Source organism: Ensifer sp. CCNWLY38 (genome assembly GCF_037120565.1).
In the GTDB taxonomy this organism is placed as follows: domain Bacteria; phylum Pseudomonadota; class Alphaproteobacteria; order Rhizobiales; family Rhizobiaceae; genus Ensifer; species Ensifer adhaerens_H.
In genome coordinates, this window is record NZ_JBBBBO010000023.1 from 1 (window position 1) to 54844 (window position 54844).

Here is a 54844-nt window from a genome sequence, read left to right on the forward strand (position 1 = left end):
CCAGCCGGCCACACCATGCTTTCCAGCAATCGCCGGCACTGCTCCTCATCGCGAAAGGCCACGACCATATCTTCCGCCGTCCGAATGTTGGTAAGCGCTGCAAGCATCGTTTCCGACATTCTCATCTCCTTCGGATCATGCCCGAAGAATCGCATGGAAGTCGTTGGCTATCAAGGTTATTGCTGTTTTTGGTTGATAAAGGCCCGATACATTATGCGATCCCAGACGCACAAACCGGAAACAAACACAGCACAATGCTCGTGAGACCTTCACCTGCATTCCGAATCCGTTGATGGGGCGAGCTGCGTCCAGCTCTAGCCATTTGCTCCTCGGTTCTGCCGCACGAGGGTGACGCACCGTCCAATCCTGCCACAACCGCAGCGATGACGAAGTCTTAGTGGTCGTGACAATGTTCAAAAATAGCTGCCCGCGCGCTCACCGTACTCTTGCGCAGATTAGCAAATTGTAATTCACTCGCACCAATCAACTTTGAGGCGAGGGAGACGTCGATGATCCGGTATCTGGCAGCATGCCTTGCAGTTCTATTCGGATCGATCGAGGCCCTGGCAAGCCAGGTTACCATCGCCACTTGGAACCTCGGTTGGCACATGGATCAGGCAACGGTCCAAAATTGGATCGGCGAATGTTCGAAGAACTATGTCGAAGATCCCACCACTGGCAAATTCAAGCCGTCGCAAGAGGCGGGGTTCAAGCCGGGATGGGACACCGATGTATTTAAGATCGAGGGATGGGACGTCAGCCGGTTCCCCGTATGCAGTGTTTACTTCGCCGGGGGAACTGTTCGCGTCAACCTCGAGGCCTACCGCAAGCGGCAGGAGCAGATCGCGAACTTCATCTCAAGGTCCGTTCCTGCTGACATCATCGCCTTTCAGGAGGTCAGCAGCGAGCAGTCAGTCCGGGAAGTGCTTCCGAATGGCGGCAGCGATTACGATTTCTGCCCCGTGACGGGCTACAAAGTGCAACGCCTCGTCATAGCCTGGAGGAAAACGCTCGGTGAAAAGGTGTCCTGCGCGATCGAGGACGCGCTCAGCCTTCCCGCCAACCCCGATGACAAGCGGCCTCGCCCAGGTCTTGCGCTCACACTCAAGATCGACGGAAAACTGCTTCGCATCATGAATGTTCATCTCAAATCGAGTTGTGTGTCGCCATTCGATGGTGGAAATCTGGAGGGTACTGGCAAGGACTGCATGATCCTGCAGCAGCAGGTCGACCCGCTCGAAAGTTGGGTTGAACGCGCGGCGGCCGATGGAACTAAGATCGTTCTTCTGGGCGATTTCAACCGCAACCTTTGGCACGAACTGCGCGACCAACGGCCGGTCAGGACCGACGGCAGCGGAACCTCGTCGCCGCGGCCCGCGGGAGCGCTGTCCCGCTCTCTCATAGAAGAGGTCGCAGACGGTCAGCCAGCGGCCGCCAATCTCAAGATTCTCGATGAGCACTGTCAAATCGGCGAAGCCGGGCAGGCACTTTGCGCCCAGGCCGAAACCCGTGACCTGACCCCAGCGGAAACGCAACTGCTCGCCTCGGACAACTATCTCGGGTGCCGCAATCCTGTAGGCCTTGATCACATCCTCATAGGCCCCGGAATCAACAGCGATGGCCCGGCCGAGCATCTGAGCATTGGAAACCTTGGCAGCAACAAGGCAGGCACCCCGAACGGGAAAGACCAGGTCCTGGCGATTTCGGATCATTGCCCAATGATCGCCCGGCTGAACTTTTGATGACGCTTCCTCTGGTAGATGTCCGAGTCGATGACCCTGTTGTGTTGGGAGGGGGGTAGTGGAAGCTAAGGATACAGAAATCGGCCAAATAACCTTCTTCCTCGCGAAGGAGGGAATCACGATGGATTCGATTATCGACGATGAGGCGGACTTGGACGGCAAGAAAGCTCAAACGTACAAGTTCGCGATTGGAGGGGCCGAGTGCCGATTCATCTACTTCGAGACAATGTCGGTTCGAAAAAATCCACCTTGGCTCGATTTCGTCAACGAGCAGCTCGGTGATGCTCCCATAACATTCGGATCGACCAGCCAAAGCCCTAATGGCCTGCTCCTGATCTCAACAGAAGATCGGCTGTTTGCCGCAGTATTCGGTCGCAGCGCAACCAGCTGCCTCAACAGGAAGATGCTTGAGCCAGACTTCGGCATCAAGACCGCCATGAACATGTGCGGTAACGAAGAGATTCGGCAGACGCGCAGCCAGAGCAACACGATCACGCCTACCCATATCGACAGACAAGCAGCTAGGCCGTCCGACAGTTTCGTGTTCGGGTTGAGCGAGGCGGAGGACCTGCGCTACATTTCGGCGCATATCAAAGGCAACCGAAACACGACCCTGCAAGGACGTGACAACCTCACCGTCAAAGTGATCGGCGACGAGAAGCTCAGTTGGGCGAAAATCGTCGCCCAGTGCCAGGAGTTCCTGGAGCGCTTCGGTGCCCGCGACTATATCGCACTATTCCCCAATTATCGGAATTTTCAGCCGGCGTCGGACGAAGATGCAAAGCTGCTTGATGAGATCCTGGTCGCCGCGTTGCAAGCGAAGGACTATGGCAAGATCGAGCTTTGCATTCCGGAGTTCCTGTCGGAGGAGCACTTCAGCTTCTCGTACTCGAACAAGCAGGAACGGGAGAACACCATCTACTCCTTCCTGGCCCCTGAGCAGCTCGAGAGAGTTTTCAAGACGCCTGAGGACATCACAGTCGAGCGACTGCAAAACAGGCGCATCTACGCGTATTCTGCAGCTGAGGACCGCGTTCTGGCTTATAGGCATTGGTCAGTCTATGATTGCATAGTTTACGAGCACGAGCTCCACGGACGCTACTTCATCCTGAACGATGGCCGCTGGGTTCAGGTCGATCCTGAATTCTACAAGTCGATCATCGAGTTTATCGAAAATCGCGTGCAGGAGGAGGCGCCGGAAGCCTGGTATCTCAATATCGATATCAGCGACGATGCCACGAAGAAGAACAGCGAAGCGATATTCAATGCCAAAGTCGTCGACCTACGGCCGACCTGCGTACTGTTCGACCGCGCCAAGCTACAGATCGGTGCTGGCCGGAAGGATAAGGAGTTCTGCGATGTGCTGGACTTGCAGGACGATGGCATGGTGCGGATCATTAATGCCAAGCAGTACAAGGATGCGTCTTCAATAAATTACCTTTTCTCACAGGCGAAGTTTTATTGCGAAGCATTTTTGAACGATGAGACCTTCGTAGCGCAGATCAGAAAGTTCATCGAGGATGGACCCTGCGGCCATCGGCAAGCTTATCTCGATTATATCAAGCCTGAGATCGAAAACAATCATGGCCAGGACTATGTCCTGTGTCTCTGGTTGCTCTACGACAAGAGCAAGGCGGCGCCAACAAAAGGGGATATCCCGCTAATCGCACAATATGAACTTAAGCTAATGCATGACCATCTGCGGAAGGTCTGCAAGTTTCATAACATCATCATCCGTTTCGTTCCTGTAAAAACCACGCGGTACACGCAGGCGCGAAAGAATAAGAAGGCTGCATGACTCTCTCGTGCTTACTTCGCCCAGAGGGGCAGCTCGTTTGAAGTTCGGTAAGGACTGCTTTCCGGGAATAGCACCAGGCCAAAAAACCCAAGCGGTCGGACAGTATAGCCAGTGTCCGCTTTTGGAGATCGGCGAATGCTTTTCGATGGCCGACATGGCGGCGCGAAGCCGCCGTTGAGGGCCGCAATAGGCCCCGCAGCTGACGAGCGTTTCGCCTTGAGCGGATCCGACCCGTAGCCGGTTCTTGATGAAGGGGTAACTTCCTCCCTAGTTCACCACTCCCTAGTGAGCGCACCCGGCAGTAATGCTGCCCGAACCCGTTCGGCTCAGCAATTGTTGACCAGACATAGCCCCGGAGCTATGCTTTCGCATGAGAATCGACGCTTCGTTCCACCGGTCCTCGGCATGCTTAGTCGTGGCCAACTACGATGAGTGGACGGCAGTTTGATCTCTCGGTACGACTCGAACTTTTAGCGTCGTTCGCGCAAACCAGGTTTTCGCATCTCCGTTTTCACGGAGATCCGATCGCCGACGCACGGAGCAAACATATGGAGCGCAGCCCAGATAACGTAGCCCCTCCAAAAGACGGGGACAACGTCGGCGCTGAAGACACGGAGCTGATGCAGGACGTAGACGGACTGCGGGCGTTGCGCCAGATTGCTGGCAAGGGTCAGGCTGATATCGCGGCCGCGCTTAGAATCAAACAGCCCTCCGTTTCCAAGATTGAGAAGCAGGCGGACATGCACATTTCAACGCTTCGCAGCTATGTTGAAGCGATCGGAGGCGAGCTTGAACTCGCCGTCAGACTCCCGAAGCGGCCCGCCGTTCGCATCCACTCCCTTGGAGAAGTCGTTACCGCGATCCCCGAAAAGCTCGCTCCCCGCAAAACTTCTCTCGCCAGGGCCGCAGACCGCCAATGATCCACCCGTCCACGCCCCTGGGCGAGGCTATAGCTACAGAACGACGAAAATCGGCCGCTATTTTTGAAAGGCGTTGAATTTATGATTGGCACCGAGACACGAACCGCAGCCGGTATTCTCACGCTCACCGCTTTGCGCGGTATCGGCCCAGCTACAGCTGAACGCCTCGCCGAACGTTTCTCGCTGCTGGATGCCATTGTCGATGCGGAGCCTGGCAAGCTTCGGACCGTCGTGTCGGCCGCTGTCGCCGAGAGCCTTCACGAACCCGCCGCCATGGTCAACGCCGGCGAAAGGGCCCAGAAGGTCCTTGATGAGGCCGACCGCCGTGGCGTGCGCGTTCTCTCCGTCTTCGACCCCGACTATCCAGAGGCTCTTCGGTCCCTATCCGACCGCCCTCCCATCCTCTTCGTTAAGGGCAAACTACCGCCACGTCGGAGCGTCGCCTGCATTGGAACGCGAGAGCCATCTGACTTCGGCGAAACCGTCAGCGACAAGATCGTTGAAGCCTTGGTTGGCGCAAACTGGGCGATCGTAAGCGGTCTGGCGATCGGCGTTGATACGCTGAGCCATCAAGCAGCGCTGCGCCATGGCGGCCGGACCATTGCCGTCATGGCGGGCGGTCTAGACGGGATCTACCCGAGACAGAACGCGAAGCTTGCCGACGAGATTCTGGAGAAGGACGGCGCTCTGGTCAGCGAACAGCCTTTCGGTGTGCCGCCGTCGCCGCGCAATTTGGTCCAGCGCGACCGCCTGCAGAGCGGGCTTTCAATCGCGACATTCGTCATGCAAACCGACATCAAGGGCGGCTCCATGCACACCGTCCGCTTTACGATCCAGCAGAACCGTCTGCTGTTCGCGCCTGTACCTCAGGGCCGACACGCCGCTGAGCCGAAGAGCCAAGGCATCCTCGCTATGACGCAGTTCTCCGCAACTCGCTTTGCTGACGCCGCGCGCGCTGAAGGAGACTACCGGCGAATCCTCTTCGAGCGTTATCGCACCGGACCGGTGGCTGTACCGCTCGCTAGCAAGGAGGATTACACCTCCATGCTCGAGCTGCTGGATGTGCGCTTGGCCGAAAGCGCAGGCCAGACCGCGCCCGTTCGTCTCTCGTCGCCCTCGCAGATGTCCATGCTCTGACCATGCCCAACGTCTTTCTTTTCGACCTCGACATGACGCTTGTCGATAGCTCAGCCCTTGCTCAGATGCGTCGCCTCCAGATGTGGGAAAATGTCCGGCAGAATATGAATCTGATCCGGCCCTTTCCTGCGCAAGGCCGGGCCGCACCGCATGAACTCCCGGCGCTTCTGCGAGCGGAAGGGCAGCCCGTCGGCGTCGTCACGTCCTCGCCAGAATGGTATGCCCAGGCGGTCCTGGCACAGTTTCGTATCCCTTATGACGTGCTGGTCAGCTACGGAGATACGCAGAACCACAAGCCTGACCCCGAGCCGCTTCAGGAGGCGCTCCGCCGTCTCGGCATCGCCGCGAGCCCGCAAGTACTCTACATCGGCGACGATGTGGGCGACATAGAGGCCGCCTATCACGCCGGTCTGACGTCCATCGCCGTGCGTTGGGGACCCACGTCGATATTTGAGCTTTCCTCCAGCGCTCCGGACATCTTCATGTCGAAGGCGTCCACCTTGCTACGGCTCGACCGCCTCGGCGGCCGAGGCTATATCGGCGAAGCCTTAACCAGCGGCTGGCCCTTTCATAGCCACTGGGGCTCGATCCTTCATTGTGACGACGACCCCACCGTCTACGCGCTGGGTCGCTACTTCACTGCCTCGGATCCGCGCCACGCGACCAGCGCTTTGAGCGCGACCGTGCTATCGCTGAAGAACGACGACACCCACGCCAACATCCTTGGCGAGGCCGTTGGCAAAGCAATCGCAAACCTCGACTGGGCCCCCGACTGCATCGTCCCAGTGCCCATGAAGCCGTCACAGGAGCGTAACCGCTTCAAGGAACTGCTCGACAGCGCCGCCGATCATTTCGACGAGGATATTGAAGTCGAACTCGATGGGCTGAAGACCATCAAGGAGGTTGAAGGCTACAAGCAGATGAATGCGCTGGAGCGCGCAGAAGCTATCAAGGACGCCTTCGATACCGACTTCACCTGGGGCGGTGCCAAGATCCTGCTGCTCGATGACGTCTACACCACCGGCGAGACGACGAGGGAGTGCGTGCGGATCCTCAACGCCAACGGCGCTGGCGAAGTTCGGGTGATGGCGATCGCGAAGGATCAGCGCGTTTTTGCTCGCAAGACGTGTCCCGCCTGCGGCCGCTCAATGAAGATCCGCGAGAATCACACATCGCACGTCAAATTCTGGGGCTGCTCAGGCTATCCGCACCACTGCCAGAATACCGAAGACTTCTAACGCGGCGCCACCCGGGCCGCTCAACCTGCTGGTCCGGATGTCCCGCATATCGTGTTCAGCTAAATCGACCGGGGAACGACCATCAGGACGGACAACGACCGGCAGTAACATAGGGGGAAATATGATCGGTCGGGGATCTGAATGGCGTCGCTGGGAACCCCACATCCATGCGCCAGGGACCGTCCTCAACAATCAATTCGGCAGTGGCACGCCCTGGGAAACCTACCTCACCTCGCTTGAGACCGCGACGCCGAAAATCGAAGCAATCGCGGTCACGGATTACTATCTTACAGACACTTACGAGGAAGTCCTCAAGCACAAGTTGGCCGGCCGACTGCCCGATGTGCAGCTCATCTTCCCGAACGTCGAATTGCGTCTCGACGTCGCCGCCAAGTCCGGCTTCGTCAACGTCCACCTCCTCGTCAGCCCGGAGGACCCGAACCACGCCGCCGAGTTGCACCGCATCCTTCAGCGGCTTCAGTTCCAAGCGCATGGTGACACGTTCAACTGCACCCGCGCCGACCTAATCTCGCTCGGCAAGAAGGCGGACACCAGCATCCTCGACGATCGCACAGCGCTTGCCCATGGCGCGACCCAGTTCAAGGTCAATTTCGACCAGCTCCGTCGGGTCATGCGCGAGAGCGATTGGGCGAAGGCAAACATCCTCGTCGCGGTCGCGGGCGCCGCTGGCGACGGAACATCGGGCCTGCGCCAGGCCGCCGACGCGACCATGCGCCAGGAGATCGAGAAGTTCGCGCACATCATTTTCTCGAGCAGCCCGGCGCAGCGCGAATTCTGGTCCGGTCGCAAGGGTGTATCGCTTGAGCAGCTCAAGGAACGGTATGGCGGCTGCAAACCCTGCCTGCATGGCAGCGACGCTCACGACCAGAAGACCGTCGGCCAGCCGGTCGAGGACCGCTATTCATGGATCAAGGGCGGGCTCGAATTCGACGCACTACGTCAGGCTTGCATCGATCCGGAGAGCCGTGCCTATGTCGGCGCCGAACCGCCGCGCACGGCGATGCCCTCCCAGGTGATCTCGCATGTTGCGATAGCCGACTCTTCTTGGGCCGCGAGCCCGGAAATCCCGCTTAATCCCGGTCTCGTCGCTATTATCGGCGCGCGCGGCTCGGGCAAGACCGCTCTGGCCGACGTTATTGCCGCCGGCTGCGACGCGATCACGCCGGCCGCCTGGAGTGCGAGCGAGAACATCAGCCCATCATTTCTCGTTCGCGCCCGCCAGCTCCTCGGTAACGCGACCGCAACGCTGACATGGGGCGGTGGTGCGACCGTCACGCGCTTTCTCGACGGTCGCGACGCCAATGGCCATCTTGCCTTTCCCCGCGCGCGCTACCTGTCACAGCAGTTCGTCGAGGAGCTCTGCTCCTCCGCTGGCGTCTCCGATGGCCTGATTGCCGAGATCGAGCGCGTCATCTTCGAGGCTCATCCTCAGGACGATCGCGACGGCGCGATTGATTTCGCCGAACTGCGCAATTTCCGTACCGCCCGCTTCCAGCAGGCCCGAAAGCGGGAGGCCGAGGCGATCGCCGACGTATCAGAGCGCATTGCCACGGAGATTGAGAAGGAGGCTTCGGTCGCGGGCCTCACGCTGCAGGTCACGCAGAAGACCGGACAGATCAAGAGCTACAACGAGGATCTCTCCAAGCTCGTCGTCAAAGGCACCGAGGCACAAGCCAACCGCCACACGCAGCTCGGACAGGCGGTTCAGACGCTGCGCGGCACAATCCAAGCTTATGGCAATCAGCGCCGGACCTTCGTCGCCCTGCAGGACGAGGTGGCCAGCACGCGCGCGACCAAAGCGCCGGAGTTACTGCGCCAGGCCAAGGAGCGTCACCAGCACAGCGGCCTCGACCAGAGACAGTGGGACGAATTCCTGCTGATCTACCAGGGCGACGTCGATAAGAGCCTGGCCGGCTATATCATGTGGGCCGATCAGCAAATCGCGGCCCTGACAGGCACACCCGTCTCTCCCGTAGACCCGAACACTCCGTTATTTCCAGATACCGCCGACCTCACCAAACTTCCCCTCAATACGCTGGCAGCAGAAATGACCCGCCTGGAAGCGCTGGTCAGTGCTGACAACATCATCCGCGGCCAGTACGCCGCCCTCTCGCAACGCATCGGGCAGGAGAACACGGCGCTTCAAACCCTCCAGACACGCCTTACCGATGCTCAGGGCGCCGCAGCCCGTCGAAGGGAGCTTCAGGGCGAACGCGACGCGGCCTATGGTCGAGTGTTCCAGGCGATTATCAATGAACAGACTGCGCTTGCCGATCTGTATGCCCCGTTGATGGCTCGCCTGACGGCATCGACCGGTACGCTCCGCAAGCTCGGATTCTCGGTTCGCCGCATCGTCGATGTCACCTCCTGGGGAGCTGTGGCCGAAGAAGACCTTCTCGACCGACGTAAGGCCGGGCCGTTCCAGGGCCGCGGTGCGTTGATCGCGTTGGCGGACACAACCATGCGACCCGCCTGGGAGACGGGATCGGCCGCCGATGTGCAGGCAGCGATGACGAATTTCATCACGCAATACATGCGAGACCTGATCAGCCAAGCTCCCTACGGCCAGAACCAGCAGGCGGAGTTTCGTGCCTGGCTGAAGCAGTTTGCGCATTGGCTCTTCGACACCGACCACATCTCAGTGCGATACGAAATCGCCTATGACGGGATCGACATTCGCAAGCTGTCGCCGGGCACGCGGGGGATCGTCCTTCTCCTGCTCTATCTCGCGCTCGACGATGCAGACGACCGTCCGCTCATAATTGACCAGCCGGAAGAAAACTTGGATCCCAAGTCGGTGTTCGAGGAATTGGTCGCTCTGTTCATCGCTGCCAAGGCAAAGCGCCAGGTGATTATGGTCACCCACAACGCCAACCTTGTTATCAACACGGACGCGGATCAAATCATCGTCGCTGACGCCGGCCCTCACCCGACGGGCGGACTCCCGCCGATCACCTACAAGGCTGGCGGCCTGGAAAACGCGGACATTCGCAAGTCGGTGTGCGACATCCTCGAAGGCGGCGAGGAAGCCTTTCGCGAACGCGCGCGGAGACTAAGGGTCAGGCTGGATCGATAGCGTCGACATGGGCCAACCGTCCGGTGGCGTAGCGCACGGGACGAACGGAGACTGGGATGCCCAATGGCCACATCGACCAAACCTCATGCACTACAGAAATCTCAGCATCCCACCCCTGCGACACGCTGACGACGCCAGAAATGCGCTTCGTCAGCATTGCAGCGCCCCTTGCGCTCCCAGAACATGCTCGGATCACCAGACGTTCTGCGGCGAGTGCGAGAAAGGGATATCACCGATCAGCGTGTTCGCCGGACCGGTGCAGCTGGTCAATCCCTCTCAACTGCTGACCAGAAATCCCGTACGATCGACGCCGAGGCAAACCCTTCGATCTCCTTCTCCCCCTCTTAGGCGCTGCTAGTTCCGTCTCGAAGGAAAGGGCAAAATTGTTGATGATCTATCGGCGTCGCTATCCGATCCATTGTTGCGGAGCTTGAGGTTGATCAGCTCGCCAGCCTTGGAGAACCAACCCGGTGGAAGAGCTGTAAGATTTTCGATATCACCGGCTTTCATTGTGAATTCCACACTCAGCAAATCCGATTTGCCGCGTACCCCTGAATCGACGATCAGCTGAAGCGCGTTGTTGAGAAGGGAAGGCTCCGAAATGTGCCATTCCCTATCCAAGGGCTCCTCCCGGCTCCATCCTTTGGCAGAGTAGAGCTTGTATAGCGAAATCGCATGATCTTCCGGAATAAGATCCAAATCAGTCAGGCGCCGAATCTGCGCTTTGACGGAAACTCGCCAACGTTCCTTCAATGAAAGGAGCGAGGCGAGCGAGGCGCCTTTCATCTCGTACGCGTAAGTGGCCGCTGGCATGAGGAATGCACTCGCAAACCGAAAAGCTTGCCGTTCGATCTCTTTCAGATCTTTCTTCAGCTCGTCCTCGGTCACATTGCGATGTAGAATCGCGTGTCCAAGCTCATGTGCCGCGTCCATTTGCCTACGCGGGAACGACATCTTGTCGGTCGACAACAAAATGTGGGGTCGCTCGTTGCCGCGAGCCCAACTACACAGCCCGTCGAGTTTTGAAGTTCCCATTTCGATAGAGCCAACAATGCACCCAATACGTTCCAGCAACGGCATCATATCAATGCAGGGACCGTGGCCGATACCCCAATGCTCCCGGAGATCAGACGCGATCCGCTCAATATCGTCGTTGCGGAGTTGTTTATAGGATGAGCCCTTCAAGACGTCCGGTATGTCTACTTGTGGGAAGTCGACATAGTGCTCCACAATGCCGCTGATTTCCTGAAGCCAGTGCATCTGCGCTTCCTGGTAGTTCAGATCCTTCACGAGGGTCGATGCTAATGTGCGATAAAACAGAGGCCGGTCGCTGTTGGCGACCGGTCTTAGAAAATACTCTCTGCGAACGTGAAGTTGGGCCGCCAACTCGGCCAAGGCATCGGCATCAGGGGCACTGGTCCCGTCCTCCCAGCGGGTCACCGTGCTAGGATTGACACTGATAAGGGTAGCCAAGGCCTTCTTACTTAGAATTCTTCGTGCTGCCCTTGCCTCAATCAATCGTTCTGGGACGAACCCCGGAGTTCCTACACGCATGCATTTCCTTCCCCGGCTTCAAAGGCGCGGGTCACTTTTGTCTCTCTCGTTTCCTTCACCATCGCTAGGCTGTTCCGGCGGAATGAACGGCTTGATGGTCTTCTTCAGACTGATGACGGGGGACGTCGCGCCAGCGCCTGAGGAGGGCAACGGAGCAAATACCGGCTCATCGGCATAGCCTTCAAGGTATTTGTCGAGCGGTTCGTAGAAAAGATACTGCTCGTAGCCGGCATCGATCACACCGACCGCAAATTCAGTGATCTTCCCTGCCCGCTCTCGGTCGCGAGCGACAAGGAACAATACAAAAATGTCACCGATCCTGGGACCCGTGCCATCCAGGTCCAAGCGAGGGGAGAGGTAGTAATTGAGGGTTACCCCAGCCTTGCGCGAGATATTCTTGACGGGCAGCGCTCCCGGCTCAGACATTGCAGCAAGACCAAAAATTATCCCCTGCCCATGATGCTCAAGCCGCATAAATGGCTGGAAGACCCTGAGATCCGTGAGAGGGATGATACCATCGGTGAGCAGTACGCCACCGTGAGTTTCGCAGGTCTCCTGAAAGGCCTTCTCCATCATTCGGAATCGGGCCTGCCCCTCTAGTTCGCGGCTGCGCTTGGGATCCAACCCAGCGTGATCGCGCACCATAGCGTGCGCCTTAAGGGCGGAGGCGCGGAGCCGGTCTTCGAGATCTATCAGGAGGTTCTTGAACAAGGCCGGCGGGAACCGCCTTTTGATAAAGTGCTCCACAGTGCGCTCCGAATCGGAATTGCAAAATACAGGATTTGTATATAAAAAAATTGCGTAAAGAACAAGTCCAGTGAATGCATCGACGCGGCGAGTGCCGGAACGATTGGCCGCTGCGCGACGACCGCCTCTCGGGCGCTGCCCAGAAAATTCGCTGACGCGACTCGCATCTCGATCCACCGAGGCCTCCGGACTTTGAGGCCCCTTGCCTGCCCGGTGTGAAGCCGTTAGGTCAAAGTTCGACGCCGGATCTTTCGCTTAGCGCTTCAAATTGAAATCGAGAAGCAAAAGCCACAACCCTATTGTGGGTTTTGCTTTGCCGTTTCAAACCGAAAATTGTCATATGTTCGTTGGGTTTAGACGCTAATCGGCGTACGATTTTCCGCTAACGATTTCAGCGAGCCACTTTTTGCCAGGCCATTGCAATATCGAACATCAACGGCAACTTAGGCACTTTGCAAGCAGCGATAATCGATGAGCGTTCATTCTGGAGCTCGGGCGTGACAGTGCGACTCAAACCGCAACGTCGACCGCCGTTTCCGGCGCAATTTCCCCAAGGTACCCGGGCTTTGAAAGCTCCCTCCCCTTGCTCGGCCTGAAGTCGTTAGGTGAAAGTTCGGCGTCGCATTTACCGCTGAGCACTTCAATTGAAATCACAAAGCAAAAGCCACAGCCGTGCTGGTTCGAGATCGGCCGCAGCACGCAAAATGGTGAATTCATCAATCATTAACTATATGAATCGACGTCGTAAATGTCTGTAACGGAAACTAATGGCGCTCATATTTCTGTCATCCAGACGCCCATTTCCGCGACGCATCACTATCGATAGGTTTCAAGTATCGATAATGATGGATTTGGAGTCGCAAATCGCCTGATGTCGGTCGTCCGGGATTACCGGAAACGCCTGGTTTTCCGGGCTTCCAGGGTGCGTTAGCCCGGGATGACCGGACTCCCCAAGACGGAACTCGCCGCGCGGCGGCGGCGCACATGGCCCGTCCCCTTTACCGGATTTGAGCTCCGATGCCGTTTCAGCAGCCCCTTCTCTCGTGGGCCATCTCCGAAACCGCTATTTTTCCGGCGTTTCCGCCACAGAAGCCCGCTGACGCGCGTTTGCCACTGTGGACGCCCCGTTGCTCATCCCGGGTAACGATTTGAGTCTGGCGGGCTTCAATTTGATGCATAAAACACGCTTGCAACTGAGCAATTTCTCACGCATTCCTTATTTGTACAAAGCACCTCGAAATGAGGCCGTAAAAAACGCGATGGCGAAGCGACAAAAGGTTAACGTCCAACAGCCTCAAGGGCGGCTGATCGGCTACGCCCGCGTGTCGACGGACGACCAGGTCCACGACGCCCAAATCGACGAGCTGCGCGCCGCCGGCTGCGATCGGATCTATCAGGAGCATGGCTCCGGGGCATCGCGCGCTCGCCCAGTCTTGACCAAATTGCTCGGCGAGCTCACCGCGGGAGACGTCCTTGTCGTCGTCCGCCTCGATCGGCTGGCCCGATCCGTGAGCCACCTGCTGCAGGTGATCGAGGATCTTGAAGAACGCGGCGTGCATTTCCGCTCGATCCGCGATCCGATCGACACCTCGACCCCGCAGGGCATGTTTTCGCTTCAGGTCCTTGGCGCGGTCGCGCAGCTCGAGCGGGCTCTGATCGCCGAGCGAACGAAGGCCGGCATCAAGGCGGCGAGGGCGCGCGGCAAGCTTCCTGGAAACCCCGGCTTGCGAGAAAGGCGTCCAGAGGCGATAAAAGCAGTCTCCAAAGCACGCGAGAAACTCTATCTCGATGAGCTCGTTGCATCCGCGCAGACGTGGTTGCCGATGGTACGCCAACTCCGACCGCAGCACAGTTGGGACAACGTCGTGCGCGTGCTCAATCGCCGCGGCCACGACTGGACCGTCGAGCGGCTTCGTCGCGCCGTTCATCGCCTGGTCCGCGAAAAGCTCGCGGAAAAAGAACTCCTGGCCCGCTCCCCTCGCCGCGCCCCCGCCGACCATCTGATGAAGCTGGTGGCGGCGATCGCCATTGCTGATCCCGAACTGTCGCTTCGTGACATTGCCGCGCAACTGGACCAGATGGGCGAACGGCCGGTGCGCGGCGGCAAGAAATGGCAGCCCTCCTCCGTCCGCGACCTGCTGGACGAAGCCCACCGCTTTGGCCTCATCCGCCGCTGAGGGCACGGTTCTTCAGCCTGCCGCTGTTCGCCCGCCTGGTCTTCCAGGCTTGGCTCTTGAGGATCTGCAGCGCCAGGCGCCGGTATTCGCAATCGGTCCGCAGTTTCAGCTCAGTGCTTTCAGCCTGGGACGCGGCGGCGGGTTCTTCCGGGTCCCTGCTCCCTCTCCCCTCCCCTCCCCGAAAATTCCCGAACGCCTCATGCAGGAACAGCGGGGCAGTTCCGACCGCACGCGGCTCCACCAGGCCTGCGAGCTCAGCGATGGCAACCGAACCAAAGGTAATCATTCGCTGGTGCGCTGAGCCCCGGTCAGCTGTCAGTAGACTAATCGCGTTCGTATCGTTCCAGGAATCTCGCGTAGGGCCTGAAGAATCTCGTCGGCATTTGCGGAAATTCCATCGGCCTCGACCACCACATAGCCCGTGTCGCCAAGCGTCTGAAGGAACTCAGCGACGATGTTCAGCCCGCGCGACGAGAAGATCTCGTTGAGTTGGATGAGTATTCCGGGGCGGTTTTCATGCACGTGAATGAAACGCGTGCCGTTCGGGCGCTCGGGCAGTTGTACTTGCGGAAAGTTGACGGCGCCCATCGTTGAGCCGATGTCGGAATACTCGACCAGCTTCCTCGAAACCTCCCCGCCGATGCGCTCTTGGGCTTCCTCAGTGGAGCCGCCGATATGCGGCGTCAGAATGACGTTGCTCAAGCCTTGCAACGGCGTCTCAAAACGCTCGTTGTTCGATGCAGGCTCCTTGGGGAACACGTCCACCGCGGCACCCGCCAGATGCCCGTCGTTCAGGACCTTCGCAAGCGCATCGAGATCGACCACCGTGCCGCGAGAGTTGTTGATGAAGATGGCGCCCTTCTTCATGCGGCGCAATTCGGTTTCGGTGATCATGTTATGCGTCGAGGGTGTTTCGGGAACGTGCATGGTCACATAGTCAGAGATCTCGAGAAGGTCGCCGAGCGAAGCCATCGACTCCGAATTGCCCCGGCGCAGCCGATCGGAAAGATCGAAGTAGCGCACGACCATGCCCATGCTTTCCGCAAGCGCGCTGAGCTGCGAGCCGATATTGCCGTAGCCGACAATTCCGAGCGTTTTGCCGCGGACCTCCCGGCTGCCGACAGCGGACTTCTCCCACCCACCTTGATGCGCGGAAGCCGAGCGCGGAAAGATCTGCCGTGTCAGCATGATAATCTCGCCGATCACAAGCTCGGCCACCGATCGCGTGTTTGAATAAGGTGCATTGAACACCGGAATGCCGCGCCGCCGCGCTGCATCCAGATCGACTTGGTTCGTACCGACGGAAAAACAGCCGACGGCGATCAATTTCTTGGCGGATTCGAAAATCTCGTCCGTCAGCTGCGTGCGGGAACGAATGCCGATGATATGAGCGTCGGCGATGTGGCTCCTAAGGTCCTTGTCGTCAAGCGCCTTCGGTAAATGAATGAGGTTGGTGTAGCCGGACGAAGAAAAGTAGTCCACGGCGGTCTGGCTAATGCCTTCCAGCAAAAGCACGGAAATTCGCTCGCGTGGGAGAGAAAGTTGGCGGGTCATAAATATTGCTCCGATGTCCGGAAGGCCGATGTGGCTTCGGTGCCTATGAAGATTTAAGCGGCCGGACAGGCTAATATCAACACACTGATACCGCGAACAAATCTCAAGGTACCGCGGTTTTCAATGCTTCCTACCCAAAAGTTGGCAAGAAAGGATGACATAGGCTTTTCCGCCCCTCCCAACCGACCGGAAAACCTGACCGACGAATTTTCCGTAACGGGCCGATCCGGCGGATGCTGGCTCCCCTCCCCTGCGTGGGCCGTACTGCGATCATGCGGTCCCTTTTTCTGCTGTCCTAGAACGGTATTGTCAGGTCTTCGCCGATCTCCATTGCTCCTGCTCTAAGACAGTCCCTAAGACGGCCCCGCTCGTCTTCGATGAGCATTCCCGCTCCGATGCGGATGCCGTTCTGCCACTGAGCGCCGCGATCCCATGCTTCGTTGTAGACAAGCGTTAGGTCGGCCGCTCTTCGCGTTTGCTGGAGAGCCTCGAATAGAAGTGCTGCCTGTCGAGCATCCTTGTCCCGCTTGATTGCGCTCGGTCCATCGGTATGTCGGCGCGAAGCCACGATGAGCTTATGGACAGCGTACAGGTGCAGGGACAGTTACGGGAACCCCGGACTTGTGAAGCAAGATCGTTCGAACAGGGTTCCTTATCAAGAAATCAAGGAACCGAAGCTGATCCGCGCTGGCCCCACCGAGGGCCGGCATTTTCGCCGGTTGGTCGGTGTAGTCGTCGCTGCCTCTGTTTGAGGTCAGGAACTCTACGCGATAGCCGGAACTGCTGACGAACGCAGAAGAGCCGGCCGCCCCTGATCGATGTGGGACCGGGCGGAAGCTTGGATCGATGGTCTGTAGCAGGTCCACGACCGGCGGAAGCCAGGCGCCGAGTTACTAAAACAACGCGGAACTAATGGATCGACGAGCGACCCGGCTGATCGTCTAGGCGAGATTACGCGCCGAATAGTGTATCGGCCCTCTTCTCGAAGGACTGCCATTCTTCAGGCTCCGCTTCCGCCTCCGACCTATCGGGCACGCCGACGGCTAGTGCTGCCCGGCCCCAGGCTTCAGCGCGCTGCATAAGCGACACCATCTCTCCCTTCAGGCGATGCGAGAGTTGAAGCTCGGCGGCGCGCTCGAGATTCTGGCGCGGATCGTAGAACATACAGATTGCCGCGCCGGCCGCCTTTCGCTCCGCTTCCAACTGCGCCCTCAGCGCGGCCAATTCGGCCTTTACTGCAAAATAGCGTCTCATCACGACGATGAGTTCGCGGTCGTCCGGTTCCATTAGCTCTCCCGAGTTTCTGTTTTGCGTGAGGACAATGATGACCAACAACAAGGGCAGAATCGGGATTGTTCATCGGACCGAAGTGTTTCGAAAAGAGGTAAGTGCTCCGATAGAGCGAAGATGGTGTTGCCGGACAAGTCCACGCCAACACGCCGCGGCGCTCCGGATTGTGCCAGACGTTAATGCAAACGAAAAAACGCCGATTGATCCCGGCCCTCCAACCGCGACGCAAGAGGCGACCCAGGCCTGCAAACTTGCCGCCGACATCTTGCCTGACTTGCGATCCGAGATCAGTTCGCAGGTGTTCTTCTGGCCATCTTTCAGGTCTCTAAGCTCAGCCCGCTCGCCAGCAGAAATGTGGACGAAGACATCGGCGCCGCCATCATCCGGCTTGATGACGCCAACCCCCTTCATCGCATTGAACCATTTGACGGAACCGGCGGCCGACAGCACGTCCCGCCTGCTCCGAACCGTTCGGGCCGTAATCGCCGATCTCCCGGATTGGCCCACCACTGCCCAAGAGTCCGTGAGGTCGAATGATCCAAAACCCTGACAGCTGTCAGGGTTTTGAGTTATCCCGAAGCCGCCGCCGTTGCCCGTAGCTGCCTTCCGGCTCGGAGGCTGGCCGCCGGCGTATGTGTGGTAGCTCGCCTCGATCGGCTCAACTCGCTCCGTCCGGTCGAAGTTCTCTGCAGTTGCCTAGCGCGTCGCCGGGCGTTTCGGAGACGGAATGGAGCTGCTCATTCACGCGTCCGTACCGAACGGGATACCCAACAAAACCCTGACAGCTGTCAGGGTTTTGTTGGCTCACCCCTACCCGAAGACCAGATAACGACCTGTGGTCAGAACCTGTGGCAACTCAACATTGCCGACGCAGCGGCTATCCGAATGCGCTCGTAATCAGATGGAGCGAAGTGGCCAGTGTGTTTCCAAGGCGGGGGCTCGCTACAAAACCCTGACAGCTGTCAGGGTTTTGACTAACCGGAAGGCGCCGCCGTCGCCATGCGAAAACTCCATCCGGCCTACAAATGTGTCGCAGGCGCGCGCGTGATATTCGCCTCGATCGTTTCAACTCGCTTCGCCGTGTCGCGCCTCTCCACAACCTGGCCGGTTGCCGGGCTCACTATGCATCGAAACCGAGAGTAACCTTGCCAAAACCCTGACAGCTGTCAGGGTTTTGGTCCCATCTCCGCCGAGGTCGTAGCCGCGACGTGCGAACTACGATCGGACCACATGGAAGCTCACCGCTTCTGGATGCGGTGACTATCCAGCTTCCCGGGTGAGATGGAGATGAAGCGAACGGGCTACCGCGCCTATACAGCGGGAATTCACTACAAAACCCTGACAGCTGTCAGGGATTTGTCATTTCAGGCGGTACGCGCTCAGGTGTGTTCGGCTTCATCAACTGCCCATATCAGTGCATTGCTCAGCGCAATCAGGCGGCATTCCACACGCGGATTAGGGAGGAGAGGGGAAAGACGTCCGCGCAAGCGCCGCTAATCGTCCGTGATGATGTTCCGAATGAAGCGGACTGAGCCCATTTCGATCGGTAGCACGATCGCCACAGACTAGACGCGTTCCGCGGATCCGAACCAATCCTTCGTAGCACACCGCCTTCCGTGACCTTTCCAGCTTCGCGACGGCGGACGCCGCCATTCAATCTCCAGGGAGCGAGCCCGATGCCGAATGGAGCGATCGGGCGACACGCACGCGAGTCATCGTCGGGGTGGTTCATCGGGTACCGGATTACGGCGATGAAGTCACGCTCGGGTGAGAACCAGAAGGGCCATCCGCGTATCAGCTGTGTGCGGGGCCTGGGGCATCCTTCCGCCGCGATTGGAACGCCAGGTTGACGAAGGCCGATCGCCTCTCTCCAATTCATATGCGGTTTCGTTGGTTCACTTCTGCGATTGCGTTCGCACCTTCAAGTTTCAGGGGAGGGCGGACGCCTGTCCGTTGCACGCCGATTGGACCTTGACGAGTTCCAATACGCTGATGTCGAGGTCGTGGGGATAGTTTCAGACTATCACCTCGTTCTCGATGCCCATGCATGCGAGCGCCACAAATCGTTGGTCGCCAAGAAACCAGAACTTGGAAAAGCAGCCAAGAAGCCGCCAGCTCTCTTTCCGATCTCGTGCGATTTCACATCAAAGTCGATGACGTTCTACTCGGCAAAGCAGGCAATCTGCTTGCGGTAACAAGGGACCCATTTCAACTCTTGCCGAACCTCAGCCTTCCGGGGTTTCTTATTGCCCTGCGGGATCCGAGTTCCCGAATTCCTCCGCTGCGCGGACCGTCGGCAACAGTTTCGCCGAAATCCGACCGGCATTTTGAGATTGTCACAAGCACCCTGTGCATGCTGCCTTTGCTTGAAGATGACGGGCGAGGGGGCCGAATTGCTTCGGGAGAGATTGACACGGCTTCACCCGCGACAGCTTCATTGCTATGGTCCAGTTGACAACACGAAGACTATTATCGTCGCGACGCAGGCTCCGGCGCCCTCAAGCGTTCGCCGTCGACCCTTCCTGCGAACGGAACCGAAATGACGAGCGGACTATCCGGATCGGGGAGCGCTCGTCGAGAAAAAGCACCCCAATCCTGAAAACCAGCAGCTCCCCAAGGAGGTTGTTTTCCCAGAAACGCCACCAGGCGCCAAGACGCAGTCCTGATTAACGGCCACTCGTCGGCCGCCTGCTCGAGTGCGGTAGCAGGGTCACAAGGCGGAAAATCCGAATGGCAGGCGCATGCACCGAACAGCAACGCTAAGGCATCCGAGCATGGATGAGAACGGCAGCAACGCCTGGACCATCGATAACGGGCCAACAACCGCGTCAACACCGCCTTATCCGCCACCCTAGCATGTCGCCGATTTCCTACGCTCTAGCCAAATTGACAGATAGTGGAGGGGCACTCGACGGATCATGCTGCAGTAACTGTTCGTTAACCATCGCGAGGGCCGGCATCAACATCGATCCTCTCGATCATAGAATGTCCGCCCTCTGTCCTTGCCTGCAGCTGGAGAACCTTCTTTGCGTGGATCGGCGAGGGGAGGGGCCAAACCTCCAGAGCGCTCGATACGCACGGTCGACAACGACCCAGCCGAACGGTTGCCGATAGGGGAGGCGGGCCTAGCTGTTGGGAAAACTTTACCCGGCCGCCGCCGCGCTTAAGACCCGCGCTCTGTGGGAGCGGCGCATAAGATGGATACAAGAATGGGGAGCTGGTGCCATCAGCGGGGTTCCACGCGAACGGGATGACATTGGCGGCCGCACGGCAGAAGGAGCCAAGGTCCTCTTCATCTCGGGACCGGCCGCCTGTCACTCGGCCCGCCACCGTCGCGCCCGATTCCGCCAGGAACGACAACGGAGAGGTAGGTTGGAAATCGTCTACCCAACCCGCCGATCGGGGCTGCCGCTCGCTCTTAACAGGGCCATCAGCATCGGGCCAAGTGAAAATTCGCCGCGTCGCGCTTTTGACGTCAGATCGCGCAAATAGCCTCCGGCCGAGTTAATGTGTCCTGCCCGCTCGAGCAAACACGCCATGGCAACCGCCGCATTTTCAGGTCCCATCACTTCGCAAGCATCCTGGTAAGCGCTCGGGCTTACCCCCAGCATCGAACGCACCACCACGGCCGCCGCCATCAAGTCGCGCCAGGTCGATATGGTCCCGTCTTGTCCGTACATCGCGATCTCAGGGCAGGCCCGCATCACCATACTCAGCGGGAATGCCTTCAGCGGTTCCCTCAATGGCGGCTTTTCTGGCTCAGCCTTCGCCCCCAGCTCGTTTCTAGAGCTAGGTTCAAGTTCATTGCTAGATTCGGTATTTGAATTTTGTATGTGACGCTCAATATGAGCATCATTGCTGCTCATATTTTCAGAAATATCCAAATCATCCAACTGATTGACTATCTCTGCGCATAGGAGCTCCATCTCTTCGAGGATCGACGCCAAGTCGTGAATCGTCGGAGATCGAGGTATCCGGGCTACAAGCGCCAAATACACGTCTTCAATCTTGCTCCAATCGCCACTCGCGCCTTCTTCGATCGCTGCCGAGATGAGCTTGCGGGCATCGCGCCGGCGAATGGTGAGCGCCTCCTTGGTCCGGCGAAACAGCGCGCGTTCTGCCGCCATCTGCTGGGCCATCTGCGCGAGCTCCTCCGATCGGGCAAGGAGCGGGGAAAGATCGAACCCGAACGCATCCTCGATGTCGCCAGCCCTGTCCTTACGGACATAGCGCTTCCCATTCGCACTGTCTTTGCGAACAATCAGGCCGGCCTCAACGAGCGTCGCCAAGTGTCGCCGCAACGTGGCGCCGGCGATACCGTGCGCACGGACCGACAACTGAGCATTCGACGGAAAGACGATGAGAGACGCTCCCTGGCGCAGATCGGTCTCAGGATAGAAGCTCAAGAGCGCGTCAAGGACGGCAAGTGCACGATCCTGTAGCCCGAGAAGCGTCCTGGCTTCGCAGGCGTCACGAAACACTTTCCATTTGTCAGCCGTCTTGTTCGAACTGATCTCGGTGGATGCCACCTGCCGTCTTACCAGCGCAAGCGTCATCGGCCGCCGCCCGAAGGGCGTCGTCACACTTCCACTCTGCATTTCCTTCACCTCTCAAAAGGCAAAAGAAGTCCGCTCACCAAATTCGGTGCCAATCACTCTTGACGGGGATTCGTGGAAATGCGATTCTCAGATTGTCCAGATATGAGAGAGGCTTCCACTACGGCAACGTTTGGGGGCCTTTTTCTTTTGCGGTGTTCCTTTCCGTATTCCCTTGTCGAATGAGACCCTCTGACGGTGTCAGGGTTCTAATTTTCACGCTCGCGAGAGAAGCGTTCAATGAGGGCTGGCAACTCCTTCCCGACGAACTTCACGAACTCCAGTCCGAGCGGGCCATCCGCCGATATTCGAAGCTCCTTGGGCGACATCTTCCAGGCACCCAGTTTCTTGCCTGCGCTGTCCGACAGCTCTTTGCGGTCCTCTCGCGGCTGGGTCGACGGCTTTATCGCTTCGAACGCCCGCTGGAATCGTTGATCCGACACCGAGACACCGTCACCCGCATCCGTGAGCACCTGCCGAACCACAGCTAGAGAACCTGGATCACTTGCTATCGTTTTCGCGAACTCTATCCAGCGCGGCCGCCCCACCTTGGGGGCCCGCCCGATCGCTTCGATCACATCGGCAGGTATTGATCGATAGACGCCGCGCATACGAGCGAGCTCTGCATCCGCAATCGACAGCGCCGCATAGATGTTCCGGGCCTTGATGCCGGCATCATCCATACGTGATGCAAAAAGCGTCCGCTCGATCCACGTCAGGTCCTGCCGGCTGGCATTCTCGATGCCTTGCGCGACGACCAGATCCAGGTCGGAGATCTCAACCTCGAGCGCACGAACGGCGCGCCCAAGCTCCCTGGCAGCACGCCAGCGCCTGTGGCCATAGACAATCTGATAGCGCCCGGAGGACGACGGGTGGCGCCGAACCTGAATAGGAACCTTTTGCCCTTCGGACTCGATCGAGCGCTTGAACGTCTCAAAATCGCCGGCGTCGTCGTCCGGCAGCCGGTCGGGATAGGGGGAAGGGTCAATGAACGCGGGATTCAGATCTAGGATCGTCCCCCCGCCCGCCTCGACGATCGCCTTCAAACGGTCCCGCTCGGCCTTGATGTCATCGATAGCGCGATGTGCAGCACCGACGACTCCTGCGCCGACACGCGGCGACGGGGCAGGGGGCGCAGGTTGCGGGTCGTCTGCGAGCTTGTTCTCCAGCTCTTGAGACAGCAAACCGAAGTTCGCGACAATCGACTTGCGAGAAGACTTGCTCATTTCCGCCCCCAGCTATCGTTGACAAGGCGGATTATCGCTTCATTGACCGCATCGACGGCTTCGCGGGCGCGCTTATGGGTATCACGCCCAATCTGGCCCATTTCGAGCTCGTAGATCGAACGCTTTGCCAGGCCGGCCGCTTCAACCGCTGTGCTTTCGATGGCAGTGGGCAGGAGGACGTCTGTCCCGAACATATGCCGTAGCATCGCAACGACTTGCGACTGAGGGGCATCGTTTGGGTCATGACGCGTCACGAGATATCGGATGAAGTCCTGGTCGAGTTGGGCACCGTTCTCATTCAAAACGCTGATCAGATCGCCCATCATCAGGAGGAACTGGCTCATGGACGCCACGTCCAACATGGCGGGGTGAACAGTGATGACCATGCTTGTGGCAGCGTAGATTGCGCTGAGCGTCAGGAAGCCAAGGGACGGCGGCGTATCGAGAAGGACGATGTCGTAGTCTTGTTCGACTTCCGCCAGTGCAAGCTTCAGGCGCTCGAAGAATATCGCACCGGAGCTCGACTTATTCGCCAGGACACGAGGGGTCTCGTGCTCGTACTCCATGACTTCGAGGTTGCCCGGAACGAGATCGACGCCATCAAAGTAGGTCTTGCGGATGATGTCCCTGATCGGCCGCCGCTCAGCGTCGTCGTAGCGAAGCGCCGCGTAGATCGTTTCGTTGGCACCGACATCGATTTCCGGCTGCGCGCCGAACATTGCGGAGAGCGATGCCTGGGGATCGAGGTCGAGTGCAAGAACGCGATAGCCTTGCAAAGCGAGATAGTGCGCAAGATGAACACAGGTCGTCGTCTTGGCACTTCCGCCCTTGAAGTTTGCGATCGCGAGAACCTGCAAGTGCTCGCCCGGGCGACGGCGAGGCAGAAAGCGCAGGGCCTCGGCAGGCTTCTGCTTGGCAAAGAGTTCACGAAGCTCGTTGATCTGGGCGAGCGTGTAGACCCTATGGTTGTTTTCGAGGCGGCTTGGCGTCGGCCCGCGCCCTTCCGACGACATCAGCTTCAGGGTCGAATCCGGTATGGATGTCAGCTTCGAAACTTCGTTCGTGAGAAATGACCTCAAGGTCTTTTCGGATTTCGGCGGGTACATGCGGGTCCGCAGCTGCTGCAGCTGGCTCGACAAAAGACCGGCGTGCCGCAAGATCTTGGCGGCAGCGTCTTCCTTGAGTTGAACGTCAGTTTCTGCGCGTCTAGCTATCGCCATTTTTCCCTCTTGGCGGCCTAAAGCCGGTTTACCGACCATTGCCCGCCAGGAGGTAGAACACGATTCTCCCGAACCGTCCAGAATTATAGGGTTAACAAAGCCTTAACGCTCAACGCGAGCCCTCAGCGTTGAATACCGGTCTACTCCCTGAAATTGCACTCTTTTTTGCTGAATGCAATCTAGGCCACCCGATGAGTTTACGCACACTTTTGCTCACCTGACCGACGTCGTTAGCGCGGCGATCTCCCACACATTGCACCCCACCCGCCCGAATCAGCGTCGGTGCATCAGCCACGACCGGCCACATTTCGACGTTCAAAATGCGCTGGCTATTCTCCGACGAGCCGCACATCCCTTCGGTCAGGGAAGATTTCTCTGCCCCTAGAATCGACGTGGCGAAATTTCAGGAGCATTTTTGCCCCTCGCGACGCGTCCTCAGTCGTAGCACTTCTCCTCCAATAAACGGAGGAGGACGACTGATGATGGTGATTGCCATTGAGAATGGCAGTTCGAGCGACGCCCGGCACTTCCTCGACCAGATGTTTGCGCTGCGCGCGAAGGTCTTCGATGAACGCCTGGGTTGGCAGGTCGCCGCGCGCGATGGCCAGGAGCGCGACCAGTTCGACGATCTCGATCCCGTCTACATACTCGCTGTCTCTGCAAAGAATGAAGTGGTCGGCTGTGCTCGCCTTCTCCCCGCCATGGGTCAGACGATGCTTTTGTCCGTGTTCCCGCAACTCGTCTCGGAGCAGGCGTTTCACCCGCACGCGCGGATGATCGAGAGCTCGCGCTTCTGCGTCGATACGACCACACAACGGAAGGGTCGCGGCGGTCTCCACCACGTTACCCGCCTCATGTTTGCCGGCATCCTCGAATGGTGCCTTTCGCGCGGATACACCGAGGTCGTCACGGTCACCGACATTGCCGTCGAGCGCATCCTTGGGCTTGCCGGGTGGTCGCTTCATCGGCTCGGACCGCCGCAAATGGTAGGCCAGACAACAGCCTTGGCTGGTGTTCTCTCGGTTGACGCAGGCATCTTCCAGCAAGTCAGGCCGGTTGGGTATGTCTCAACCTTCGATCGCCCCGCCGCACCGACCTCGTCGGTGTTGTCATGACGCATAGCCGCTCCCTTCCCCGCCTTGTCCGCAAGCTCGAGGAAGCCCTTGGTCCAGCCATTCGGGCTGCACTCGATGACCCGAGCGTCGTCGAGATCATGCTCAACGCCGACGGCAGCCTCTACGTGGAACGCCTCGGTCAATCGATCGCGCGCCTTGGAGAAATGGATACCGCCGCCGCCGAGATCACAATCGGCAGCATAGCCCATGCGACAGGTACGGCGGTCGACGAACACAGACCAATCGTGTCGGCCGAGCTGCCGGTCAGTGGACACCGCTTCGAGGGGCTGCTGCCACCGATCGTCGCTGCACCATCCTTCTCCATACGCAAGCGCGCTTCGCGTCTCATTCCTCTCGAGCAGTATGTGGACGATGGCTTCATGACGGGGAAGCAAGCTCGTCTCCTAGCAAGAGCTGTTGTCGATCGCCTCAAACCCATTGGCTCTCCTATGAGAACTATGCGGGCCTGGTCTCAGATACGAGTTTTTCGACCGAACAGCTTTTGAACGGATCACTCGACGTCTTCATCAATATCGATCTGAAGACGCTGGAAACGCACGCGGGCCTTGCGCGCGTCATCATCGGATCCTTCGTGAACGCGATTTACAATCGCAATCGCTTGGGCGACGACCTGGCTCTGTTCCTCCTCGACGAGGTGGCCCGCCTCGGTTACCTGCGCATTCTTGAGACGGCACGCGACACCGGTCGCAAGTACGGGATATCACTCACGCTGATCTTTCAGTCGATCGGCCAGATGCGCGAGACCTTCGGCGGCCGCGACGCCACGAGCAAATGGTTCGAAAGTGCGAGCTGGATCTCGTTTGCCGCCATCAACGATCCTGAAACAGCCGAGTACGTTTCAAGGCGCTGTGGCGCGACGACCGTCGAAGTCGATCAATTGAGCCGCAGTTTCCAATCGCGGGGGTCGTCACGTACGCGCTCGAAGCAGATTGCGGCGCGGCCGCTCATCCAACCGGACGAAGTGCTGCGCATGCGCGCTGACGAGCAGATCGTGTTTACGGCGGGAAACGCGCCGCTTAGATGCGGTCGCGCCATATGGTTCAGGCGCAACGACATGCGAGGCTGCGTAAAACAGAACAGGTTTCGCACTCCGCCGACAACCACCTAATCTTACCCGGCGATCCATCACAAACGTGAATCGATCAGGCCGGACCGATTCAAAACACTCGTTGGACGGGATTCCGGGCATCGGCGATGGTACTCGCATGCTCAGTCAGCCCTACCATCTCTATGTCGAACGAACCGACGCAAACAGGAACATGGCCCGGTTCTATGCCCTGTCGATCGACCGGACCCTGTTTGGAAAGGCCTGCCTGACGCGGCGCTGGGGCAGGATCGGTCAAAGGGGCCAATCGATGGTCCATCACTTCGACAACGAGCAAGAGGCCGTCGCGTTGTTTCTCGATGTACTCAGGAAGAAGCGCACCCGGGGATATCGGCCAGCGGTAAAACGCCCCTCGAAGTGACGACGAAGTCCGACGAACGCAGCGAGAACCGATGCGACCGCGAAGGGTAGAATTGGCTGTAATCGCTTGGGCGAACCACGAGAGGTGGCCCCGCCCGGAGGCGGGGCAGTTGTGTCAATCCCTGTTGGAGCGGGACCAGATCAGCTGGTAGCCGTCTTCGCCCTCGACTTCCGCGAGCGTCGCGTAGATCGGAGCGGGAAAGCTCGGGTCGTCGAGCTTGACCGAGAGGTAGTCGCGGCCGGTCTGCTCGGAGCTCTTCTGCCAAGCCGCACCGAATTCGACGTTGCCGGCATAGATGCGGAAGTGAGGACCTCTGTCGGAAGGGTGTTCGATCCGTGCAATGCGAGCTTTGACGTTGAGGGCCAGCGTGCGGATCGACCCGTTGAAGCCGTTGTCGGTGGAGGTGAAAGTGCCAATGGTTGCCATGTCGAAGTTCCTTTCTGGTGTTTCGGGCCGCGCCCTTCGCGGCCTCGATGGCTGTCGAAAGGACCGGGGACGATCGGACCGCACCCATAGGGCCAAAATGAAATGGAGGGCGGCAAGGAGCAGTTTTGTTGGATGGCGAGGAATGGCGGCTTGAGCCGCCAGGGGTAAGAAAATTGCGGATGCCGTTGCGGGAGGACGATCGAGGCTCCAGCCGCTTTCCGGTCAGACACGCCCATCGAGCCCGCGCAGGACGCTGTCCGCAGCAGGAAAGAACATTGCCTGGCAAGAGGGTGAAACCGGGGCACCCGGCGACGATCAGCATCCAGCGGATCCAGCGGACTTCTTTATCCGTAGCCGCCGGCTCGCGCCGCATCTCCATCCTCGATCAAGGTACGGTTGCCAATGGCGTAGCTCACGATATCGTTCGATTGCGATTCGTCGCCTTGGGGGAACCATGCGTCAGCAGACAAAGTCATTCATCGTCGAGATAAAGCAGTCACGGAAACCGAAGTCCGGCACGCGGAAAACGTCGATCTGGGGAAAGCTAGATCTCAGGGCGAGCGACGACCAGCTTGAAACGACGCGGACCGGACAGGAGGCGGCTGCTCCGGCTAAGGTCGGCGAGCAACGTTAAACCCAACGCCGGTCGCTTCGTTGTTCGAACCGAATGTAGAAGCTGGAAAGGGGCCGGCAATGACGCCAGCCCCAATCTGATAGTTGCTACACTAGCGGCGTTCGATCGACCGCTCAAACACTCTAAGTCAACTTGGAGTGGGCACAAGAATACGGCGGGGAAGCACTAAATATCCCCCGTCTATCCACCGGTCGTCCACAGGATCAGCAAACCCTACTGCAATGAAAGAAAACCCGTTTTTGTGCGATGTGGCGATCACCATCGCGGTGCATGGATGTGGATAAATTTTCGGGCGGGCAGGGGTGTTTGAGGGGCGGGGCTTTGGGGCGCCCCTCAATCCACCAGCAGGGAGGCGTGCTTATGCCCATCCCGATTTGTGCCGGATCTGGCGCAATCCAACCGGAAAAGAAGCTGCCATCGAAGAGCGTCTCGCATCCAGACTGTTCTGGACGCGAGACGATCGAAACCATCATCGATTGCGCAGCAAACTGGCCATCCGTTCCCCTACCAGCCAAAGAGCCTTGTTGAGCTTGATATCCTGATCGATGCCATTGATCGGGCGGGACGTTGATCTGCGCGGCCTGCCGGTTTCATCGCGGCTCACACCGCGCAAACCACCTTTGATGCTGTTTTCTTGAACGACATTCCACACGGTCCAAAGGTCATCAGCGCGGTCCTCCTGGCGACGGGGCACAAGCAGTTGTTCTGGCTTGATCGGAGTCGTCACGGCGCCGTCGGCGTCACCAAAGCGCAGCAGATGCGCCGCCTCCGCCAACACCTCCTTTGCATCCCGCCCCATTCTGAAGCTCGACCAGTCTTGGGGCGCCGCCAGGGCGCGTTCGGCCTCTGTGAGCACGCGATAGGTTCCTTCGATCACCTTGCCTTGAACATCTCCGGAGTGCCGGACTTTGTTCGCGTCAATCGTTCCGGTCTGGGCCACGAGTGAATTGAGGCAGCAAACTCGGAATAGCCCCGCGAGCAACTCATAGGCACTCGTTCCATCATTTGCGTTTTTGAGGAGAATTTCGCAGACGGTGTCACCCACTTTGTAGACATTTCCGTCGTCGAGGCGGCGAAGACGGATAAGGTGCTTGGTAAAGTTGGCCTTTCCTTCCGTGCGGCTGACTGACTGGCGCGCTCCGACCGGCGCGAAGCCCTCCTTCATCAGCCCACGCAGGATTTCGATTGTCGGGATTGGCATGAAGCGCTCCGAGCGGCTTTCGTGTGCAGAGGTTGCGAAAATCGAAGGTGCAATGTGGCGCATCTCATCCTCGGAGAGCGCGCGACCCGTGTCGAAACGGGCAGTTTTGGCATAGATGTTCATGCTTAGATCTCCTTTTCCCTTGGACCGCGAAGCAGGGCCGCGTCCTGCTTCCCGGGGCCGCGCGAGCGGTGGGGATGGAAGGGGAAAACAGTCTTCGCGGGGAACCGCCTGCACGAAAGCGGAAGCGAAGGAAGGTGGGCGGAAGACTGTTTGGGGGAGAGAAGGGGCAAGGTCCCTCGGTCCCCTTCAACCGATCCGAGAGGTTTGGTCATTTCACAATGAAGCGTATCGGAGCTTTCAGCATAGCGCCGCGGCAGCGGGAAAGCGGGAATTCGCGTCGCGCGAAGGCGGAAAAAGGGCCGCCGCAGGAGCTTCAACATAGTGGCCCTAAGGGGAAGCGGGATCGACTGCCCCGTCCTTCGCGTTCGCCAAGCCCCAAGGTCTACGGCCTGCCCCTTTGCTTCCCACGGTTCAAGGCGCTGGAAGGGTGACGCGAGATCTCGAAATCGCCTCCCGGTCGCGCGACATTGATCAGGAGCGCGATTCACTTATCAGGCACTTATCGAAATCTGTCATACATGTTTGACAATAATGCTAATATCTGTCTATTGTCACATTAGACAAGTTGGCGCGGCTAGGCCGTCGCCTTTCGCATACCGGAGGAATAATGATCATCACCGACGTTGAAGTGCGGGTTTTCCGCACGACCACTCGCCGCCACTCGGACAGTGCTGGTCACGCGCATCCCGGCCCGCCGCATCAGGTCGAGCAGGCGATGCTGACCATTCGGACGGAAGACGGTCACGAGGGGCATTCCTTCACGGCGCCGGAAATCGTTCGGCCGCACGTTATCGACAAGTTTGTGAAGAAGGTCCTGATCGGTGAGGATCATCGTGATCGCGAACGGCTATGGCATGACCTCGCACACTGGCAGCGCGGGTCCGCTGCACAGCTCACGGACCGTACCCTGGCGGTTGTCGATTGCGCGCTGTGGGATCTGGCAGGGCGCACTTTGAACCAACCTGTATACAAGTTGATCGGCGGCTTCCGCGACAAGGTACTCGCCTATGGTTCGATCATGTGTGGTGACGAGCTTGAGGGCGGCCTTGCAACCCCCGAGGACTATGGGCGCTTCGCAGAGATCCTGGTCAAGCGCGGCTACAAGGGCATCAAGCTGCACACCTGGATGCCGCCGGTCAGCTGGGCTCCGAACGTGAAAATGGACATCAAGGCCTGCGCCGCCGTGCGCGAAGCGGTGGGACCGGATATCCGCCTGATGATCGACGCCTTCCATTGGTACTCTCGCACCGATGCCCTGGAACTCGGGCGGGGGCTCGAAACGCTTGGCTTCGACTGGATCGAGGAGCCGATGGATGAGCAGTCGCTTTCGTCCTACAAGTGGCTCGCAGACAATCTCGACATTCCTGTCGTCGGTCCGGAAAGTGCCGCCGGCAAGCATTGGCACCGCGCCGAGTGGATCAAGGCGGGCGCCTGCGACATCCTTCGCACAGGCGTCAACGACGTCGGCGGCATTACGCCGGCGCTGAAGACGATGCACCTTGCCGAAGCATTCGGCATGGAATGCGAAGTGCACGGCAACACGGCGATGAACCTGCATGTCGTGGCCGCCACCAAGAACTGCCGCTGGTACGAGCGCGGCCTGCTCCATCCATTCCTCGAATATGACGACGGCCACGACTACCTGAGGTCGCTGTCCGACCCCATGGATCGCGACGGCTACGTCCACGTGCCGGATCGCCCAGGTCTTGGCGAGGATATCGACTTCAATTTCATCGAAAACCATCGCGTCCGGTAGCGAGCGAGGAAGCTTGTGATGAAGACCGTTCTCGCTTTCGGAGACAGCCTGACCTGGGGCGCCGACCCGGCAACGGGCCTGCGCCATCCGCCGGAAGGACGTTGGCCTGAGGTTCTGGGCGAGGCGCTTGGCGGCCGGGCAAGGATCATTCCCGAAGGACTCGGTGGTCGCACTACATGCTACGACGACCACGCGGGGCCCGCATGCCGCAATGGCGCCAAGGCGCTGGAAGTGGCGCTGGCCAGCCATATGCCGCTCGACCTCGTCATCGTCATGCTCGGTACCAACGACATCAAGCCTGTCCATGGCGGGCGGGCAGAAGGGGCGGTTTCGGGAATGCGCCGGCTGGCACAGATCGTCGAAACCTTTCCCTACAAACCCAAGGGGGCGAAACCGAAGCTCCTGATCGTCGCGCCGCCCCCCTGTTCGCCCGGTCCCGGCGGACAGCCGGCGGCGGGCCGCAGCGTGGCCGAATCCGAGAGGCTGTCTCCGCTCTACCGCAAGCTCGCGAACGAGCTTGGCCATCGATTTTTTGACGCCGGTTCGGTTACGCGCGCGTCCGAAACCGATGGTGTGCATCTCGAAGCCGCAAACACGGCAGCAATCGGACGGGCGCTTGCGGCGCCCGTCGGCGAAATTCTTGGCTGATCTGGTCCTTGCCTGTGGAGGAACAGGCCGGCGGATCTTGTAATAGGAAGGTCGGTTCCCGAGTGGACGACCGCAAAGGAGGAAGCATGAAACACTTTCTAGCAACGGTCGCATTCGGTGCGCTTCTCGTCACCACGATGCCCCATGTCGTCCTGGCCGAAACGCCTGTGGATCAGCTCGTCGTCGCCACGACCATGAGCAACATCCTCACCCTCGACCCGGCAGCCATTACCGGCCGCGAGACGGTCCAGGTGCTGAACAACATCTACGACACCCTTGTCGTCCTGTCGCCTGAGGACCGCAGCGTTCAGCCGCGGCTGGCAGAACGCTGGGAAGTGGCCGACGACCGCATGTCGATCCGGTTCCACCTGCGCAGCGACGCCAAGTTTGCCTCCGGCAATCCCGTCACCGCCGAGGACATTGCCTGGAGCCTGAAGCGTCTGCTTGCGCGCAACCTCGCGCAATCCTCCTTCCTCAAGACCCGCGGGTTTACGCTGGAAGCGGCCGACAAGCTGTTCGTCGTCGAAGACGATCGCACCTTCGTACTGCATCTGCCGAAGGCTGACGACCCGAACCTGCTCCTGATGGTCCTTGCGCAAAACGGGCCGGGCTCGATCATCGACAGCAAGACGGCTCTCGAAAACGAAAAGGACGGCGATCTCGGCGCCGGATGGCTGACCGTGAATTCGGCCGGCTCCGGTCCGTTCACACTGACGCAGTGGAAGTCGAACGAGTTCATCATCCTCACCCGCAACGGCGAGTACTGGGGCGAAGCGCCGGGCATGAAGCGCGTGCTGCTTCGCCACCTGCCGGAATCGCAGTCGCAGCGCCTGCTTCTGGAAAAGGGCGACATCGACGTTGCCTACTCGCTTCAGGCGCCGGACCTGAAATCGCTCGAAGCCGACGAGGCGATCACGATTGAATCGACCCCCGGTTCGGGCTTCTACTATCTCAGTGTCTCGATGAAGGACGAACGGTTCGCCAACAAGAAGGTCCGTGAGGCGCTTCGTTACCTCATCGACTACGAAGGCCTCGACAAGGCGGTAATGCCCTACTACGGCAAGCTGCACCAGCGGCCGCTGTCGACGGGTGTGCTTGGCGCCTTGCCGGACGAAGGCTACAAGCTGGATGTCGCGAAGGCCAAGGCCCTGCTTGCAGAGGCGGGCTATCCGGAAGGCTTCAAGACCACCTTGCGCGTCCTTTCCGAAGACCCCTTCATGAAGGCAGCGACCGCCATCCAGAACACACTCGGCCAGGCCGGAATTCAGGCGGAGCTCATCAGCGGTTCGGGCGACCAGATCTACGGTGCCATGCGTGAACGGAAGTTCGAATTGTTGCTTGGCCGCGGCGGCGGCGGTCAGCAGCCACACCCGGACAACAACCTCAGGTCCGTTGCCTATAACCCGAACAATTCCGATGACGCGAAGCTCACCAACTACCAGAGCTGGCGCACCAGCTTCTTTGACGAGAAGCTGAACAAGATGATCGAGGAGGCGCTGGTCGAGCGCGACACCGCCAAGCAGATCAAGCTCTATGAAGGCGTACAGACTTACATGGACGAGATTGTCATGTCGATCCAGCCGTTCTCGGAAGTCGTCGACACAGCAGCCTTCCGAAGCGACGTGAAGGGCATGATCGTCAGCCCATGGCTCTCGCGCTTCGAAGGAGTGAAGAAGGAACGGTAACCCCGGACTTCGCTTTCAACGGGTTTGGAAAGGCGCGTCGCCAGGCGCGCCTTTTTGCTGTTTGGGGCCAGTGCAGGTTTCATACGTCGGGGCAAGGCCGCGAGTGGCGGTGCATGTCAGACACGGTATTGGCGACGCCCGGAGCGGCAGGAGCATTGACCGCTCGCCCTGCAATGGTGTGAAACAGAAGGGGGTGGAGGTTGGGCCGTGACCAGCCTGACATGCACGGCCGCCGCCATTGACCCGGTGTCGATACCTGAACCTCCTTGCCGACCTCCCATCGACGATCGAACACATTGCGAGGAGAACGACAAAGCGTAGCTTTGCGGATGTAGTGTGCGAGGTTCGCCTGGCACGCGACCTCCGTTCGGCGAGGGTCGCCCTGACGGCCCTGCCAATTCAGTCACGACCGCGCTCAAAATCAGTCTCCTTTGCTGCAAAAGAAATGCCCGGCACTGGGCCGGGCAAGTCGGGGGGAGAAACCTTGTCACGCGTCGTAAGCTGAGGAAGTCCGTCTTGCATTTGGGGAGCGCCCTGCGTCAGGGAACGTCAGTGCGCGCCCTCGTATTCCAGCGATGCACCGATCAGTTCTCGGGCATAGGGATGGGTTGCGCGATTTCCGGGGATCGCCTCGCGCGGCAGAACTTCGGTGATTTCGCCATGGAGCATGACGGCAAAGCGGTCGCACATATGGTCGACCACGGCGAGATCGTGCGTCACCATGATGTAGGTGAAGCCACGTTCTTCACGCAGGCGCTGAAGCAGGTTGAGGATCTCCGCCTGCACCGAAACATCGAGCGCCGAGGTCGGCTCGTCGAGCAGCAACAGCGATGGCTCGAGGATCAACGCGCGAGCGATCGCCACCCGCTGCCTTTGGCCGCCGGAGAGCTGGTGAGGGAACCGGTCGAGGAACGAGATCGGGAGGCCGACATCGGTGATGGCCTTGCGCATGCGCTCTTCGCGGTCACCAAGTTTGTGGATGACGAGCGGCTCGTTGAGGACGGTGCGCACCGACTGGCGCGGATGCAGCGAGCCGTAAGGGTCCTGGAACACCATCTGCAGCATGCGGCAACGCTCGATGAGCGGCATGTCGCGCACCGGCTTTCCGCCGATGAGAATGTCACCGGTCCAAATGTCTGTCAGCATCGAAACGCAGCGCAGGACTGTGGATTTGCCCGAGCCGCTTTCGCCAACGAGCCCGAAGCACTCGCCGGGTTGCACCGAGAAGGTGACGCCTGGAAGAACCTTGGCGGCCGTCGGACCCGTGCCGAAGGTGATAGCGAGATCGCGGCATTCGACTGAAACGGACATCAGGCAATTTCCTCCAGCCATTCAGGACGGCGATCAAGCACGGCAAGCGGTGCGCGCCCGCCGCCGATCCGCGGCTGTGCCGCGAGCAAGCCGCGCGTATAGGGATGCTTCGCCTTGTCGAGGTCTGCAGCCGCCAAGGTTTCAACGATGCGACCGGCATACATGATCAGGACGCGGTCGCAGAAGTTACGCACGAGATTCAAGTCATGGCTGATCATGATGAGGCCGATCCCGCGATCCCGGACAAGACCATCAAGGATGTTCAGCACCTGCAGCCGCACCGTCACATCGAGCGCCGAAGTCGGCTCGTCAGCGATGACGAGGTCCGGGTCGGCAAGCAGCATCATGGCGATCATGACACGCTGGCCCATGCCACCGGATATCTCGTGCGGATATTGGTCGTAGACGCGCTTCGGGTCGCGGATCTTCACCGCTTCAAGCATGGCAAGGGCCTTGTCGCGCGCTTCGGCCTTCGAGCACCTGAAGTGTCGCAGATAGGTTTCCGCCACCTGGTCGCCGACGCGGCGAATGGGGTTCAGCGAAAACTTCGGATCCTGCAGGATCATCGACATGCGCCGGCCGCGGACCTTGAGCATTTCCTTTTCGGAGAGCGACGGCAGATCGAGCTCGGCAAAGCGAAGCCGGTCGGCGGTGATGGTTGCGCCGGGCAGAAGGCGCAAAAGCGCACGTCCGACCGTCGATTTGCCGGAGCCGCTTTCACCGACGATACCGAGACGCTCGCGTCCCAGAGTGAAGGAGACGCCGCGCACTGCGTCCGTCGGAGCGCCGCCATAGCGGATGCGCAGGTTCTCGACTTCGAGAATGGTCTTTTCCATGGGGCTATCTCCGGTTCATCTGCTTCGGATCGAGCGCGTCACGCAAGCCGTCGCCAAGCAGGTTGAATGCGAGACTGACGGAAAGGATGGAGATGCCCGGGAAGGTGACGAGCCACCAGCTGTCCAGCATGTACTTGCGGCCGGTCGCGATCATCGCGCCCCATTCCGGAAGCGGAGGTTGCGCACCGAGCCCGAGGAAGCCGAGGCCGGCTGCGGTCAGGATGACTGTCGCCATGTTCAACGTCAGTCGGATGAGGACCGAAGGCAGGCACATCGGCATGATCGACTTGAAGATGATGCGCGTCGAGGAGGCCCCTTGCAGTCGCGCAGCCGAAATGTAATCCGCCTTGCGGAAGGTCATCGCCTCGGCGCGCGCCAGCCGTGCGATGGGCGGCCAGGAGGTGAGCGCGATCGCGATGATGGCGTTGTTCAGGCTTGGACCGAGCGCTGCGACGAAGGCGAGCGAGAGAATGAGGCTCGGGAAGGACAGGAAAATGTCGGTGATACGCATCATCACCGTATCGACCTTGCCACCGAGGTAACCGGCCGTCGTGCCGATGATGAGACCGATCGGACCGACGACGATCGAGACGAGGAAGATGATCGTGAGCGTGATGCGCGCGCCAAAGACCAGCCGGCTGAAGATGTCTCGGCCAAGCTCGTCCGTGCCGAACAGGTGACCGTTGCCGGGCGCCTGCAAGGTGTTGGCGAGATCCTGCGCATAGGGGTCATGGGTGGCGATCAGCGGCGCGAAGGCGGCGACAAGGACAAGCAACGCCAGCACGAAAAGACCGAAGGTCGAAGTGGGGCTCTTCAGCAGGAAACGAACGATGTTCTTCAGCGCTTGAACGGGTGCCGGCAGACGGAAGGTGGGTTGAACGCGTACGTCCATCAGCGTGTCCTCGGGTCGAAGATGCGGTAGAGAACATCGGACAGGAGGTTGAGCCCGATGAAGATGATGCCGACGATCAGCACGCAGGTCATGACAGCATTCATGTCGCCGGTAATGAGATTGCTGGTGAGATATTGGCCAAAGCCCGGCCAGGCAAAAACCGTCTCGATCAGCACGGCCCCTTCGAGCAGGGAGCCGTAGGCCAGCGCAATGATGGTGACCAGCTGGACGCGGATGTTGATAAAGGCGTGCCGCCAAATCGTCTGGCTGCGCGAAAGGCCCTTCACACGCGCCGTCGTCACATATTCCTGGCCCAGCTGATCGAGCATGAAGCTGCGCGTCATACGCGTGATGTAGGCGGATGAGGAATAGCCGAGCAAGGCAGCCGGCAGGATGATGTGGTTGACCGCTGACCAGAAGACATCCATCTCGCCCGCCAATAGGCTGTCGATGAGCAGAAAGCCCGTGCGTTCCTCGACAAGGCCGATATAGAACTGGTCCATCCGCCCGCTGCCACCAACGAGGCCGAGATGGGCGTAGAAAACGATCAGCGCGATCATGCCAGTCCAGAAGATCGGCATGGAATGACCGAAGAGGCTGAAGACGCGCACGACATGATCCGGCCAGCGATCCTTGTTGACGGCGGCAAGGACGCCGAGCGGAACGCCAAGCCCCGCGCCGATGAGGATCGCGAAGGTGGCAAGCTCGATCGTCGCCGGCATCACATGCAGGATATCCTGGATGACAGGCTGGCCGGTGCGAATGGAGGTACCGAAATTGCCGGTGAAGACGTCTCCCAGGTAATAGAAGAACTGTTCCCAGAGCGGTCGGTCGAGACCCAGCGAGCGGTAGACCTGCTCGTACGTCTCCCGGGTCGCATCTTCTCCGACGATGGCGCGAACGGGGTCGGCGGGCATCAGCCGGCCGATGAAAAAGGTCAGGAGAAGCAGGCCGAGCAGCGTGACCGCGATGGTCCCGATCTGTCCGGCCGCGCCATAGAAGCGGATGCGGCGTAGTGACATGGTTCCTGACATGGTTCCTCCGTGTGTCAGTCGCCTGAAGGTAAGGCGGTACAGGCTCCTATCCTGTATGACAACTTTGGCAAACCTGTCACAGGTTTGTCATGCTGTCAAGCCAAACCGGTCACAGGAAATCGTCGCGCCGGGGCGTGAAGCAGTCGATAAGCTCGCCCGCCTCAAGGCATTGGCACCCGTGCTCGGTGTCTCCGGGGATAACGAGACTATCGCCTGCCTGCAATTCATAGGCCTCCCCGTTGCGGAAGAACCGGAAACGGCCGCGCGCCACATAGGTGGATTGCACGTGCGAATGTCTGTGCAACTTGCCTTTGGCGCCGGATTCGAAGCGAAACGACACGACCATGAGTTCGGGGGAATCGGAAAGAACCTGACGGGTGACGCCAGCGTCCGGCGACACTGCGGGGAAAGTGGGAAGAGTCATGTGAACCTCGGCGATGTTGTATAACATCATCACCATACATGTTCTCATACTTGTATGACAACTATGTTGTCGGCTTCCCGATCAATTTTCTTCGATTGCCATGGTGCGCGAACGCAGAAGCACCTTGTAGCGCTCCAGGCTTCCACGAAGGTGGGCGCGCATCCGTTCACGCGCGGCTTCCGCATTTCCCTCGATGATGGCATCGACGATCTGGCCGTGCTCCTCCTGCAGGTGGAGGTTATAGTCCTTCGGGCGCGATCCGGGCGCCGACCCCTGCAATTCGCCGCGCGGGATGATGCCGGAGCGGATCAGCTGAAGAAACTCCGGGAAGCGTCGGTTCTGAGTGGCCTCCGCAATCGCCAGGTGAAGCTCGAAATCAGCGTCACGCGTGGGCGCGCCCGCTTGCAGGCATTCGCCGACACGGTGATGGGCCTCGAGGATTGCCTCTATCTGTGCCGCCGAGCGACGAGATGCAGCAAGCCCAGCTGATTCCACCTCGAAAACCGTCCTCAATTCAAGGAGTTCGATCACCGAGGAAATCCGTTGCGTTGCAAGGTCCTTGAAGGGCTGGTTCTTGTCCTGCTGGGTTTCAAGGGCAAAGATGCCGGCGCCCTTGCGTGCCTCGACAAGACCGTCTGCGCGCAGGATCGCGATCGCCTCCCGAACGACAGTCCGGCTGACGGAATATTCCTTTGTGAGGGCGCTTTCGCTCGGAAGCCTGTCGCCGGGACGAAATACACCCTCCGTCAGTTCGCGGCGCAGTGCAGCGCTGATCTTCGCCGCCAGCGAGGTGCCGCGAACGTGATTGTTTTCGGCTTCCATTTTCACTCCGCCTGTGTCGAACCTGTCTGGCATGTTAGCCGTTATCTGTTCGAATGCAAGGGCGGCCGCAGACGCGCATACTCAGCGTGCGGCGCGCAACATGGAGCGGTAGCGGATCTGGCTGTTCTTGAGGTGGTTGCGCATCGCCGCGCGTGCTGCATCCTCGTCGCCGTTCTGTATCGCTAAGAGAATTGCTTCGTGTTCGTCCACAAGGCGGCTGAGCTCGTCAGCGGGAAGAACAGCCTCCTCGCCGCTGTCCACGATGGCGCGACGGGGGATGAGGGCCGGTCCGAGCGCCTTAAGAAACTCGCTAAAGCGCGGATTGTTGGTTGCCTCGGCGATCGCGACGTGAAAGGCGAAATCAGCCTCGGCGGTCGGTTTGCCCGCAGCCGCACAGGCCCTGAAGGCATCAAAGGCTTCGATGAGCTTGCCTTCCTGACCGGGCGAGCGGCGAAGGGCTGCAAGTGCGGACGCGTCGCCCTCGACTGCGGTTCGAAGCTCCAGCATCTCGATCAGCGACGACACCCGCGTGAGGTCGACTTGTTGAAACGGCCGCCGCGCGGACGCGGCCTGCTCCAGCAGGAACACGCCCGCTCCCTGCCGAGGTTCGACCAGGCCATCGGAGCGCAAGGCCGCAATCGCCTCGCGCACGACGGTGCGGCTAACGCCGAATTCCTGGGTGAGCTGCGCTTCGGACGGCAGGCGGTCGCCGGGATGGTAGCGCCCCTTGGCTATCTGGGAACGAAGAGCATCCGTAACCTGCGCCACAAGCGTCTTGCCCTGGAAGGCGGAGGGATCGGATGTCGTCGCTGTCATCATGTAAGGGGCCGCTTCCAAGATCTTCGTCGGTCCGTTTGTGGATACGCCATCAATGGGTGATGGCGCAATCCGTCGCTACGCCGACTTCAGATCCTGAGACATCAGGCGCTCAGGAATGTTCTGATAGGAGATGGGCCTTAGGAACCGGCGGATGGCCATGGTACCGACCGAGCTTGCGCCGAAATTGGTGGACGCGGGATAGGGACCGCCGTGAACCATCGCATCGCAGACCTCGACTCCGGTCGGATAACCGTTGGTCAGGATACGGCCCGCCTTGCGCTCAAGGATCACCATGAGCTTGCGCGCGAAATCGACATCGCCGTCGTCGAGATGCAGGGTTGCCGTCAACTGTCCCTTGAAACGCTTTGCCACCACGATCATCTCTTCGAAGCTCTCGACCGTGACGATCAGTCCAAGTGGACCGAAGACTTCCTCTGCAAGGACATGATTGCCGAGCCATTCACGCGAAGGGACGAGAAAGAGATTGGGCGTGACATCCCGCTGACCACAGCTTGTGCTGAGAATCTCGCGAACGCCGCCCCCCTTCGATACGCGGTCGCGTCCTTCGCGATAGGCCCTGGCGATGCCTTCGGTGAGCATGACCTGCGGCTCGACGCCTGAAAGTGCTGCGCAGGCAGCTTCCGCGAAGGCGGGCGCCTGCTCGGCAAGGATCACCGCGATGCCCGGATTGGTGCAGAATTGCCCGGCCCCCATGGTGAGTGAACCTGCCCATCCCTTGGCGATCTCCGCGCCGCGCGCCTTGATCGCCTCCGGCAGGAGAAACATGGGGTTCACCGAGCCGAGTTCGCCGAAGAAGGGAATGGGCTCCGGCCGCCCTGCGCAAAGATCGAAGAGCGCCCGCCCGCCGGCAAGTGAACCGGTGAAGCCGACCGCCTTGATCAGCGGGTGCGTCACGAGGCCCGTACCGACGTCGCGGCGGCCACCCTGGATCAGTGAAAACACACCTGGATGCAATCCGTGCGCCCTGATGGCAGCCAGGGCAGCCTCGGCGACGATCTCGCCGGTCCCCGGGTGGGCCGAATGACCCTTGACGACAACAGGGCAGCCTGCCGCGAGCGCCGAGGCAGTATCGCCGCCCATGGTCGAGAAGGCCAGCGGAAAATTGGAAGCGCCGAAGACGGCAACAGGACCGATCGGTCGTTGGATCAGACGGATGTCGGGACGGGGCAGGGGCTTGCGGTCCGGTAGGGCCTCATCCTGTCGCCTGTCGAGGTACTCGCCCTTGCGAATATGGGAGGCAAACAGCCGAAGCTGGCCGGTCGTGCGTGCGCGCTCGCCCTCAAGGCGGGCGTCCGGCAATCCGGTCTCCGCGCTTCCGATCTCGGTGATCGCCGCCCCGCGCGCCTCTATCTCGTCGGCGATGGCGTCGAGGAATGCTGCGCGCTCGTCGCGGGTCGAGTAGCCGAAGGACCAGAAGGCTTCCTCCGCGGCCTCGGCCGCTTTGTTCACCAGTTCGGTCGTTCCGACGGAGAAATCAAACGCCGGGCCAGACGCCGGCTCGCTCTTGAATGTCTGCCCGGTTGCGATCCATTCGCCTGCGACCAGATGTTTTCCATGCGGCTTGAAGATCATTCATCACTCCCTAAAGATCGGATTGTCGACATAGGCACCGCCCTGAAAGCGAGCAGTGGATTCGTCGGGGCCGGGCTGCGGCGCGGCCTCCGCGAGGCGCGTCCGGAAGGATTCGGCATTGTCCCTGGGTTTCCAGCCCAGCCAGCCGAGGTGTGCGTTGTCCCACCAACCGGCGTCGTTTGCCGATGCACCCCAGATCACGGGACAGCCCAAAACCGGGACGCGGAAGATCGCCTCGATCAGCGACGCGAAGTCTCCATGAGAAAGCCAGGTCGACAACGTCCGGTAATTCGTTGGCTCTGGCGTACAGGAGCCGATCCGCACCAGCGCCGTCTCCTGCCCGAACTTCTCGAAATACAGGCGCGCAAGCGCCTCGCCGAAGCATTTGGAGACCCCGTAGAGTCCATCCGGGCGAAATGGGGCAAGGGGATCGAGCCGTTCGGCTTGCGGATAGTAGCCGATCGTATGATTGGAGCTCGCAAAGACGATGCGCGGCCTGCCATTTGCGCGGGCAGCCTCAAAGAGATTGTAGAGACCGGCGATGTTTCCGCGCAGGATCCCCTCAAACGGGCCTTCGACCGAAGCTCCGCCAAGATGGACGATACCGTCGCAACCGGCGACCATGTCGTTCACGGCTTGAGCGTCGGCCAGATCGCATTGAATGAGCTCCTCGCGGTCAGCTGGCGCTCCAAGACCTGTGCGATCAGCAAGGCGGATCGTGTCGGCCAGGCCAGAGAGCCGTGCGCGCATCACGCGGCCAAGCTGACCCGCCGCGCCAGTGATGAGAAGGCGTTTCAATCCAGGTCTTCCCCTTGAGGAGTTGCAATCGAAAATCGAGGTTGGCATTTGCCTCTTGACGTTGTCAGACATATCATACAACTATGCCTAACACATATTACATGTTGGTCGCAATCACTGAAGGAGGACTTTCATGCTGACCGTCGAAACGCGGCAGGCCGTCAATCCGGACTACGCAAGGACACTCGACACCGAGGGCCTCCGCAGGCATTTTCTCGCTGGGGACATGTTTCGATCGGGCGAGATCCGGTTGATCTACACCCACTACGATCGCTTCGTGATGGGCGGGGCCGTGCCTGCAGGCAAGCCGCTGACGCTCGACAAAGTGGAGGAAACCAAGACGCCGTCGTTTCTCGACCGGCGCGAGATGGGCATCGTCAATGTGGGCAAAACCGGCACGGTCACGACCGAACAGGAGACCTACAGCCTCAACCGCGGCGACGTTCTCTATCTTGGAATGGGTACGGGGCCTGTAACCTTTTCCGGGGAAGGGCGCTTTTACATCACCTCCTGCCCTGCCCATCGCAGCCTGCCTGCGCAGCTAGTGACCATTGCGGGCAGCAAGGAGGTTAAACTCGGCACGACCGAAACCTCCAACAAGCGCACGATCAACCAGTTCATCCACCCGCTGGTCATGGAGAGCTGCCAGCTTGTCCTCGGCTACACGACGCTTGAAGATGGCTCTGTCTGGAACACGATGCCGGCGCATGTCCATGATCGCCGCATGGAGGCCTATCTCTATTTCGGCATGGACGAAAAATCGCGCGTTCTGCATCTGATGGGTGAGCCGCAGGAAACCCGCCATCTCTTCATTGCCAACGAAGAGGGCGCGATTTCCCCGCCCTGGTCCATTCACTCGGGCGCAGGCATCGGCTCCTACACATTCATCTGGGCCATGGCCGGCGACAATGTCGACTATACCGACATGGAGTTCATCCAGCCGGGGGAACTGAAGTGACAAATACCTTTTCACTTCAGGAACATAAGGCACTTGTTACAGGCGCAAACACAGGGCTTGGGCAGGCGATCGCCATTGGTCTCGCAGCCGCTGGCGCCGAGGTCATCTGTGCCGCCCGCCGGGTGCCCGAGGAAACGCTTGAAATCATCGCAAGAGCCGGCGGGAGCGCCGCACCGCTTGCTCTGGACTTCACCGATCCCATGGCGGCACGCGAGGTTTTTGCCGGGCAGGGCTACGATATCCTCGTGAACAATGCCGGCATCATTCGTCGCGCCGATGCGGCGGAATTCAGCGAGGCAGATTGGGATGACGTCATGGACGTCAACCTGAAAGCCCTGTTTTTCACGTGCCAGGCTTTCGCCAAGGAACTGCTGGCAAAGGGCCGCACCGGAAAGATCGTCAACATCGCGTCGTTGCTCTCCTTCCAGGGCGGCATTCGGGTGCCGTCCTATACGGCCGCCAAGCATGGCGTATCGGGCCTCACCAAGTTGCTTGCCAACGAGTGGGCTGCAAAGGGCATCAATGTGAACGCGATAGCGCCCGGCTACATCGAAACCAACAACACCGAAGCGCTGCGCGACGACCCGGATCGCAACAAAGCGATCCTTGATCGCATCCCAGCCAATCGCTGGGGCAGGCCCAAAGACATAGCCGGCGCTGCCGTCTTCCTGTCGTCGGCTGCGGCCGATTACATTCACGGCGCCATTCTCAATGTGGACGGTGGTTGGCTGGCCCGCTGATGGTGATGCCGACCACGAACTCATCATACACGTTATATGATGAGTTCGTGCCAAACCGGCTCATCTCATTCGAAATTTCCATTCTGAATACACGCAGAGGATTACGAAATGACCCCAGAACAGATCAAGGCCGCGCTTGGATCGGGCCTGCTTTCCTTCCCGGTGACGCACTTCGATGCGGAGGGCCGTTTTGCGCCGGAAAGTTACAAGGCCCATGTCGAGTGGCTGGCCGGCTACAAGGCGCCGGTGCTCTTTGCCGCCGGCGGAACCGGTGAGTTCTTCTCGCTGAAGCCGGATGAGATCCCGGCCATCGTTGCTGCCGCCAAGGAAGCATCCGGCGAGACGGCGATCGTATCCGGCTGCGGTTATGGTACGGAGATGGCGGTCGGTATCGCCCGGTCGGTCGAGCGGGTCGGTGCGGATGGTGTCCTGCTTCTGCCGCACTACCTGATCGACGCGCCGCAGGAAGGGCTTTACGCACATGTGAAGAAGATCTGCCAGTCGGTCGGCATCGGCGTCATGGTCTATAACCGCGACAACTCCGTGTTGCAGCCCGACACGCTGGCGCGGCTCTGTGACGAATGCCCAAACCTGATCGGTTTCAAGGATGGCACCGGTGATATCGGCCTCGTCCGCCAGGTCACCGCCAAGATGGGCGATCGCCTGATGTATCTCGGCGGCATGCCGACCGCCGAGCTCTTTGCCGAGGCCTATCTCGGCGCTGGTTTTACCACCTATTCCTCGGCCGTCTTCAACTTCGTACCGGGGCTTGCCAACGAGTTCTACGCGGCCCTTCGCGGCGGTGACCGCGCCACCTGCGAGCGGATCCTTAACGACTTCTTCTATCCGTTCATGGCCATCCGCAACCGGGCCAAGGGCTATGCTGTCTCGGCGGTGAAGGCCGGCGTGCGACTGCAGGGGTTCAATGCCGGACCGGTGCGCAGCCCGCTCACGGACCTGACGGGGGCCGAAGTCGAGATGCTCGACGCGCTCATCGGCAGCCACAAGCGCAAGTCCTGACCGGGGGAGGGAGGAGTGCCATGAAGATCGTCTCCGTCCGCACCCATCTCCTGGAGCACCGGCTGGCCGTGCCGTTCGAAAGCGCCTCGATGCGCTTCGATCGGCGCGCGCATGTGCTGGTCGAGATCGAGTGTGACGACGGAACGATCGGCTGGGGCGAATGCCTTGGGCCGGCGAGACCCAATGCGGCCGTGGTCGCGGCCTATTCCCCCTGGCTGATCGGCCAAGACCCGCGCCAGACGGAAAAGCTCTGGGCGATCCTCTACAACGCGCTTCGCGATCAGGGGCAGCGTGGTCTGGCGATCACGGCGCTGTCCGGCATCGACATCGCGCTCTGGGATATCAAGGGCAAACATTACGGTGCCTCGGTCTCGATGCTGCTCGGTGGCCGCTGGCGCGAGAGCGTGCGCGCCTATGCGACCGGCAGCTTCAAGCGCGACGGGGTCAATCGCGTCTCCGACAATGCCATGGAAATGGCGGAGCGCCGGGCGCAAGGCTTTCACGCCTGCAAGATCAAGATCGGCTTCGGCATCGACGAAGACCTGCGCGTCATCCGCGCGGTGCGCGAGGCGATCGGCGACGAGATGCGGCTGATGATCGACGCCAATCACGGCTATACCGTCACCGAGGCGATCCGGCTTGGCAAGGCGGCCGCCGACTATGACATCGACTGGTTCGAGGAGCCTGTGGGGCCGGAGCAGCTTTCGGCCTATCGCGAGGTGCGTGCCGGGCAGCCGATCCCGGTCGCAGGCGGCGAGACGTGGCACACGCGTTACGGAATGTGGCCCGCGACCGAGAGCCGTGCCGTCGACATCCTGCAGCCGGACCTCTGCGGTTGTGGTGGGTTCTCCGAGATGGCGAAGATCGCAAGTCTTGCGACACTGCACGGCGTTCGCATCGTGCCGCATGTCTGGGGTACCGGCGTACATCTTGCCGCTGCGCTACAGTTCATGGCGGCGATGACGCCGGACCCGGTGCGGGTAAACCCGATCGAACCGATCATGGAGTTCGACCGCACGGAGAATCCGTTCCGCCAGGCGGTGCTGAAGACGCCGATCGAGGCGGTCAACGGCGTCGTCGCCATTCCCGATGCGCCCGGCCTCGGCATCGAGATCGATCGCGGTGCGCTCACCCAGTTCAAGACAGCCGTAGGCTGAGAACATCAGGAGATGCCAGCTGCGCGCAGACCTTATGCTCTTCCTCGGCCCGGGACAGAGATTGCGGCAGCCCAACTTGCATACTTAGCGACCCAGTGCCGATCGCGTGTCCGACTGATTATCCGCAAGCGCCAGTGCCTGCTCGGGCTCATCGAGCTGCATCAAGCCGCCATCGCGGCTCTGGCGGACCTTGTTCAGATGATCGCGCGGACTGAGGCCCAAGGTCCGCTTGAACATGCGGGAGAAGTAATAGGGGTCGGAATAGCCGACTTCGGTGGCGGCCGCCGCGACCGAAAGGCCGGCCTCCAGAAAGTGCATCGCGCGCTCCATTCGCTTCAGCTCTTGGTACTTGCGCGGGGTGCGGGTCACCCGCTTCTGGAATTCGCGCAGGAAGTAGTCGCGATTATAGGGCGTTGCATCGACCGCACGGGTCGCAATATCCGGATCAAGCGGGTTGGCAGAGATCATGGTTGCGGCCTTCATGACTGCAAGATCGATGGCGTCGGCACCCTCGGGTTGGTAGGTGGCATGGTCCCGCCACCCGATGAACGCATCCTCGATAAAGGCGATGAGCAACACCATGAACAGGTGATGCTGGCCGAGGGTCACGGAGGAGGGAGGCGCACTCTGACGATAGTGCCGGACCAGCGGTTCGAGAAGCGGCCAGCGCGTAAGGCGCAACTTCGGCAGCAGGTCCATCTGCGCGATGAGGTTGTGGCGTCCGTAGATATCGAGCGTGAAGTGCTGCGCGACGCCGAGGTAGGTCTCCCGCCCCTCATTCCATCCGACGAAACGCTGGCCACGCAAAATCAGCATCGCGTCACCCGGCTCCATGATCCGAGGTTCGCCGTCTATCAGGTAATGCCCGCGCCCTTCGAGGCAGATCACAAGGTCATCGACCTCATTGGACTTGTCGATCCGCCAGGTGTGCGAGTGCTCCATGCGGATAGCGGCTCGCGTCAGATTGAGGCTCAGCGCCGTCGGTGGAATCGCAGAGAGAATGCCACCTTCAATTTCGTCCATCTTTTTCCTCGCCTTTGTGAATTCATTCTGCAGGAGAGATGGGAGATTGTCACCGCATAAGCCGCTTGTGCGCACCGTATCGTCTGGGAGGAGGGATCGGTTCGTGGCGAAAAAGGGAGAGTCCTGCTTTCGTCCGTGCCGATCCGGGAGCGTAATTTGTACGAAACTGTATCTATAAAGGCAGCATTTCGGTGCCATCCGGGAGGAGCGGCATGAAAGGGCACCGCCTTCTCGGGCTCGGCTATCTGGCGCCCTACATCATCGGCCTTCTGATTTTCACGGCTATTCCGTTCATCGGCTCGTTCTACCTGAGCTTCACCAGCTACGACCTGATGAGCCAGCCACGCTGGACGGGGCTCGCCAACTACGAGCGGCTGTTCACCCGTGACCGCACCTTCATCAAGTCGTTGAACGTCACGCTGCTCTACGTGTTCCTGACCGTGCCGTTGAAGCTCGCCTTTGCACTCTTCATCGCAGCGATCCTGAATTACCGGTTGAAATTCATCGGCCTCTTCCGCACGGCCTTTTATGTGCCGTCGATCCTTGGAGGTTCGATCGCGATTGCCGTGCTGTGGCGCTATGTCTTTGCCTCGGAGGGGCTCGCGAACATGGCGCTCACCACGCTGGGGCTTGCGCCGGTCGACTGGTTCGGCGACCCCACGAACGCGCTCTTCACCATCACGCTTCTGCGCTGCTGGCAGTTCGGCTCGGCCATGGTGATCTTCCTGGCAGCACTGCAATCGATCGACAAGTCGCTCTACGAGGCAGCGGCGATCGATGGCGCGGGCAAGGTGCGGACCTTTTTCTGGATCACCCTGCCGCTGCTGACTCCCGTGATTTTCTTCAACCTCATCATGCAGATGGTGCAGGCGTTCCAGGAGTTCAACGGCCCCTACATCATCACCCAGGGCGGTCCTCTGAAGGCCACATACCTGCTGCCGCTCTACATCTATGACGAGGCGTTCAAGAAGTTCAACATGGGCTATGCCTCGTCCATTGCCTGGGTGCTCTTTGCCATCATCACCGTGCTGACCCTCGTCGCCTTCTGGTCTTCGAAGAAGTGGGTCTACTACGCCGGCGACAAGAGGAACTGAGCCATGGCCGATCTTCAAACGCTCAACGGCCAGCAGGCCGCACGTAGGGCAAGGCTTCGCCTGCTGTCGACGACGGTTCGCTACGTGCTGCTCTTTTCGGTCGGTTTCGTCATGCTTTATCCGCTAATCTGGCTGGTCGGCGCGAGTTTCAAGACCAACTCGGAAATCTTTGCCGGCGCGGGCTTCCTGCCCGACAATCCAACCGCCGACGGCTACATCAAGGGCTGGCAGACATCGACACCCTATACATTCGGCCGGTTCTTCTGGAATTCGTTCCTGATCATCCTGCCGAAAGTGATCGGGACGGCTATCTCCTGCACCATGGCGGCCTATGCCTTCGCGCGCTTTGAGTTCCCGCTCAAGAAGGTGCTCTTCGCATCGGTGATTGCGATCCTGCTCTTGCCGAACGTGGTAACGCGTATCCCGCAATATATCCTGTTCCGCGATCTCGGCTGGCTGGACAGTTTCCTGCCGCTCTGGGTGCCCTCTGCCTTCGCGGGCGATGCCTTCTTCGTCTTCATGCTGGTGCAGTTCTTGCGCTCGCTGCCGGCAGACATGGAAGAGGCGGCGCGCGTCGACGGTGCAAACACTCTCCAGACGCTCGTCTACATCGTCGTTCCCATGCTGGCGCCGGCGCTGATCTCCGTCTGCCTGTTCCAGTTCATGTGGACGATGAACGATTTCCTCGGCCCGCTGATCTACCTGTCATCGGTCGACAAATATCCCGTGAGCCTCGCGCTCAAACTCTCCATCGACACGACAGAAGCCTTCGAATGGAACCGCATTCTCGCAATGTCGGTGCTTACCATCACGCCCGCTTTGGTCGTGTTCTTCGCTGCGCAACGGTATTTCATTGAAGGGATCTCCTCCGGGGGAGTCAAAGGCTGACCATGGCAAAGGTTCAACTGAAAAACCTCGAGAAGGTCTATGGCGGCGCGTTCAAGGCCGTCCACGGCATCAATCTCGACATCGAGGATGGCGAGTTCATGGTCTTCGTCGGCCCCTCCGGCTGCGCCAAGTCGACCACGTTGCGCATGGTCGCGGGGCTGGAGGAAATTTCGGGCGGCGAGATCGTGATCGGCGATCAAAAGGTCAACGACCTGCCGCCGGGCAAGCGTTCGATCGCCATGGTGTTCCAGAACTACGCGCTCTATCCGCATATGAAGGTGCGCGGCAACCTCGCCTTCGGACTGAAGATTGCGGGAAAGCCAAGGGCCGAGATCGAAGCAGCCATCAATCATGTGGCCAAGATCCTCGAAATCGAGCCGCTGCTCGACCGCCTGCCGAAGCAGCTCTCCGGCGGACAGGCGCAGCGCGTGGCACTCGGGCGCGCCCTCATCAAGAAACCAGGCGTCTTCCTCTTCGATGAGCCGCTTTCCAATCTCGACGCCAAGCTGCGCGCCTCAATGCGGGTGCGCATTACCGATCTGCACAGACAATTGAAGGCCGAAGGCCTGTCTTCGACCGTCATCTACGTGACCCACGACCAGACGGAAGCCATGACCATGGGAGACCGGATCTGCGTCATGCAAGCTGGCCACATTATGCAGGTGGCAACACCCAAGGAACTCTATAATCGTCCGGCAAACCTGTTTGTCGCCGGTTTCATCGGAAGCCCCGAGATGAACCTCGTCGATGCGACGCTTGAGGGTGGCGATCTCCAGATCGGAAACCAGTGCCTGGCGCTCGGCGCAAATCTCGAGGGCAGACTTTCGGCCAGACCTGCAGCGGCCGTGCTCGGCATGCGCCCGCAGCATCTTTCGCTCGTCGCTGATGGGCCGGGCCTCGCCGCAAGGCTCACCAACGCCGAGTTCATGGGGCACGAAGTCTACCTGCATGCCGACCTCGAAGGCCGCAAGCTGGTGAGCGTCGTGGGCGCCGCCGAGTTCGAGGCGCTCGTCCAGTCGGACGTTATCCGCCTGCGCCCGGATCCTGACCACCTGCATGTTTTCGACAAGACCGACGGCCGCAACGTCTCGCTGTGAGGAGGCAGCGTTCGGCCCCATTCCAAGGAGGAGAAGCTCGATGAGAACGAAAAGAACGATCGCAGCATTGGCCGGCGTTGCCTATGGCGCCCTGGCCCTCGGGGCGACCGCTCAGGGCGCCGAACTGCGCATGGCGTGGTGGGGCGGTGAAAGCCGTCACGTCGCCACCCAGAAGGCGATTGCGGCCTGCGGCGAAAAATACGGCCACACCGTCAAGGGGGAATTCACCGGCTTTGACGGCTACCTCGAAAAGCTGACGACCCAGATGGCCGGCAAGACCGAAGCCGATATCATCCAGGTCAATTGGCCTTGGCTGCCGTTGTTCTCGAAGAACGGCGACGGTTTTGCCGATCTGCGCAAGCTCAAGGCCGTCGATCTTTCCAACTGGAGCGAGGCGGATCTGTCGGCGGGATCAATGAATGGCGTGCTGCAGGGGCTTTCCGTTTCGACGACAGGCCGCGTCTTCTTCTTCAATGCCACGACCTTCGAGAAGGCGGGTGTCGCCATTCCGAAGAGCTGGGACGAGTTTTTCGCCGCCACGGCGACCATCAAGGAAAAGCTCGGCAAGGACTACTATACCTTCAACGCCGTCAAGGAGACGGCGCAGCTTCTGACGACGCTGGCCGTGGTGCAGAAGACCGGGAAGGATCTGGTCGATCCCGCGACCAATCGCGTTGCCTGGACGCCGGAGGAACTTGCCGAGGGCATATCGTTCCTGGGCAAGCTGGTCGAGACCGGAGCGATCAGATCGCAGAAGGAAGAAGCGGCCGATGGCAATGTCAATCTGTTCGAGAAGCCTGCCTGGGCAGACGGCAAGATTGCCGGCTCCTACGAATGGGATTCGACCTATTCGAAATATGCAGACCCGTTGAAAGACGGTCAGCTGTTGAAGCCCGTGGCAATGCTGAGGTTTCCGGACGCCGTGACGGAAGGCGTCTATCGCAAACCCTCGATGGTGTTCTCCATCTCCAAGAACTCCAAGGACCCTGAGGCGGCAGCTCAGATCGTCAATTGCCTTCTGAACGAACCCGAGGGCATCGATGCGCTTGGCACATCGCGCGGCTTGCCGGCGTCGAAGGCCGCCGCCGCCCGCCTCGGTGACAAGGGCGAGCCGGAAGTGCGCGCAGCAAACGCTATCGTCGTTGCCGCAAGCGGTCCGGCCGTCTCGCCTTTCAACGAGCATCCGGAGGTGCGCGCAGCCTTCATCGATACGCTGGAGGAGTACGCCTATGGCCAGCTGAAGGCGGATGAGGCAGCCGCACAGATCATCGATACGGTGAACGACGTGCTTGCCGAGTTCGATTGATCGTCAGATGTCCCGCCACGGTTTCCGCGGCGGGTCCACTCTACCGGAAAAGCCAAGAGAACGAGACCATGATCCGACCGTCCATCATCGCGCTGTCAGCGCGAACGGCAGCGCTTTGCCTGCCTAAAGCCGGAGCGCTCTATCGCCTGCCTGACCCGGCCTCCTGGCGGCTCGAGCCGGCGGCCGGCGACGGTGAGGTGCGGGAAGGGATCACTGCGACGGTCGTCAGCCTTCTCCATGATCTTCAACCGGGTGGTCGCTACCGCCTCGAGGTCGAAGGGTTCCAGCCGCTTGAGTTCGAAACGCCAGCCTGCGCCGGTCTGATCGATCCAACCGCATTCGGTCTTGTCCCCGGTATCCGTCACGACGATCTCGAGGGTGCCCGCGCCAACGCTGCCGCTCTGGCGGACGCCGTAGTCGCCGTGCCCGACGGCGGCACTTTGCGCCTGCCCAAAGGAGACTGGACGGCCTTTCCGGTTCGGCTCAAGAGCGGCATGACCATGCATATTTCCAAGGGCGCGGTCCTTCATGCGCCCTCGGTGCGCGCGGGCTGGCCCATCCTTGAAGCCCGCGACGCAATGGGCAGGATGCTAGGAAGCTGGGAGGGCCTGCCGACTGCCTGTTTTGCCGCTCCGGTCCATGCCATCGGCGCCGAACGGCTCGTGATCGAAGGAGAGGGCTCTCTCGATGGTTCGGGCGACAGAGGAGATTGGTGGCATTGGCCGAAGGAAACCCGTGACGGAGCCCGCCGCCCGCGCGGTCTGCACCTCGTCTCCTGTGCCGACGTGAAGCTGCTGGGTTTTACCATCCGCAACGCGCCATCCTGGACGATCCATCCGCAGGGCTGCAGGAGGTTGGTTGCAGCGGGCCTCACTGTGGTCGCCCCGCCCGACAGCCCGAACACCGATGGATTCAATCCTGAAAGCTGCCGCGACGTCACGATCACCGGCGTGCGATTTTCCGTGGGCGACGATTGTATCGCGGTAAAGGCGGGCAAGCGCGGGCTGAATGGCGAACACGATCATCTTGCTGAAACCCGCGGCGTCCGCATCACTCATTGCCTGATGGAGCGTGGCCACGGCGGCCTCGTGATCGGCTCGGAAATGTCGGGCGGCGTGCACGATGTCGCTGTCGAGGATTGCGAAATGGTCGGCACGGATCGGGGCCTGCGCCTGAAGACACGACGGGGGCGCGGTGGATCCATCACGAATATCGTCATGCGGCGGGTTCTCATGGATGGTGTGGACACAGCGCTATCGGCCAACGCTCACTACCATTGCGATGCCGACGGTCACGACGACTGGGTGCAGTCACGCCAACCGGCCCTGATCGATCAGGGAACACCCTTCATCGATGGCGTCACCATCGAGGACGTCGAAATCCGCAAGCTCTCGCACGCAGCGGGCGCGTTTCTCGGCCTGCCGGAAGCGCCAATCCGAAACGTCAGAATTCGCCGACTGAAGATTGCGTCCTATCGCGCCGACGCGACCGCCTCACCGCCGATCATGGCTGACCGGGTGCGACCTATGCGGCACGAGGCGATCGCCGCCGAGTACGCCGAGATCGACTGCGACGAACCTGCGCTCTTGAGCAGAGCCCCGATATCCGTTTCCCTTGAATGAGATACCCGATGGACCCGACCGCCTATTTCGACCAGTTCACGCAACGCTACACCCCCTACAAGGGCGGAAGCTGGTGCTACGAGGACGGCTGCATCTATCGCGGTCTTCGACTGCTTTTCGAGGCGACAGGCGAGAGGCGCTGGAGCGATCACCTGCACCGGCTCGTCGATCGCCAGGTCGGTTCTGACGGCACACTCCTCGGGTACGATCCTGCCGAGTACAATATCGACCACATTCTCGCTGGACGCGTCCTGTTCCCATTGGCCGCAGAAACAGGCGATCTTCGCTACAGGACAGCGGCAGACCAACTCGCAGGTCAACTTGAAACCCATCCGCGCATACTTGCGGGCAACTATTGGCACAAGCAGCGCTACCCTAACCAGGTTTGGCTCGACGGGCTCTATATGGGTCTCCCGTTTCAGATCGAATACGCACTTGCGACCGACAATCCGGCTCTGATTGCCGATGCGCTTCAGCAGTTCGCGACAGCACTTGCGCTCACCGCGACCGCCAAGGGCCTCTACGTGCACGGCTATGATGACAGCCGGAAGCAAAGTTGGGCCGACCCGATTACAGGCAGGTCGCCGGCGGTCTGGGCCCGGGCCGTCGGCTGGCTGGCAATGGCACTGGTTGATGCGCTGGCGCTTCTACCCAACGACAGGGCGACCGCAGCGCTACGTTTGAGGACCAGCCTGCTGCTTGACGAATTGATGGCACGCCAGACGCCGTCCGGCCTCTGGATGCAAGTCCTCGATGAGCCCGATCTTGCGGGCAATTATGAGGAAAGCTCTGCTTCTGCCATGTTTGCCTACGCATTGCTGCGCTACGCGCGATTGGGCCTTTCTCAGGCTGATCGAGCCACTGTGGCCGGCCGGCGAGCCCTCAACGCATTGATTTCGGGGCGCCTTGTCGCCGATAGCGAGGGCATCACTCGATTGACGACAATCGTCGGTGTCGCTGGTCTCGGCGGCTTCGAAGGCAACTATCGCGACGGCTCGCCCGGCTACTACCTCTCGGAGCAGGTGGTCGCCGATGACGCCAAGGGCGTCGGACCACTGATGATGGCGTTCGCCGAAGGCCTGAGGTGTTGCGACAAGTCCCTCAGCGTTGCAACCGGCCGACAAGGATCGGCCAGCTCCAGATGAAGCGTATCGGAGCTTTCAGCATAGCGCCGCGTCAGCGGGGAAAGCGGGAATTCGCGTCACGCGAAGGCGGAAGAAGGGCCGCCGCAGGAGCTTCAACATAGTGGCCCGCAGGGGAAGCGGGACCGACTGCCCCCGTACGAAGCGTTCCGTGTCGAATAACTTCGACGTTTTGCACTCTAGTGACAACCCATTGGTATCTATCGCAAGTCGCACTTCATCCTTTATTCACCCGCAATAGTAGCAAAAATCGCGTAAGACTTATTATGGAACCTGCATTGAGACAACGTTCGCTGGACTGTCAGCCTTTGGGCAATCCCTCGGGTCGCAGGTACTTTCTCAGCGCGGCGATGCGAAAGATTGCGTTGCGGCTCCGTAGCCGCGATAGCCCCTTCTTTCGATGATCTCGAAGAAGAAACCTTCACCAAAGGTCGGACTATAGAGCTGGAAATATTCACCGTTCTCGTCCCGGTCATAAAGGATGTTTTCAGTCTTCAGCCGATCGACAAAATCCGCATCGAGGCCGAAGCACGCTTCCACGTCGTCGTAGTAGTTCGGCGAGATCGGCAATACCTTGAAGCCGTTCTGCCGCAACGCCTGCGCCGTTGCGAGGATATCTTCGGTGGCAAAAGCCAAATGCTGTACGCCGGAGCCGAAAGTTTCGGCGATGAAGCGGCCAGCCAGCGTGTTGCGGTTTTCCGCGCCATTCAATGTCAGGCGCAGCGTGCCGGTATCGTTTTCCACGACCTGGCTGCGCACGATGCCAGCCGGATCAACAATGTCGACCATCGGCGTCTTATGCGCGTCGAGCAGCGATGTGTGTAAGCGGTGACGTGAGGCCGTTACTTCCTGAAGTTCCAGGGCATCAATGCGTCGATATCACTCGCTGGCCAACCGG

44 protein-coding genes and 5 pseudogenes are annotated in these 54844 nt (G+C 60.0%); 25 read left to right on the top strand and 24 right to left on the bottom strand.

Annotated features, from left to right (window positions below):
* Positions 1–119 (bottom strand): annotated as a pseudogene (locus V7S54_RS31580) (IS1595 family transposase); the annotation flags it as partial.
* 390 nt (positions 120–509) lie between these two features.
* Here V7S54_RS31580 and V7S54_RS31585 point away from each other — a divergent pair.
* From V7S54_RS31585 to V7S54_RS31615, 6 genes are all read left to right on the top strand, one after another.
* Positions 510–1742, top strand: a complete 1233-nt coding sequence (locus tag V7S54_RS31585) for an endonuclease/exonuclease/phosphatase family protein (protein ID WP_336409841.1) — start codon at positions 510–512, stop codon at positions 1740–1742.
* A 58-nt stretch (positions 1743–1800) separates the two neighbouring features.
* On the top strand, positions 1801–3540 hold the full coding sequence (locus V7S54_RS31590) for a DUF6119 family protein (protein WP_336409842.1): 1740 nt from the start codon (positions 1801–1803) through the stop codon (positions 3538–3540).
* A 428-nt stretch (positions 3541–3968) separates the two neighbouring features.
* Positions 3969–4460, top strand: a complete 492-nt coding sequence (locus V7S54_RS33385) for a hypothetical protein (RefSeq protein WP_442892640.1) — start codon at positions 3969–3971, stop codon at positions 4458–4460.
* Between the two features lie 81 nt (positions 4461–4541).
* On the top strand, positions 4542–5597 hold the full coding sequence (locus V7S54_RS31600) for a DNA-processing protein DprA (protein ID WP_136509806.1): 1056 nt from the start codon (positions 4542–4544) through the stop codon (positions 5595–5597).
* A 32-nt stretch (positions 5598–5629) separates the two neighbouring features.
* Positions 5630–6835 carry an HAD-IA family hydrolase gene (locus V7S54_RS31605; RefSeq protein WP_336409843.1) on the top strand — a complete coding sequence of 402 codons (1206 nt, stop codon included), beginning with the start codon at positions 5630–5632 and terminating at the stop codon, positions 6833–6835.
* A 121-nt stretch (positions 6836–6956) separates the two neighbouring features.
* Positions 6957–9932, top strand: a complete 2976-nt coding sequence (locus V7S54_RS31615) for a TrlF family AAA-like ATPase (RefSeq protein WP_336409844.1) — start codon at positions 6957–6959, stop codon at positions 9930–9932.
* A 354-nt stretch (positions 9933–10286) separates the two neighbouring features.
* On the opposite strand, the gene V7S54_RS31620 is transcribed toward V7S54_RS31615, so the two are convergent.
* Complete coding sequence (locus V7S54_RS31620) at positions 10287–11486, bottom strand: XRE family transcriptional regulator (RefSeq protein ID WP_336409845.1); 1200 nt, start codon at positions 11484–11486, stop codon at positions 10287–10289.
* An 18-nt stretch (positions 11487–11504) separates the two neighbouring features.
* The gene (locus V7S54_RS31625) at positions 11505–12410 is read right to left on the bottom strand and encodes a hypothetical protein (RefSeq protein WP_336409846.1); all 906 of its coding nucleotides are present in this window, start codon (positions 12408–12410) and stop codon (positions 11505–11507) included.
* Positions 12411–13492: 1082 nt separating this feature from the next.
* Here V7S54_RS31625 and V7S54_RS31630 point away from each other — a divergent pair.
* A complete protein-coding gene (locus V7S54_RS31630; protein ID WP_336409867.1) occupies positions 13493–14410 on the top strand; it encodes a recombinase family protein in 918 nt (305 codons plus the stop codon).
* Here V7S54_RS31630 and V7S54_RS31635 read toward each other — a convergent pair.
* The 8 genes and pseudogenes from V7S54_RS31635 to repA form a co-directional block, all read right to left on the bottom strand.
* Positions 14397–14696 carry a hypothetical protein gene (locus V7S54_RS31635; RefSeq protein ID WP_336409847.1) on the bottom strand — a complete coding sequence of 100 codons (300 nt, stop codon included), beginning with the start codon at positions 14694–14696 and terminating at the stop codon, positions 14397–14399. The two genes, V7S54_RS31630 and V7S54_RS31635, sit on opposite strands and share 14 nt — an antisense overlap.
* 29 nt (positions 14697–14725) lie before the next feature.
* Positions 14726–15964: a phosphoglycerate dehydrogenase gene (serA, locus tag V7S54_RS31640; protein ID WP_065376440.1), complete on the bottom strand. Its 1239-nt coding sequence runs from the start codon at positions 15962–15964 to the stop codon at positions 14726–14728.
* A gap of 295 nt (positions 15965–16259) precedes the next feature.
* Positions 16260–16842, bottom strand: a pseudogene (locus V7S54_RS31645) (GSU2403 family nucleotidyltransferase fold protein); the annotation flags it as partial.
* A 73-nt stretch (positions 16843–16915) separates the two neighbouring features.
* Positions 16916–17251: a hypothetical protein gene (locus V7S54_RS31650; protein ID WP_336409848.1), complete on the bottom strand. Its 336-nt coding sequence runs from the start codon at positions 17249–17251 to the stop codon at positions 16916–16918.
* 243 nt (positions 17252–17494) lie between these two features.
* A pseudogene (locus V7S54_RS31655) lies at positions 17495–17701 on the bottom strand (cold-shock protein); the annotation flags it as partial.
* Between the two features lie 2936 nt (positions 17702–20637).
* Positions 20638–21852: a plasmid replication protein RepC gene (gene repC / locus V7S54_RS31660; protein WP_336409849.1), complete on the bottom strand. Its 1215-nt coding sequence runs from the start codon at positions 21850–21852 to the stop codon at positions 20638–20640.
* 206 nt (positions 21853–22058) lie between these two features.
* The gene (gene repB, locus V7S54_RS31665) at positions 22059–23075 is read right to left on the bottom strand and encodes a plasmid partitioning protein RepB (RefSeq protein ID WP_336409850.1); all 1017 of its coding nucleotides are present in this window, start codon (positions 23073–23075) and stop codon (positions 22059–22061) included.
* On the bottom strand, positions 23072–24295 hold the full coding sequence (gene repA / locus V7S54_RS31670) for a plasmid partitioning protein RepA (protein WP_065376444.1): 1224 nt from the start codon (positions 24293–24295) through the stop codon (positions 23072–23074). The genes repB and repA overlap by 4 nt, the downstream gene beginning before the upstream one ends.
* Positions 24296–24774: 479 nt before the next feature.
* Between repA and V7S54_RS31675 the strand changes: the two genes are divergently transcribed.
* The 4 genes and pseudogenes from V7S54_RS31675 to V7S54_RS31690 all read left to right on the top strand — a co-directional run bounded on the left by V7S54_RS31675 (position 24775) and on the right by V7S54_RS31690 (position 26897).
* Complete coding sequence (locus V7S54_RS31675) at positions 24775–25410, top strand: acyl-homoserine-lactone synthase (RefSeq protein ID WP_336409851.1); 636 nt, start codon at positions 24775–24777, stop codon at positions 25408–25410.
* Positions 25407–25916 (top strand): hypothetical protein, encoded by a 510-nt coding sequence (locus tag V7S54_RS31680; protein ID WP_442892641.1) that lies wholly within the window; start codon positions 25407–25409, stop codon positions 25914–25916. The genes V7S54_RS31675 and V7S54_RS31680 overlap by 4 nt, the downstream gene beginning before the upstream one ends.
* Positions 25841–26539 (top strand): annotated as a pseudogene (locus tag V7S54_RS31685) (type IV secretory system conjugative DNA transfer family protein); the annotation flags it as partial. The gene V7S54_RS31680 and the pseudogene V7S54_RS31685, both read left to right, overlap by 76 nt.
* 97 nt (positions 26540–26636) lie before the next feature.
* Positions 26637–26897, top strand: coding sequence for a WGR domain-containing protein (locus tag V7S54_RS31690; RefSeq protein ID WP_065376480.1), 261 nt, complete (start codon positions 26637–26639; stop codon positions 26895–26897).
* A gap of 114 nt (positions 26898–27011) precedes the next feature.
* Here the strand turns inward: V7S54_RS31690 and V7S54_RS31695 are convergent, their stop codons facing one another.
* Positions 27012–27323, bottom strand: a complete 312-nt coding sequence (locus V7S54_RS31695) for a DUF736 domain-containing protein (protein ID WP_336409852.1) — start codon at positions 27321–27323, stop codon at positions 27012–27014.
* A gap of 454 nt (positions 27324–27777) precedes the next feature.
* Between V7S54_RS31695 and V7S54_RS31700 the strand changes: the two genes are divergently transcribed.
* The gene (locus tag V7S54_RS31700) at positions 27778–27957 is read left to right on the top strand and encodes a hypothetical protein (protein WP_065376482.1); all 180 of its coding nucleotides are present in this window, start codon (positions 27778–27780) and stop codon (positions 27955–27957) included.
* A gap of 469 nt (positions 27958–28426) precedes the next feature.
* Here V7S54_RS31700 and V7S54_RS31705 read toward each other — a convergent pair whose 3' ends face one another.
* A complete protein-coding gene (locus V7S54_RS31705) occupies positions 28427–29281 on the bottom strand; it encodes a DUF932 domain-containing protein (protein WP_336409853.1) in 855 nt (284 codons plus the stop codon).
* A 607-nt stretch (positions 29282–29888) separates the two neighbouring features.
* On the opposite strand from V7S54_RS31705, the gene V7S54_RS31710 reads away from it, so the two are divergent.
* The 3 genes from V7S54_RS31710 (at position 29889) to V7S54_RS31720 (ending at position 33370) form a co-directional block, all read left to right on the top strand.
* Positions 29889–31037 (top strand): mandelate racemase family protein, encoded by a 1149-nt coding sequence (locus V7S54_RS31710; protein ID WP_065376484.1) that lies wholly within the window; start codon positions 29889–29891, stop codon positions 31035–31037.
* 18 nt (positions 31038–31055) lie between these two features.
* The gene (locus V7S54_RS31715) at positions 31056–31685 is read left to right on the top strand and encodes an SGNH/GDSL hydrolase family protein (RefSeq protein WP_065376485.1); all 630 of its coding nucleotides are present in this window, start codon (positions 31056–31058) and stop codon (positions 31683–31685) included.
* An 86-nt stretch (positions 31686–31771) separates the two neighbouring features.
* Positions 31772–33370, top strand: a complete 1599-nt coding sequence (locus V7S54_RS31720) for an ABC transporter substrate-binding protein (RefSeq protein ID WP_065376486.1) — start codon at positions 31772–31774, stop codon at positions 33368–33370.
* Between the two features lie 549 nt (positions 33371–33919).
* Here V7S54_RS31720 and V7S54_RS31725 read toward each other — a convergent pair.
* The 9 genes from V7S54_RS31725 to V7S54_RS31765 all read right to left on the bottom strand — a co-directional run bounded on the left by V7S54_RS31725 (position 33920) and on the right by V7S54_RS31765 (position 41899).
* Complete coding sequence (locus V7S54_RS31725; protein ID WP_065376487.1) at positions 33920–34681, bottom strand: ABC transporter ATP-binding protein; 762 nt, start codon at positions 34679–34681, stop codon at positions 33920–33922.
* A complete protein-coding gene (locus V7S54_RS31730) occupies positions 34681–35517 on the bottom strand; it encodes an ABC transporter ATP-binding protein (RefSeq protein WP_058324689.1) in 837 nt (278 codons plus the stop codon). Before V7S54_RS31730 ends, V7S54_RS31725 begins: the two co-directional genes overlap by 1 nt.
* Positions 35518–35521: 4 nt before the next feature.
* Positions 35522–36409, bottom strand: a complete 888-nt coding sequence (locus V7S54_RS31735) for an ABC transporter permease (protein WP_065376488.1) — start codon at positions 36407–36409, stop codon at positions 35522–35524.
* On the bottom strand, positions 36409–37431 hold the full coding sequence (locus V7S54_RS31740; RefSeq protein ID WP_065376489.1) for an ABC transporter permease: 1023 nt from the start codon (positions 37429–37431) through the stop codon (positions 36409–36411). The genes V7S54_RS31735 and V7S54_RS31740 overlap by 1 nt, the downstream gene beginning before the upstream one ends.
* Before the next feature lie 121 nt (positions 37432–37552).
* Positions 37553–37894, bottom strand: coding sequence for a cupin domain-containing protein (locus tag V7S54_RS31745; protein WP_442892642.1), 342 nt, complete (start codon positions 37892–37894; stop codon positions 37553–37555).
* 54 nt (positions 37895–37948) lie between these two features.
* The gene (locus tag V7S54_RS31750) at positions 37949–38689 is read right to left on the bottom strand and encodes an FCD domain-containing protein (RefSeq protein ID WP_113479040.1); all 741 of its coding nucleotides are present in this window, start codon (positions 38687–38689) and stop codon (positions 37949–37951) included.
* Between the two features lie 81 nt (positions 38690–38770).
* Positions 38771–39508 (bottom strand): FadR/GntR family transcriptional regulator, encoded by a 738-nt coding sequence (locus tag V7S54_RS31755; protein ID WP_065376490.1) that lies wholly within the window; start codon positions 39506–39508, stop codon positions 38771–38773.
* Between the two features lie 75 nt (positions 39509–39583).
* Entirely contained in the window at positions 39584–41101 is a 1518-nt protein-coding gene (locus V7S54_RS31760) for an aldehyde dehydrogenase (NADP(+)) (RefSeq protein ID WP_336409854.1), read from the bottom strand.
* A 3-nt stretch (positions 41102–41104) separates the two neighbouring features.
* Complete coding sequence (locus V7S54_RS31765) at positions 41105–41899, bottom strand: NAD-dependent epimerase/dehydratase family protein (RefSeq protein ID WP_336409855.1); 795 nt, start codon at positions 41897–41899, stop codon at positions 41105–41107.
* A 133-nt stretch (positions 41900–42032) separates the two neighbouring features.
* On the opposite strand from V7S54_RS31765, the gene kduI reads away from it, so the two are divergent.
* From kduI to V7S54_RS31785, 4 genes are all read left to right on the top strand, one after another.
* Positions 42033–42857 (top strand): 5-dehydro-4-deoxy-D-glucuronate isomerase, encoded by an 825-nt coding sequence (gene kduI, locus V7S54_RS31770; protein ID WP_336409856.1) that lies wholly within the window; start codon positions 42033–42035, stop codon positions 42855–42857.
* Positions 42854–43597, top strand: a complete 744-nt coding sequence (gene kduD, locus V7S54_RS31775; protein ID WP_336409857.1) for a 2-dehydro-3-deoxy-D-gluconate 5-dehydrogenase KduD — start codon at positions 42854–42856, stop codon at positions 43595–43597. The genes kduI and kduD overlap by 4 nt, the downstream gene beginning before the upstream one ends.
* Before the next feature lie 108 nt (positions 43598–43705).
* Positions 43706–44617 (top strand): 5-dehydro-4-deoxyglucarate dehydratase, encoded by a 912-nt coding sequence (gene kdgD / locus V7S54_RS31780; RefSeq protein ID WP_336409858.1) that lies wholly within the window; start codon positions 43706–43708, stop codon positions 44615–44617.
* 20 nt (positions 44618–44637) lie between these two features.
* Positions 44638–45774, top strand: a complete 1137-nt coding sequence (locus V7S54_RS31785) for a mandelate racemase/muconate lactonizing enzyme family protein (RefSeq protein ID WP_336409859.1) — start codon at positions 44638–44640, stop codon at positions 45772–45774.
* Between the two features lie 84 nt (positions 45775–45858).
* On the opposite strand, the gene V7S54_RS31790 is transcribed toward V7S54_RS31785, so the two are convergent.
* Complete coding sequence (locus tag V7S54_RS31790) at positions 45859–46797, bottom strand: helix-turn-helix domain-containing protein (protein WP_336409860.1); 939 nt, start codon at positions 46795–46797, stop codon at positions 45859–45861.
* Between the two features lie 212 nt (positions 46798–47009).
* Between V7S54_RS31790 and V7S54_RS31795 the strand changes: the two genes are divergently transcribed.
* The 6 genes from V7S54_RS31795 to V7S54_RS31820 all read left to right on the top strand — a co-directional run bounded on the left by V7S54_RS31795 (position 47010) and on the right by V7S54_RS31820 (position 53949).
* Entirely contained in the window at positions 47010–47891 is an 882-nt protein-coding gene (locus V7S54_RS31795; RefSeq protein WP_336409861.1) for a carbohydrate ABC transporter permease, read from the top strand.
* 3 nt (positions 47892–47894) lie between these two features.
* Positions 47895–48779: a carbohydrate ABC transporter permease gene (locus tag V7S54_RS31800; protein WP_336409862.1), complete on the top strand. Its 885-nt coding sequence runs from the start codon at positions 47895–47897 to the stop codon at positions 48777–48779.
* A 2-nt stretch (positions 48780–48781) separates the two neighbouring features.
* The gene (locus V7S54_RS31805) at positions 48782–49876 is read left to right on the top strand and encodes an ABC transporter ATP-binding protein (RefSeq protein ID WP_065377514.1); all 1095 of its coding nucleotides are present in this window, start codon (positions 48782–48784) and stop codon (positions 49874–49876) included.
* A 40-nt stretch (positions 49877–49916) separates the two neighbouring features.
* A complete protein-coding gene (locus V7S54_RS31810) occupies positions 49917–51182 on the top strand; it encodes an ABC transporter substrate-binding protein (RefSeq protein WP_336409863.1) in 1266 nt (421 codons plus the stop codon).
* A 68-nt stretch (positions 51183–51250) separates the two neighbouring features.
* Positions 51251–52804, top strand: coding sequence for a polygalacturonase PglA (gene pglA / locus V7S54_RS31815; protein ID WP_336409864.1), 1554 nt, complete (start codon positions 51251–51253; stop codon positions 52802–52804).
* An 8-nt stretch (positions 52805–52812) separates the two neighbouring features.
* Positions 52813–53949 (top strand): glycoside hydrolase family 88/105 protein, encoded by a 1137-nt coding sequence (locus tag V7S54_RS31820; protein ID WP_336409865.1) that lies wholly within the window; start codon positions 52813–52815, stop codon positions 53947–53949.
* Between the two features lie 298 nt (positions 53950–54247).
* On the opposite strand, the pseudogene V7S54_RS31825 reads toward V7S54_RS31820, so the two are convergent.
* Positions 54248–54768 (bottom strand): annotated as a pseudogene (locus V7S54_RS31825) (VOC family protein); the annotation flags it as partial.
* Positions 54769–54844 lie beyond the last annotated feature (76 nt).

Coding starts and splice junctions, on each gene's coding strand:
- V7S54_RS31585 (WP_336409841.1), top strand. CDS start 510: ATGATCCGGTATCTGGCAGCATGCCTTGCAGTTCTATTCGGATCGATC.
- V7S54_RS33385 (WP_442892640.1), top strand. CDS start 3,969: ATGAGTGGACGGCAGTTTGATCTCTCGGTACGACTCGAACTTTTAGCG.
- V7S54_RS31600 (WP_136509806.1), top strand. CDS start 4,542: ATGATTGGCACCGAGACACGAACCGCAGCCGGTATTCTCACGCTCACC.
- V7S54_RS31605 (WP_336409843.1), top strand. CDS start 5,630: ATGACGCTTGTCGATAGCTCAGCCCTTGCTCAGATGCGTCGCCTCCAG.
- V7S54_RS31615 (WP_336409844.1), top strand. CDS start 6,957: ATGATCGGTCGGGGATCTGAATGGCGTCGCTGGGAACCCCACATCCAT.
- V7S54_RS31620 (WP_336409845.1), bottom strand. CDS start 11,486: ATGCGTGTAGGAACTCCGGGGTTCGTCCCAGAACGATTGATTGAGGCA.
- V7S54_RS31630 (WP_336409867.1), top strand. CDS start 13,493: ATGGCGAAGCGACAAAAGGTTAACGTCCAACAGCCTCAAGGGCGGCTG.
- V7S54_RS31635 (WP_336409847.1), bottom strand. CDS start 14,696: ATGATTACCTTTGGTTCGGTTGCCATCGCTGAGCTCGCAGGCCTGGTG.
- serA (WP_065376440.1), bottom strand. CDS start 15,964: ATGACCCGCCAACTTTCTCTCCCACGCGAGCGAATTTCCGTGCTTTTG.
- V7S54_RS31650 (WP_336409848.1), bottom strand. CDS start 17,251: ATGGAACCGGACGACCGCGAACTCATCGTCGTGATGAGACGCTATTTT.
- repC (WP_336409849.1), bottom strand. CDS start 21,852: ATGCAGAGTGGAAGTGTGACGACGCCCTTCGGGCGGCGGCCGATGACG.
- repB (WP_336409850.1), bottom strand. CDS start 23,075: ATGAGCAAGTCTTCTCGCAAGTCGATTGTCGCGAACTTCGGTTTGCTG.
- repA (WP_065376444.1), bottom strand. CDS start 24,295: ATGGCGATAGCTAGACGCGCAGAAACTGACGTTCAACTCAAGGAAGAC.
- V7S54_RS31675 (WP_336409851.1), top strand. CDS start 24,775: ATGATGGTGATTGCCATTGAGAATGGCAGTTCGAGCGACGCCCGGCAC.
- V7S54_RS31680 (WP_442892641.1), top strand. CDS start 25,407: ATGACGCATAGCCGCTCCCTTCCCCGCCTTGTCCGCAAGCTCGAGGAA.
- V7S54_RS31690 (WP_065376480.1), top strand. CDS start 26,637: ATGCTCAGTCAGCCCTACCATCTCTATGTCGAACGAACCGACGCAAAC.
- V7S54_RS31695 (WP_336409852.1), bottom strand. CDS start 27,323: ATGGCAACCATTGGCACTTTCACCTCCACCGACAACGGCTTCAACGGG.
- V7S54_RS31700 (WP_065376482.1), top strand. CDS start 27,778: ATGCGTCAGCAGACAAAGTCATTCATCGTCGAGATAAAGCAGTCACGG.
- V7S54_RS31705 (WP_336409853.1), bottom strand. CDS start 29,281: ATGAACATCTATGCCAAAACTGCCCGTTTCGACACGGGTCGCGCGCTC.
- V7S54_RS31710 (WP_065376484.1), top strand. CDS start 29,889: ATGATCATCACCGACGTTGAAGTGCGGGTTTTCCGCACGACCACTCGC.
- V7S54_RS31715 (WP_065376485.1), top strand. CDS start 31,056: ATGAAGACCGTTCTCGCTTTCGGAGACAGCCTGACCTGGGGCGCCGAC.
- V7S54_RS31720 (WP_065376486.1), top strand. CDS start 31,772: ATGAAACACTTTCTAGCAACGGTCGCATTCGGTGCGCTTCTCGTCACC.
- V7S54_RS31725 (WP_065376487.1), bottom strand. CDS start 34,681: ATGTCCGTTTCAGTCGAATGCCGCGATCTCGCTATCACCTTCGGCACG.
- V7S54_RS31730 (WP_058324689.1), bottom strand. CDS start 35,517: ATGGAAAAGACCATTCTCGAAGTCGAGAACCTGCGCATCCGCTATGGC.
- V7S54_RS31735 (WP_065376488.1), bottom strand. CDS start 36,409: ATGGACGTACGCGTTCAACCCACCTTCCGTCTGCCGGCACCCGTTCAA.
- V7S54_RS31740 (WP_065376489.1), bottom strand. CDS start 37,431: ATGTCACTACGCCGCATCCGCTTCTATGGCGCGGCCGGACAGATCGGG.
- V7S54_RS31745 (WP_442892642.1), bottom strand. CDS start 37,894: ATGTTATACAACATCGCCGAGGTTCACATGACTCTTCCCACTTTCCCC.
- V7S54_RS31750 (WP_113479040.1), bottom strand. CDS start 38,689: ATGGAAGCCGAAAACAATCACGTTCGCGGCACCTCGCTGGCGGCGAAG.
- V7S54_RS31755 (WP_065376490.1), bottom strand. CDS start 39,508: ATGATGACAGCGACGACATCCGATCCCTCCGCCTTCCAGGGCAAGACG.
- V7S54_RS31760 (WP_336409854.1), bottom strand. CDS start 41,101: ATGATCTTCAAGCCGCATGGAAAACATCTGGTCGCAGGCGAATGGATC.
- kduI (WP_336409856.1), top strand. CDS start 42,033: ATGCTGACCGTCGAAACGCGGCAGGCCGTCAATCCGGACTACGCAAGG.
- kdgD (WP_336409858.1), top strand. CDS start 43,706: ATGACCCCAGAACAGATCAAGGCCGCGCTTGGATCGGGCCTGCTTTCC.
- V7S54_RS31785 (WP_336409859.1), top strand. CDS start 44,638: ATGAAGATCGTCTCCGTCCGCACCCATCTCCTGGAGCACCGGCTGGCC.
- V7S54_RS31790 (WP_336409860.1), bottom strand. CDS start 46,797: ATGGACGAAATTGAAGGTGGCATTCTCTCTGCGATTCCACCGACGGCG.
- V7S54_RS31795 (WP_336409861.1), top strand. CDS start 47,010: ATGAAAGGGCACCGCCTTCTCGGGCTCGGCTATCTGGCGCCCTACATC.
- V7S54_RS31800 (WP_336409862.1), top strand. CDS start 47,895: ATGGCCGATCTTCAAACGCTCAACGGCCAGCAGGCCGCACGTAGGGCA.
- V7S54_RS31805 (WP_065377514.1), top strand. CDS start 48,782: ATGGCAAAGGTTCAACTGAAAAACCTCGAGAAGGTCTATGGCGGCGCG.
- V7S54_RS31810 (WP_336409863.1), top strand. CDS start 49,917: ATGAGAACGAAAAGAACGATCGCAGCATTGGCCGGCGTTGCCTATGGC.
- pglA (WP_336409864.1), top strand. CDS start 51,251: ATGATCCGACCGTCCATCATCGCGCTGTCAGCGCGAACGGCAGCGCTT.
- V7S54_RS31820 (WP_336409865.1), top strand. CDS start 52,813: ATGGACCCGACCGCCTATTTCGACCAGTTCACGCAACGCTACACCCCC.